We start from the raw sequence: 55,328 nt of genomic DNA, 5'->3' as shown, positions 1-55,328 counted from the left end.
CTCGTCCTGGGAGGCCCCCGAGTACCGACCAACGGCCTGCCCGGCAGCGGTGACGGATCTGCTGCCCGAGACTGGCCTCGAGAGCGTCGACTGCATGGACTTCGACCCGAGCGCCGGGCAGGACCCGACGAACACGCTGACCTACCCGGACCTCGCGAGCCGGGGCATCACGGCGACCACGATGCTGCAGTGGGCCGAGCCCGTAGGTGCTGCAACCAACGAACTCGCCGTCGTCGTCACCGACGATTCGGGGAGCATCGTCGCTGCCAGTACGCCAGGCAACGCGGGCTCACCGATTCAGATCGCAGCCATCCAACCGGACGCTGGTGACTACAGCTACGTGATCGTGCGCGATACGACTCAGGGGGTTCCAGCGGTGAGCCCACGAGTGAAGATGATCTTCCTCAGCAGCTTCCTGCAGGCGGCAGAGTACTCCGAGAGTGCAGGGGGCGACATCGTCGGACCGGCTATCTTCGGGCACAACGGAACCCCAGCAGTTGTCAGCGTCGCGGCCGCGAATGCCGCCACACCGACGCAGCTCGAGCGCTTCAGCTCGACTGGGCCGACCACGCTCTACTTCGAGCCGTTCCCGGGCACCAACGCTCTCCCGGAGCCAGTCTCGGGTGCGCCGACGCTGACGTCGCTCGATGGTGGGTGGACCAACTTCTTCGGCAGCCCCGTCAGCGACCTCGACGGCGTCTACTCGTTCACCGGCACATCCGCGGCAGCCCCAGCCGCGGCAGCGGTGACCGGGCTCGCGCTGCAGCTGGATCCCGGGGCGACCCCGCAGGAGCTGCGAGACGCGCTCACGGATACGGCCCTGCCCATCGACAGCATCGTCGAGTCGGTGGCCGTGTCCGACTCGGCGGGGGCCGGACTCGTGGATGCGGTTGGATTCCTCGCGGCACTGCCCTCGGCAACCCCTGTCCCGACTCCGACTCCTACTCCTACTCCGACTCCGACCGTCGAGCCGACCCCCGCCCCGACGCTCGCTCCGACAGCAGCGCCGAGCGTCGTGCCCGTGAGCCCGACGGGAGCTCCTGTTCCCGGTTCCGAGACGCTGGCACCGGCTCCCGCGGGTGCAACGCCCGCCGCGGCGGCCGATGGTGCGCTCGCATCCACTGGCACAGACGCCCCGATCGGGCTTGCCGCGGTGATCGGCGCGCTCGCCCTCGCAGCAGGCATCACGATCACCACGCTCCGCCGACGGACCGGCGAGCGATGACCAACAACAGCGCAGTCCCTCCCAACAAAGGTGTTCACGTGAAAACCGTTCGAAATCTGTCCCGTGTGGCAGTTGCCGCGCTGACCGTCGGCCTCGTCGTCGGCGGCTTCGGGGTCGGGGTGGCGTCGGCTGCGCCTGCAACCGACGACGGCGACAAACTCTCCGGACGGCTCACCGCGCTCGCGGCGGTCGACGTCTCGTCTGATCCGGCCGTGGCCGAGCAGCAGCTCGCGAACGCATCGCCCGCCGAGCTCGCGCTCCCCGGATCCGGCCCCGTGAGCCTGCAGCTGAACGGTGGCAGCGTGGCGGTCACGATCTACTACACGACACCGCCACTCGCAGCCGACATCGATGCGCTCGCCGCCCTGGGCACCGTCGATTCCATCGCGGCGAAGTACCTGGTGGTGGGTGCAACGGTTCCGGCTGGGAACCTCGAAGCGGTTGCCGCGCTCAGCAACGTGCAGTCCGTTCAGGAGACGCTCACGCCTACCTCCAGCGGGTCGGCGTGGAACACGGCGAACGCCCTCACCGTGACGGACACCGACACGGATGCGCCCACTCAGCCCAGCACGGACGTCGCGGCAGACTCGTGCCGTGCCGTGCCAGCCAACCTGACGGAGCCGCTCAACGTGCCACTCGCTCGCGAGCTGTACGGCGTCGACGGGGCAGGGGTCCGTATCGGAATCATCTCGGACTCCTTCGAGCACGCAGCCTTCGCGACGCACACGACTGCTGCGGAGGACGTCGCGTCTGGCATGCTCCCTGGCCCAGGAAACCCCTGCGGTTACCTGCAAGCTGTCGAGGTCCTGAAGGAGAGCTCCGCCGGCGGCAGTGACGAGGGGCGAGCCATGGCACAGCTTGTCCACTCCATCGCGCCGGGGGCCACACTGCTGTTCGCCTCGGGCGGCGGGGGCCAGGCAGGCTTCGCGAGCGCCGTCGAAACGCTCTCAGCGGGTGGCGCCGACATCATCGTCGACGACCTCGGTTATGCCGACGAGACCATGTTCCAAGACGGGGTAGCCGCCAACTCGATGAACGACGCGGTCGCGCTCGGCATCCCCTTCTTCACCGCCGCCGGAAATGACACGTCCATCGGCAGCATCGGCGAGAGTGACGGACGCGTCATCTCCTCCTGGGAAGCACCCGAGTACCGACCCGCGGAGTGCCCCGAAGCCATCGCGGACTATCTGTACGTGTTCCAGATCACCAGTGCTGACTGCATGGACTTCGACCCAGGCGCTGGGGAAGATCCCACCAACACCCTGACCTTCCCTGACCTCGAGGCCCGCGGCCTCACGGCGCTCGTCATGCTGCAGTGGGCCGAGCCCGCCGGGGCGGCCACCAACAACCTCGTCGTCGCGGTGACGGACGCGTCAGGCGAGCTCGTCGCCGGCACCCCCCTCGCTGCTCCCGGCTCGCCGGTACAGGTCGCTGCGTTCCAGCCTTCTGCGGGCGACTACAACTACACGATCGTGCGAGACACCAGCGATGGAGTGCCAGCGCTCAACCCGAGAGTGAAGACGATCTTCCCCAGCAGCCACCTGCGTGCGGCCGAGTACTCGCAGAGCGAGGGCGGCGATGTCGTCGGCCCATCCATCTACGGGCACGCCGGCACGCCGAGTGGGCTCAGCATCGTCGCCGCGGACGCGGAGACACCCACCGAGCTCGAGTACTTCAGCGGCACGGGGCCGATGACGCTGTACTTCGAGCCGTTCCCGAGCACAAACGCGCTCCCTGAGCCGATCTCGGGCGCGCCGACCGTGACCTCGCTCGACGGCGGCTGGACGAACTTCTTCGGACAGGAAGTCGAAGGGCAGACCGGCGTCTACTCCTTCACCGGAACCTCGGCGGCCGCACCATCGGCAGCGGCCGTTGCCGCACTTGGGATGCAGCTCCACCCCGGGCTCACGCCGCAGGAAACGCGGGACGCGCTCACGGAGACCGCCATCCCGATCGACAGCATCGTCGAGTCCGTCCCGGTGGCTGACTCGGCGGGAGCCGGTCTCGTGGACGCGGTCGGATTCCTCGCGGCACTGCCAGGCGCGACGCCGACGCCGACGCCGACCGTCGCTCCGACTCCCACGACGACGACGGTCCCCGTCACTCCGACCGGCGTCCCAGTGCCCGGTGTGGTGACGCCGACGCCGACGCCGACGCCTACGACCGCGACCACGACACCGACTCCGGTGGCGGGTGGCAGTCAGCTCGCATCCACTGGAGCGGATGCATCCCTCGGTCTCGGTGTGCTCGCCGGGGCACTTGCGCTCGCCGCTGGACTCGTCGTGGTTGCTGCAGCGAGGCGCAAGCGGGTCGACGAGAAGTAGCGAGTGCCAGAGCTCCGTCGCACGCGGGCGGATGCTCGAGGAGTTGTGGCGGAGTGCTGTTCGAGAGCTCTCGAACAGCGCTCCGCCACAATCTTGCCGGACGGCTGCAGAGGCGGGGCGAGGCGGTGGCGAAAAAACGCCCGTGGGCTACCCGGTGACGAGGCGGTGCTCGTAGGCGAATACGACGATCTGGGCACGGCTCGACAGCTCGAGCTTCGCGAGCACGTTGCGGACGTGCGTCTTCACGGTCGCCTCGCTCACGAACGCGGCGGCGGCGATCTCGCTGTTGCGCAGACCCTTCGCGGCGAGGAGGAAGATCTCCCGCTCTCGAGGGGACAGCGCGGCGATCGCGACGTCGGGGCGAGGGGCGATCTCGGCCGGTTCCGGGGTCGGAGACGCCCCGCGAGCGATGCGCCCCACCGGCATCGCCGGGGCGTCACCCGCGTGCACGGCGCGGATCGTATCCAGCAGCATCTCCGGCGTCGCATCCTTCGTGACGTACGCGCTCGCGCCGTTGTGCATGGCCCGCAGCACCGCTTCGTCCTGCCTGAACGTGGTCAGCATGACGACGCGAGGGCGCGGGCCCGTCTCATCGGCGTACGGGGCTGCCTCCAGGATGCGCCTGGTCGCGGCGATCCCGCTGAGTCCAGGCATGCGGATGTCCATGAGCACCACGTCGGGGCGTTCTCCCACGACGAGCTCCACGGCTTCCTCGCCATCGCTCGCCGTGCCGATCAGCTCGAGGTCGGGCTGCGACTCCACGAGCATCCGCATGCCGTAGACGAACAGCTCCTGGTCATCGACAAGGGCGATGCGGATGCGCGCGGCTGAGCGTGACCGAGCGGCGCGGATGTCGACGGGCTGGGTGGCGGCGTCGTCCGCTGCGCTCAGCGCTGTCGCACTTCCGCTCATGCTGGCACCTCCGCGTGGATGTCCTTGGTCGGGATGAAAGCCGTGACGACGTACGTGCGGCGGCCCCTGCGGTCATCATCCTCCGGCTCGATCCCGGCCGTCAGCCAGCCGCCGGCGAGGCGAGCACGTTCCCGCATGCCGCTCAGCCCCAGTCCGTTCCGCGCCTCCGGGCCTGCCTCTGGCACGCCAGGCGTGGAAGGCAGGTCGTCGTCGCTCGGGACTCCCGCGCTCACGATGTTCAGGGAGAGCCCGACGCCTCGCCAGTCGAGGGAGATGGCGGCGTGCGCGTGCTTGCCGCCGTGCTTCAGTGCGTTGGTGAGGCTCTCCTGGACGATGCGGTACACGGAGCGCTCCTGCACGGAGGTCAGGGACTTCGGGTCGCCGAGCACCTGCAGGTCCACGTCGAGGCCTGTCGGAGTGACCTTCGCGACCAGCTCGTCGAGGTCGTCGAGGCGAGGCTGCGGTGCCGAACTCTCCCCCTCGAGGCCCTCGAGCCCCTCGAGGAGCCCCTGCAGCTCGACCAGCGCGCTTCGCGAGGTGTCGGCGATCTTCTGCAGGTCGTCATGGGGTTCGCCCCTCGACTCGCGCAGCATCTTCGAGCCCTCCGCCAGGGACAGCGTCAGCGCGAGCGAGTGCGCGACGACGTCATGCACTTCCTGGGCGATGCGGCTCCGTTCCTGCAGGAGCGCGAGGTCAGCATCCGACGCGGCCAGGTCCGCTGTGATCGCGAGGCGCGCCTGCCGGTCACGCTGGCGGCGCAGCGCGAACTGCAACGCGACGCCGAGCGCCCACGCAGCGACGGCGAGGACCAAGCCGAGGGCGGCGAACTTGAGCGCAGTCTCGAGCTGGAGTGCGGCGACGTCCACCGGAGCAGTCGCGCCGGCGACCGGGATTCCGCCATAGTTTGCGGAGAACTCCGCCCAAGCAGAATCTGATGCGGACAGGTTGATGTAGTTCGGGTCGTTGGCCTCATTCATCGGAGCGGTGACGCTGAGTATCTGTCCCGTCTGCGGATCGACCTCGTACGTGAGCCCGGAACCGTCTGCCGACGGCATGCCAAGACCGACCCAGTTCATCCAGTCGCCGACGAACACGAGCAGGAAGCCGACGCCGGCGCCGAACGCGACACCGACTGCCAACGTGATCCACCGCAGGGCTCCGGTCGCTCGCCAGGCCACGAAGAACGTGACGATGAAGCCCGCGAGCACGATCGGCCAGTCGGTGCTTCCAGGTCCCGGTACGACCTGGAGCAGCTGCAGGACCGGCACCAGGACGATGATGCCGAGCGCCGCGTAGGGGAGGCGTCGCGAGACGGCGACCGCGAGGGAGTACAGCACGAGGGAGACGACGACCCCGGAGTGTGACCAGCGCCCGGCCTCCGCCACGCACCACAGCGCGAGGAAGACGGCGGCAACCGTCGGCTCCAGGAAGTCTCGGTAGCGTCGGATGACGTTCATCAGGCTCTGCATGCTCACCAAGCTAGGGGCGATTCCGGTCGGGGAGGGCGACGTGGGCGCATGGGGTGTCCCGTTTCATCCGAAGGGGTGAGCGGGGGTGGTGCTCGCGGCGCTGATGCTGCGCATCCGCACCTCTGATGTGCGCTTCGGGTCTTCGGCCGCCAAGCTGGAGTCGCCAGCGTCGGCACCGGCGCGCCCTCGAACCGAAGGTCGTGACCCCACCGATGACTGACAACCGCGCCGCATTCGAGCACTTCGTCGAGCTGTTCTATACACGCAAGCGCGTTGCTGACGCCTTCGACTACCTGGTCGCCGACGACTACCGGCAGCACAACCCGAACATCGCCGACGGTCCCGCGGCTGCCGTCGAGGCGCTCACGCCGAAGTTCGACGGGTCACCGGATGCGACGTTCAGCGTGGAGCGCATCATCGTCGACGGCGACCTGGCGATGGTGCACGTGCGTGCCTCCCGCCCCGGTGCCCCGGACGCTGCCGTCGCGGACATCTACCGCTTCGAGGGCGGCCGCATCGTCGAGCACTGGGACGTGCTCCAGCCGGTGCCGGCCACGAGCATCCACGACCACCCCATGTTCTGACGCGGCAGGGGGCGCGGGAACGCCGTCGCGCCTACTCGGCTGCGCGCGGGTCGATGAGGATGTCGAGCTCGTTCCACAACCGCTCGGCGGCGTCGATGCGCACCTTGGTGGCCTCGGGGTCGAGCTGCGCGAGCGTTGCGACGAGGCCCTGCTGCACCGCCATGGGGACGGTGAGTGACGGGAAGAACGACGTGCCCTCTGCGGGGATCTTGATGAGGTCGTCCACGGCGCCCTCGAGCTGAGGGGGCAGGTAGTCGGTGAGTGCCACGACTGTCGCGCCCTGCCTGTGGGCGGCGTTCGCGGCCGCCACGATGGTGCGGTAGTGCCGCCAGTAGCTGCACACGATGAGCAGGTCTCCGGACCCCATCTGGGCGACGCTGTTCGAGAGCGCGCTGTCGCGGTCGAGGAGTGCGTGCACGTGGTAGCCGGCGATCTGCAGGTTGTGGACGAGCGCCTGGCCGACCGCGGCGAAGCTGCCCATCGCCGTGACGTGCACGCGCTTCGCCGACTGCACGGCCGACGCGACGCGGGCGATCGCGACGTCGTCGATGTCGCGCATCGTGGCCGCGAGCAGTGCGGCGTCGTTGCGCAGCGCATTCTGGAACGGAGTGTCCGTGAGGCCGTGGATCTCGGCGATGTCGACCATCGACAGCTGTGCGAGGTAGCGGGTGCGCAGGGCCTGCTGAAGGTCCGGCCAGCCCTTGAAGCCGAGCTGCTGGGCGAGGCGCGTCGTCGTGGATGCGCTCACCCTCGCCGACGCCGAGATCTCTGAGGCCTGCTCGTAGCTGGCGGCGTTGATGTTCGTGACGAGGTAGTTCGCCAGCTTCTGGCTGGTGGGGCCGAGATTGCTGCCGGCGAGGACGCCCCGCAGCCATGCGTCGGGGGAGAGTCGGGTCTCGTCGTCGGTGGGCGGTTCGACGGCTGGCATGTGTTCATTTCAGCACGGATCCGCCGGGGGTTGTGTGCCGCGGTTCGGTTCCCCGGACAATCCTGCAAGAGATTTCGCGCGGGTTACATTTCTGCAATCTCTGTTGCATGATGGATGCGGCTGGATCATGCTTTCTCGAACACCGACGTTCCGATCCCTCAGGAGAACCCGTTGTCACTCACAGCACGGCTCGATCGCCTGCCGATCAGCAAACCCCACTACGCGCTCCTCCTCATCGGCGGGCTCGGCTACACCTTCGACGGCATGGACGGGGCGATCGTCGCCTTCCTCATGCCGAGCGTCCGCGACGTCTTCAGCCTCGAAGCCGCGCAGCTCGGCCTCGTCGGCTCCGCCGCCCCCTTCGGGTTCCTCTTCGGGGCCCTCCTCGCCGGCTACCTCGGCGACAAGATCGGCCGCAAGAAGGTCATGATGTGGTCGCTGGTGCTGTACGCGGTCGCATCCCTCGTCGCGGCCCTCTCCTGGAACTTCGAGATCTTCCTCTTCATGCGCATCCTCGCCGGAATGGGAGCCGGAGCCGAGAGCGCCATCATCGCGCCCTTCCTCTCCGAGTTCGTGCCCAAGCACCGACGCGGCTGGTTCGTGGGCACGCTCGCCGGGTTCTTCTCCTTCGGGTTCGTGGCCGCCGCACTCATCGGGCGCTTCGTCGTCCCGGCCTCGGAGGATGGCTGGCGCTGGGCGCAGGTCCTCACCTTCCTGCCCATCGTCATGCTGCTCTGGTGGCGACGTTCGCTCCCCGAGTCGCCGCGCTACCTCGCCAGCGTCGGCAGGCACGCGGAAGCGGAAGCGGTGGTCGCGAGCTTCGAAGACCGAGTGCGCGCATCCACCGGCAAGGACCTCCCTGCCGTCGACCCGAACGCGCCGGAAGAGGAAGCACCCGTCAAGTTCGGCTTCATCAAGGCCGTCAAGTTCCTGTGGGGCCGCACCATGTGGCGCATCACGGCGACGACCTGGCTCATCTGGTTCGTCATCACGTTCTCCTACTACGGCTTCTTCACCTGGATCCCGACGCTTCTCGTCGACCGCGGCATCGACGTCACGACGAGCTTCACGTACTCGCTCTACATCTACCTCGCGCAGATCCCCGGCTACTTCAGCGCCGCGTACCTCAACGAGAAGCTCGACAGGAAGTTCACGATCGCGCTCTACCTCATCGGTTCCGCCGGTGCGGCACTGTGGATGAGCCAGGCCAACGACCCGATCATGGTCACGGTCGCCGGCATCGTCCTCTCGTTCTTCCTCAACGGCACCTACGCCGGCGTCTACGCCTACACGCCGGAGGTCTTCCCGACCTGGCTGCGCGCGACCGGCGTCGGCATGAGTTCGTCGTTCGGTCGCATCGGCTCGATCACGGCCCCCATCATCATCGGCACCTTCGCCGCCCAGTGGGGCTTCGTCGGAGTGTTCGGCATGACCACGACCGTGCTCGTCATCGGCGTCGCCTGCACGCTCCTCTTCGCCGTCCGCACCGCAGGGCGCTCGCTCGAGGACATCACGGGAAGCGGCAAGGGCACGGACAAGCAGGCAATCGAGAAGAAGGAGAGCAACGCATGACCCCGAACGGAGAACGAGTGCGCAACGGAGAACTCGGGCGAAACAGCGAGGTGGCACTGGATGCGGTGGATTGGGCGAGCATCCACCACACGATCGAGCAGGAGGTGGGGGTCGTGCTGTTCACGGTCCTTCGCTTCACCGAGGGCGGGGCCGTCATGGAGCGCATCTACTCGTCGCACGCCGACGAGTACCCGGTCGGCGGCACGAAGCAGGTCGCGACGCAGGTTTCCCCCGACTGGGTCGCCGCCTGCCGCGACTCGGGGGAGCCGTTCCTCGGCGCTACCCCGGCAGACCTCGACCGCATCTTCGACGACGCGAGCACGATCAAGGCCCTCGGCTGCGGCTCGATCCTCAACGTGCCCATCCCGGGACCGGACGGCGCCCCGCTCGCCACCGTCAACATGTGCGCCCCGGAGGGCACCTACACCCCGACGGCGCAGGAACGCGCCGTGCAGATCATCGACACCGGCGTGGAGAGCGCCAAGCAGCAGGGAGCATCCGCATGACCTCGAACCTGATCATCCGCAACGCCACGTGGCTCGACGTCGACGCGGGGGAGTACCGCACGGGCGACCTCTCGATCCGCGACGGGCGCTTCGAGCGGGTCGGCGGCCAGATCGAAGCGCAGGACGGCGTCGAAGAGCTCGACGCAGCCGGTCGATACCTCCTGCCCGGCCTCATCGACTGCCACGTGCACGTCACCGCCCACACGGCTGACCTGCCCTCCATGGGTGAGGAATCGCCGAACTACGTCGCGCTGCAGGCGGCGAAGCTCATGGGCGAGATGCTCGACCGCGGCTTCACGACTGTGCGCGACGTCGCCGGTGCCGACTTCGGCCTGCACGACGCGCAGGTCGACGGCCTCGTGCGAGGGCCACGGCTCTTCTTCGGCGGCAAGGCGCTCTCGCAGACCGGCGGGCACGGCGACCCGCGCTCGCGGGGCCGCGACAGCCATGACAGCGAGTACACGTGCTCCCACATCGGCAGGGTCGTGGATGGCATCTCCGCCGTCCGGCACGCGGCCCGAGACGAGATCCGGCGCGGCGCGCACCACATCAAGATCATGGCGGGCGGCGGGGTCGCCTCGCCCACCGACCGCGTCGACTCCACGCAGTTCTCCGTCGAGGAGATCGAGGCCGTCGTCGAGGAGGCGACCGCAGCCAACCGCTACGTGACCGCACACGCCTACACGGCGCGCGCCATCAACCGCGCCCTCCGGGCAGGCGTGCGCGGCATCGAGCACGGCAACCTCCTCGACGACGAGTCGATCGAGCTCTTCCTCGAGCACGACGCCTACCTCACCATGAACCTCGTCACCTATTGGGCGCTCATGGAGGAAGGCCGCGAGCACGGCCTGCCGCAGGACAACTGGGTGAAGGTCTCCGACGTGCTCGAAGGCGGCAAGGTCGCGCTCGAGAAGGCCCACAAGGGCGGCGTCAACCTCTGCTACGGCAGCGACCTGCTCGGCGGCATGCAGCGCCACCAGGCCCGCGAATTCGAGGTGCGCGCCGAGTTCATGCCCGTCATCGACATCATCCGCAGCGCGACGACCACGGCCGCCCGCCTGCTCCAGCGCGAAGGTGAGCTCGGCGTGATCGCGCCGGGCGCGCACGCCGACCTGATCGCCGCATCAGCCGACCCGCTCGGCGACGTGAGCGTGCTCGCCGAGTCGCGCCTCGACTGGGTCATGCAGGGCGGGACGCGCGTCTAGGACGGCGGGCGCCGGCCGGCCCGGCGGTTCGGGGCTCGAGAGTTGTGGCGGAGTGCTGTCCGGGCGTCGACCGGATGCACTTCGCCACAACTTCGGACGCGAAGGACAGCCCGGACGCGCGCGGGTACCCGGACGCGCGTCAGCTGTCTAGCGGATCTCGCGCACCTCGAACTGCATGCGCGGGTTCGCGAACGCATCCTGAGCCGCGACGATCTGCAGCTCGCGCTCGCCGGAGTCGAGCGTGGTCTGCAGCAGATCGAAGACGCTCGAGACGGTCGCGGAGAGCGCCTCGGCTGCCGAGCCCGAAGTGCGGTAGTGCGCCGTGAAGAGTGCCGATGTGACATCGCCGGAGCCGTTCGCCTTGAACGGCAGGTACGGGGTCTGCACGATCCACGCCCCCGAATCGTCGACGGCCATCATCTCGATCGTGCCCTCGGGTCGGTCGGGCCGCTCGACGCTCGTGACGAGCACCGTGCGCGGGCCGAGGTCGCGGGCGCGCTGCACAGAATCGAGGGTCTCCTCGATCGTCGCGGGCGTCGTGCGCGTGAGGAAACCCAGCTCGAACTGGTTGGGAGTGAGGATGTCGGCGACTGGCACGACCCGCTCGCGGATCAACTCCGGGATCGCAGGAGCGACGAAGCAGCCCGACTTCGCGTTGCCCATGACGGGGTCGCACGTGTAGCTCGCCGCCGGGTTGAGCTCCTTGGTGCGCTTGACCGCGTCGACGACGACATCCACGATCTCCTCGCCACCCAGGTAGCCAGACAGCACCGCGTCGACCTGCGCGAGTGCGCCGCGCTCCTCGATGCCGAGGATGACATCGCGCACATCGGACGCAGGGAGGAGCGGTCCGCGCCACGCACCGTAGCCCGTGTGGTTCGAGAACACGACCGTTGAGACCGGCCACACCTCATGTCCGAGGCGCTGCAGCGGGAACACGGCGGCCGAGTTGCCCACGTGCCCGTAGGCGACCGACGACTGGATCGACAGGATCTTCATCCCCCGATCTTGCCACGCCGCGCGCTGCAGCGTGCTCGGGCGACGCCATGCGACGGGTTCGAGTGCCCGCCGCATCTCCCGCGTGGGGCGGATGCATCTCCCGCCCACGGCCGAGGCCCGTGTCGGTGGCTGCCCATAGCGTTGAAGGACGGGACAGGAACACGGCCGAGAACTGGGGAAGCGAATGTCACACGAACATCAGCAGGAGCACCCTGCCGGGTCGCCGCAGATCGCAGAAGCAGCGCGAGGTCCGGCGAGGCGCATCCTCGTCATCGCGGCACTCGTGGCGGGGATCGTCGCGGTGGTGCTCGGCATGGTGGTCGGCCCGCAGCGTCAGGCGCTTGGCGCGCAGGTCACCGGCGATGAGGCGCTCGCGACCAGGGTCGTGGATGCCGTGGGCGGGCACGGCGGGTTCCGCTCCGTCGTCGTCGCCGAGGTCACGCCGGAGAGCACGACGTGGGCCGGGGTGGGCAAGACGGGTGATGGCCGCAACGGGCCGGCGCCCACCAACGAGACGCTCTACGAGCTGGGTTCGGTCACGAAGACCTTCACCGCCGCGCTGTTCGCCGATGCGATCGAACGCGGGGAGGTGGGCGCCGAAGACCCGCTCTCGACGCACATCCCCGAGCTCGAGGGAACTCGGGCCGGTGAGGTGACGCTCGCAAGCCTCGCCCAGCACAGCTCCGGCCTCCCGCGCCTCGGCCCGGCCTTCGCCATCGAATCGCTCGCGGCTTCCCTCTCGGGAGGCAACCCCTACGGCCCGCAGACGCGCGACGCCATGATCGCCGACGCGGCTTCCGCTCCCGTCGACCCGGCGCAGGGCCCCGTCTACTCGAACCTCGGAGTGGCGCTTCTCGGCACGGCCCTCGTCAGCGCATCGGGCGCCGAGAGCTACCCGTCGCTGCTCGAGGAGCGCGTGTTCGGGCCAGTCGGCATGCAGTCGACGACGATCGCCACGACCGAGGCTGAGGTGCCGGCTGAGACCACTCCAGGCTTCCTCACCAACGGCGCTTCGACCGATCACTGGTGGGGCGAGGGGTATGCGCCGACCGGATCCTCGACGACAACCGACATCGACGACCTCGCCGCGTGGGCTGCCGCCAACCTCGACGGCTCCGCACCTGGTGCATCGGCGCTCGAGCCGACGGCGCAGTTCGCCGAAGGCAGCGACATCGGCTGGGTCTGGCAGAGCACGCAGGTCACGAACCCCACGGCCGACTCGAACCCGACGCTCACCTGGCACAGCGGCGGAACCGGCGGGTTCGCCTCCGTCGTCATGATCGACCGCGAAGCGCAGAAGGCGGTCGTCGTGCTGGGGAACACGCAGCAGGTCGTCGACCCCATCGCCGTGTCGCTGCTCAGCGGAGCCGAGGTGCCCGACCTCGGCGCGCAGGGCTCGCTCCTGCTGTGGGTGACGTTCGGATTCGCTGTGCTCGCCTCGGGCCTCGCCCTGCTCTTCGCGTTCCGCTCGAAGGCGGCGCTGCCCATCGTGAACTGGCTGCTGCTCGCCGCCGCGGGCCTCGTCAGCCTCTGGTTCGCTGGACCATGGGCGAGCGTCGGCGGCTGGGCGTTCGGGCTCGCCCTGGCGCCGGCGCTCGCGGCGGTCGCGGTCGGCGTGCTGCGCTCCCCGGTGCTCCGCTTCCAGCCCAAGAAATGGGCCTGGCTCAGCTGGGTCGGCCTCGCCGTGGTGCTCGTGATCTTCGTGTCGACGCTGCTCGTCATCTGAGCTGAGACGTCAGTGCATCGGCGGGCCGCACTGGACCGGCGCGGCGTGCTCTGGGGTCGCTCCTACGCGCAGTCCTCGAGCACGTCGCGCATCGCATCGTGCTCGGCCTGCGTCACCCAGAGGCTGTAGGTGGCCTTCACGACGATCTGCCGTGCCACGTAGGTGCAGTGGTACGACTCCTGCGGCGGCAGCCAGTTCGCTGCATCCTGGCTCTTCTTGTCGTCGTTCACCCAGCCCGCCGTGGCCTGCAGGTTCATGGGGTCGTTCGACAGCTCCACCCGCTCCTCGAACGACAGATCCTTCGCGCCCGTGCGCCACGCATTCGCGAGCGCCACGACGTGGTCGATCTGCACGAGCGGGCTCGTGTCGGGTCCCCGCTGGAAGTCGATCTCGTCCCCCGAGTACGGGTCCACGAAGACGCCCGTGTCGACTCGGCAGCCGTCTCGGTTGCGGTTGACCTCGGTCATGGATGCCGCCAGTGCGTCGTTGCGAGCGTCGCAGCCGTTGCCGTCCGGGTCCTGCCAGCCCTCGCCGAACGAGCCCTCGCGATCGAACTCCTGCCATTCGTCGCGCGGAGCGACGTCGAGCTTGCCGAGCACGTCGAGGGCATCAGCGGCGAACGATGTCGGATCGTCGCCCTCGGCGGCGGCCGCCTCGACCTCGCCGGCGAGGTCGACAAGCTGGCTGGACTCGGGAGCGGTGCCGCCGTCAGCGGGCGACGTCGCCTGAGGAGCGAGCGGCGTGCATCCCGAGAGCAGGGCCGCGACACCGATGAGCGCTCCGGCCGCGAGCGCACGGCGGCCGGAACGGTGAACGGAACGGCGCGCGGCGGGTGAGGAGGTGGGAGGCACTTGGAGCTTTCTCGAGCGGGTCTGCCGCTCAAGACTGCCACAGGGCGGGGCAACGATCGCGAAGCTCACATCCTCTCCTCGCGAGCGAACTCAGAGGGAGCGCCTGGCATGACGGTGGCAGAATGTGGGAGCCGCGGCTGCCCGCGGTCACACGCCGCACACCCCCGGGGGAACATCCATGACTGAAGTAGGCCAGGCCGGCTCACCCGCTGGGTCCGAAGGCGACTCCCAGCGACCTGTTGCACTCGTCACGGGCGCAACGCGCGGCATCGGAGAGGCCATCGCGCAGGAGCTCGGTCGCACCCACCACGTCCTGGTCGGCGGCCGGGAGCCGCGCGCGGTTGCCGAAGCCGCAGCGCGCATCCCCGGAGCCACCCCGTTCGTGGCCGACCTCTACGACGAGCGACAGCTTGCCGAGGCGACCCGCAGCATCCGCCGTCTCGATGTGCTCGTGCACTCCGCAGCCGTGCTCGGCGGGCACGACGCGATCGCCGAGAGCTCGCGCGAACGCTTCCGCCGTGCCTTCGAGCTCAACGTGTTCGCCGTCGCCGACCTCACTCGCCTCCTGCTGCCGCTCATCCGCTCGAGCGAGGGGACGATCGTCATGATCAACTCGGGCTCCGGCTACGCGAGCGGCGCGGGCACGAGCGTTTACAGCGGCACGAAGTTCGCGCTTCGCGCGCTGACGGACGCGCTCCGCGAGGAGGAACGCGAGCACGGTGTCCGGGTGTCGAGCATCCACCCGGGGCGCGTCGACACCGACATGCAGCGGGAGCTGCGCCAGCTCGAGCACGGCAGCTACGAGCGGGAGCGCTACCTGACCCCTCAGGCCGTCGCCCAAGCCGTGCGCCTCGCCGTCGACACCCCAGCTGGTGGGGCGGTCGACGAGCTCAAGATCCGCCCGATGCGCTGAGGACGCGCACCAGACCATGGGCGGTACAAGTCAGATCTTCACCATCGTCGCGTTCGCGCTGCTCGTCGTGCTGGTGCTCGGCCTCGGCCTGCTCGTCGCCATCTTCGTGCAGCGACACCGCGCGAAGAAGGCGAAGGTCGCGTCGGAGCTCCGGAAAGCCGAGCGCCGCAGGGCTGCCGACGCGGGCATCGCCGGCCTGCACGAGGACACCGACACGAGCGGCGGCATCTCCCTCCTTGGGCTCTCTGTGCAGCATGCGCTGCCGGATGCGCCGAGCAACGCCGCCGCCAAGCCTTCGCCCTGGGCGGCGGCGCCCCGCCCTGCCGAGCGGCAGGCCGCCTGGCTGCCGGCTTCAGTGCAGCGCGCGTCTGGAACCCCGGGGGCTGGGGTGCGCGCGCCCGGCGTCGCGGAGTCCGGCGTGCCGGGGCCCACGGCTCACAGCATGGAGGCGCAGGGCCAAGGGACGCAGGCTCCTCCAGCCCCGCCTCGGTACACGCCCGCTCCGCCTGCCGCGCCTGCCCCTCCTGCTCTGCCCCAATCTGGTCGACAACCGCCTGCTCCTGCCGCAGCGTCTGCTCCCGCTCCGTCCGGTTCGCCCCAAGTCGCTGAACGGCCCGCCATCCCTGTTCCTGTCCCTGCCCCCGGTACCTCTGCCTCTGCACCCTCTGCTCCGCCTGCAGCGTCTGCTCCTGAACCCACCGCTCCAGCGCCGCACCAATACGGCTCGACGTTCAGCGGCAACGGACCCCGAAGCAGCTGACCCCACTCCCACTCCCACACCTACTCCCCGCCCCGCCCCGCACTCTTACGCACCCCTCAACGCAGAGGAGTGAGGCAGAAGCATGTTGCTGGCGCGCGGAGGGTGCTTCTGGCTGACTTTTCTGCGCGCGCCCCGCGCCCCGCGCCCGAGCCCCGCGCCCCGCGCCCCTGCCGCGTCCGCATCTGCGTCCGGAGGAGTGAGGCAGAAGCATGTTGTCGGCGCGCGGAGGGTGTTTCTGGGTGACTTCTGTGCGCAGGGGACACAGGTAAGCGCGGAGGAGCACCACCGGCAGAGGATGCTTCAGCGTGGATGCGTGCCGGGGCGCAGAGACGGAGACGCGCCCCCGGCGACCGTGAATGGTCGGGCCGGGAGCGCGTCTGTCGAGCGCTGCGAGAAGCTACGCGTGCGAGGCGGCGTGGTCTTCGACGGCATGCTCAGCCTCGGAGTCATCACCGGAGAGGACCGCGTCGAGGCTCTCGCGCACGATGCGGAGACCCGTCTGCAGTTCATCGCTCGTGAGCGTGAGCGCCGGGAGGAACTTGAGGACCTCTTCGAAAGCGCCCGCGGTCTCGATGACGAGTCCACGCTGGAACGCCTCGGCGGAGATGCGCGAAGGCAGGTCGCGGTCGTCGAGGCTGACGATGCCGTACATGAGGCCGCGGCCGCGCACCGTGAGGCCGAGCTGCGGGTAGTCGGCGGCGATGCTCTCGAGGCCAGCGCGCAGTTCGGCGGAACGCTCCGCGACCGTCGTCATGAACACGTCGTCAGCCCAGTACTGCTCGAGCGCGACCCGTGCCGTGACGAATGCGAGGTTGTTGCCGCGGAAGGTGCCCGTGTGGGCGCCCGGCTTCCACACATCCACTGCGGGGCGGAGGAGGACCAGCGACATGGGCAGACCGGACGCGGAGATCGACTTCGACACCGTGACGAGGTCGGGGACGATGCCCGACTCCTCGAACGCGAAGAAGGATCCGCTGCGGCCGATGCCGGCCTGGATCTCGTCGAGGATTAGCAGGATGCCCCGCTCTTCCGTGATCGTGCGGAGGCGCCGCAGCCATTCGGGGCTCGCGACGTTGATGCCACCCTCGCCCTGGATGGCTTCGACGATGACGGCTGCGGGCAGGTCGAGGCCGCTGCCGGTGTCGTCGAGCATCTTCTCGAACAGGTCAAGCGTGTCGAGCTTGTCGCCCAGGTATCCCTCGAAGGGGAGGCGGGTGACGTCGCCGAGGGTTGTCCCGGCGGCGTCCCGATACTTCTTGTTGCCGGTGACGGCCACCGCGCCGAGGCTGAGGCCATGGAAGCCGTTCGTGAACGCGACCACGTTCGTGCGCCCCGTCGCCTGGCGCGCGACCTTGAGGGCCGCCTCGACGGCGTTGGCGCCGGTGGGGCCCGTGAACTGGATCTTGTAGTCGTAGCCGCGCGGCTCGAGCACGTACTGCTCGAACGCTTCGATGAACGCGCGCTTCGCGGAGGTCGCCATGTCGAGGCCGTGGAGGATGCCGCCGTGCTCGATGTACTCGACGAGCGCCTTCGTGAACAGCGGGTTGTTGTGCCCGTAGTTGAGCACGCCCGCGCCCGCGAAGAAGTCGAGGTACTCGTCGCCGTCTGCCGTCACGAGGGTCGAACCGGATGCGCGGTCGAACACCACGGGGAATGAGCGGATGTATCCGCGGACTTCTGACTCGCGACGGTCAAATACTTCAAGGGGCGAGAAGTCGCTCATGCTCAGTTCACCTTCTGCTTGTTGACGGGGCCCGTTTTTGACGAGCCGGGCTTGCCTTTATGGAGCCGCAGGGCGGATGCGTGGGGCTGGTCGCCGCGCATCCCGAGATTCCGAGCTTACGGCTATGCCCGGGAATCCGGAGGCTGGCTTGCTACATTGTGGCCGTTCGGGCGGCGATCGTCCGCGACGAGATGGGGGTTCCATGACTGAGACCACAGTGCCTGCGCCGGTGCAGGCCCTTGTCGATGCGATCAACGACGCGGACGAGCAGGCATTCGTCGACGCGTTCGCCGAAGACGGCTGCGTCGATGACTGGGGCCGCGTGCTCGAGGGACGAGAGGGTGTCAGCAGCTGGGCGCAGAGTGACGCCATCGGGCAGAGCGCTCAGATGGTCATCAAGGAGGCGACGACTGAAGGCGACACGACTGAGTTGTTCTTCGACTGGCGCAGCAACCGCTTCAACGGCACGTCGCGCGCATTCGTGACCGTCGAGGGCGACAAGATCAAGCGGTTCAGCATCCCGTCGCACCGGTAGTCGGCGGATGCGCGGCCTGGCGGTGCAGATCCGGCGGGAGGCAGCGCTCAGCGCACGGTGAAGAGGAATCCGTCGACGAGATCGGTGAGCTGACTCGGCGTGACCTGTCGGCGCTGAGGGACCAGCCAGACTGGCTGGATGCTCTCCAGCAGCCCCTCCCGCACCATGATGTCGGCTTGCTGCGCGTATCCGCGGGCCACATCCTCTGACAGGCCGTACAGGACGACGTCGGCGAAGCCGAGGTTCTCAGCGAACGTGTCGAGGTAGACGACTCTCGTGGGCCCCGCGCCGCGCTCGCCGAGCGGCAGCTCGTGGAGGTACTGGCTCTCTTCGCGGTATCGATCCCAGAGCTTCGACCAGCGGCGTTGCAAGGGAGACCGCACGAAGGTGAGTGCGACGACCATGGCGAGCGCCGCGATATAGATGGGTGCCGCCCAGGCGGGGAGCAGAGGGGCCAGCAGCAGCAAGCCGATCGGCACCACCAGGAGGCCCGTGAAGGCGCGGCTGTGCGGGCTCCCGAGGAGCCGTGACACCCAGGTGCCGCGGGCCGACGTGTCGACGCGGCGGCGGTCGAGGTCGGCGATGATGTTCGATTTCAGCGCGGCTCTGCGAGCCGGATCGTCGCTGCCGGTGCGATCTACTCGTGCCCGGTCCGATGGCCTGCGTGTCTCCGATGGGAAGTAGACGTCCATGACGGCCTGCGACCAGGCGGGCAGCAGTGGGTCGTCGCGGAGGAACTCGACCTCCCACCCCGTTGCGCCCGGGGGTCGGTAGCCCGCCTCGGTGATTCTCGCCCCGGCGCCCGCATCATCGACCTCGTGGATGCGCAGCACCCCGCGGTGCGCCAGCCAGAGCAGCTCGCCCGCGAAGGCTGTCTCCCAGCCGCGGCCGTCGTCGTCGAGTCGTTTGAGACGGTGCTGCGCGGCGAGCGGCGTCAGCGGCAGCCTCGAGCTCGGAGAGAACGGCAGTTTCGTCAGGAGAAGCGCGATCGCGGACGCGGCGATGATCAGGAAGGCAGCGAGCGCAAGCGCTGCCCAGAGGCTGTCGGTACTGGCGTCGGTGATAGCGGTCTCGTTTCGAAGCAGCGGTCGGATCGGAACGTGCCTGGCGTCAGGCTGCGGGCACGCGGGAGGGCGAATCAAGCTCGCGGGCCCTCCCGCGCGTCCGGGTCTCTCCTCGCCTAGCGCTTGCCGCCGCCCAGCAGCCCGCCGAGGATGTCGCCGAGCCCGCCGCCGCCGCCCGCGCTTCCCGAGCCGCTTGCGCCGCCCGCGCCGCCGAGGATTCCGCCCAGGATGTCGCCGAGTCCGCCGCCGCCCGCCTTGCTGCCTGACGCCGAACCGCCGCCGAGGATCCCACCGAGGAGATCCTCGAGGCCGCCGCCAGAGCTCGCACTTGCCGTGGTGGATGCGCCCTGCTGGCCGCCGAGGAACTTCTTCGCGAGCCACGCGAGCACGATGGGCGCGAGGATCGGGAGCAGCTTCTGCACGAGGCCGGACGTCTGGCCACCTGGTGCCGAACCGAGGGCGGCGGCGACCTGGTCGGTGTTGCTGCCGAACACGTTGTCCACGATCTTCTGGCCGTCGTTCGTGTCGATGTCGGCGAGCGAGACACGACCGTCAACGAGGGTCGTGTCCTTCTTCGCCAGCGCATGCTCGAGCGATGCGGCCCCGGCGGGGTCAGCCGCGTTGGCCTGCAGTCCGCCGATGAGGGTCGGCAACGCTGCCTGGATTCCCTGCTGTGCGGTCTGCTTGTCGACGCCGAGCTTGCCGGCGATGTCGTCCACCGGGATGAGTGCGAGCAATTCAGTGATGTCGGTCATGAGTTCCCCTTGATCAATGGCGCGGCACCAATCGCGGGACCGCGTGAGCCCGAGGGTAGCGGTGGGGGTGGTGGATCCGCCGTGCATCGTGCTGAGCTTGTCGGACGGTTCGTCGAAGGTCGCAGCCACGAACCGACACAGCGTCCACCCAAACGGTAGGTCTGCAAGGTAGACACGAACAAGCAGATGGCCAACACCCCCACCCGGAGGACATCAATGACCACGTTCGATCGAGCAGAAGCTGAGATCAGCCAGGAGCGCGTCGCCGCGGCACTCGCTGGCGCGAAGGCCGCGACGTACTGGCTCGACGACCCCGGCCGCCCAGTGGCGCTGCCCCCGTTGCGGGGGAAGATCACCGCGGACCTCGTCATCGTGGGCGGCGGATACACGGGGCTGTGGACCGCACTGCTCGCGAAGGAACGCGACCCGAAGCGAAAGGTCGTGCTGCTCGAGGGCAAGCGAGTCGGCTGGGCGGCGTCTGGCCGCAACGGCGGGTTCTGCGAGGCGAGCCTCACGCACGGCGAATCGAACGGCAAGGAACGCCTGCCGCACGAGTACCCGAAGCTCGAGGCTCTCGGCCTGGAGAACCTGCGCGAGATCGGCGAGGCCGTGAAGCGCTACAGCATGGACTGCGATTACGAGGAGACGGGTGTGCTCAACGTCGCCACCGAATCGCATCAGGTGCCGGAGCTCGAACACGATGCCGCCGGCGACTCGGGGCTCGAGTTCCTCGACCGGCAGACGCTGCAGGCAGAAGTCGCCTCTCCGCTGTTTCTCGCGGCGAACTACGAGCGCGAGGGCACCTCGCTCGTGAACCCCGCGAAGCTCGTGTGGGAGCTGCGGCGCGTGGTGCTCGGCATGGGTGTCGCGATTTTCGAGAACACCCCGGTCCGTTCGCTCGACGCCGACGGTGGCGGGATCACGGTCGGGACCGAAGAGGGCAGTGTCTACGCGCAGCGCGTGGCGCTCGGCACGAACGCATTCCCCGCGCTCATCAAACGCGACCGTTTCTACACGGTCCCCGTCTACGACTACGTGCTCATGACGAACCCGTTGAGCGACGAGCAGCTCGAGTCGATCGGCTGGAAGCGGCGGCAGGGCATCACCGACCTCAACAACCGCTTCCACTACTCGCGACTGGTGACGGATGCGGATGGCCGCACCCGCATCCTCTACGGCGGGTACGACGCCGTATACAACTACGGCGGGCGCATCAAGAAGGAGTACGACCAGCGCCCCGAGACGTTCGAGAAGCTCGCGGCGCACTTCATCGCCACCTACCCGCAGCTGGAGGGGCTCGGCTTCTCCCACAAGTGGGGCGGCGTCATCGACACGTGCACGCGCTTCTTCTCGTTCTTCGACACCGAGTACGACGGACGCGTCGCGCATGCCGCCGGTTTCACAGGCCTCGGCGTCGGCGCGACCAGGTACGCGGCGAACGTGCTCCTCGACCTGCTGAGCGGCGAGGAGACCGAGCGCACGCGCATGGACTTCGTGAAGAAGAAGCCGCTGCCGTTCCCGCCGGAGCCGTTCGCGTCGTTCGGTGCGAAGGTGTCGCTCGCCGAGATGGCGCGCGCCGATCGCAACGAAGGCAGGCGCGGACTGTGGCTGAAGACGATGGACGCAGTCGGACTGGGGTTCGACTCGTGAGCGTCGACGGTGCCGGTGAAGCCGAGTCGGCAGACGTGAGCGGAATGCTCCCCGGTTCGGTCGTGCACGCGCGGGGTGCATCCCTGTCGCACGACCCCGTCGAGGGCTGGCAGAAGGTGAGCGGCGAGCCGACAACCGCCGCTGTCGACCTCGGTGCCTTCGCGGGCGCAGAGTTCGGGCTGTGGGAGATGTCTGCCGGGTCGATGCTCGACGTCGAGGCCGACGAGGTGTTCCTCGTCATCAGCGGCACGGCGACGGTCGAGTTCCTCGAGCCGGAGCTGCCCTCGATTGACCTCGAGCCGGGCTCCATCGTGCGACTCGGCGAAGGGATGCGCACCCGGTGGACCGTCACGGGCGCGCCCCTGCGCAAGCTGTACCTCGTGGAAAGCGGCAGCTAGGCGCCGCTGCAGCTGCCGTGGCGCTGCGGCTGGGGCCCTGCGGCTCCTGCTGGGGCCCTGCGGCTGATGCCGCGGCCCCTGCTCCTGCCGCGGCGGGCGCGGGTGCCGCGCCCGCCCCGTCCCGCGCCCGCCCGCGTCTTTCGCCCGGCTTCCCGACCCGCGCCTGCCGCTGCCGCCGCCGAGCGCGTGATGGCTTTCGGTGACCGTGATGGGTTTTTACCCATCACCGGTCGCTAAAACCCATCACGTGCATTCGAGAAACCCATCAGCGTCGCGAAAACCCATCAGCGTGCTGCCAAGGGCGGATCTCAGGCAGCGGCACGAGGCGCCGGCACCCGCCCCGCCCCGCCCCGCGCCTCCCCTTTTGTCCTGTGCCGCGCCTGCCTCTGATGCCGGGTTCGTGATGGCTTTCGGTGACCGTGATGGGTTTTTACTCATCACCGGTCGCTAAAACCCATCACGTGCATCCGAGAAACCCATCAGCGTCGCGAAAACCCCGCACGAGCCTTTGCTGAGCCGGCACCGAGGCACCGAGCCACCGAATCACCGAGGCACCGAACCGAGCCACCGGGGACGGGGACACCGGGGCGGCTGGGCGGCGGTGCGACGCAGGCCGCATCCCGACTGTGGATAACGCGGAGGAGGCGGCGCGCGTCCGTACTCTGGCCGCATGTCTGGACCCGAGAACCTGCCGGAAGGCGCCGCAGCCGGTCCATTCAGCGTCGGGGACGGGCGTCGCGCCGGGCTGACGGCGGGCCAGCTGAACTCAGCGGAGTTCACGAGCCCGCACCGAGGCGTGCGGATGCGCGGGATCGCAACCACGCCCCTCGAGATCGCGCAGGCGTTCGTGCCGCGCCTCAGGGAACGCAGCGTCCTCGGCGGCGTGACCGCTGCACGCGTCTGGGGTCTCCCCGTCCCGCGTCGTCTCGACGGGGACTCCACAGTGCACGTCCTCGTTCCGGCGGGCCGGAACCGGCCGGTGGGTCGCGGAATCCGGTCGCGAAGCATCCATGAACGGTTGTGGGATGCCCGCGATCTGCACGGCGTGCCAGTCGCCTCGCCGGCGCTGACCTGGGCGACGGCGGCGAGGCATCTCGAGGTCTCCGAGCTGGTCGTGCTCGGCGATGCACTCGTCGCGACCTCCACGAACTACGAGCGGCTGGTCCGGCCGAACACGCCGTCCGACGGCGCGCGGACAGCGCCGCCACTTGCTTCACTCGAAGAGCTGGCGGGCATCGCGAATACCTGGGGCAATCGCGAAGGGGGAGCGTCGCTGAGGGTCGCCGCCGCGCGGATTCGTCTCGGAGTGGAATCGCCGATGGAGACCTGGACTCGGCTGGTGATCGTCGCTGCTGGCTTGCCGGAGCCGGAAGTCGGCGTCGAGGTGTGGAATGGTCCTGAATTCGTGGGACGTGTCGACCTCGCGTATCGGGCGCAGAGAATCGCCATCGAATATGAGGGTGATCATCATCGGACCGACAAGCGACAGTGGCGGAAGGACATCGGGCGCGTCAACCGCCTGCAGGAAATCGACTGGTTCGCCATTCGGGCCACCACGGCGCAGCTCTGGCCGACGCCGACACGCTTCGTGGACCAGGTGCGCGCCGCGCTGCAAAGAGCTGAGGCACGTGGTGCGTAGCGGGCTGCGGCTCCGCCCGGCGCCAGTAGCCACGACGTCGAAAGTGATGCTGGCGGCAGCCCGCAGCCCGCAGCCCGCAGTCCTCAGCTCGCAGCTCGCAGCCCTCAGCCCTTCCGGCCGACCATCACCGACCGCGGCGAGTAGTCCTGGCCTCTCCAGTACAGCATCACGCGTTGGCGGCCGATTCGGTACTCGTCGCGGCTGCGCTCGGCTTCGTCCGGAGGGAGGGCTTCCTTCGGGTCACCGAGGTGCTCGAGGACCCCTTCGCGCGTGAACGGGGAGAGCCCCGTAATCAGGTGCGACGTGCGCGGGTAGTTGGCTTGCGGGGCGTTGCGGTGAGGGTGGAAGACGAGCTCGACGCATTTCACCGCGCCGCCCTTCATCCCCACGATGAGGGAACGGTCGGTGCTCCGGTAGGCGCACTGGTACGCGCCCGAGCGGTTGATCTCGATCGGTCCGTCGATGAGTCGGAGCAGCGCGAGGGCGGCGGGGTCCTCGATCTCCTTGCCCAGCGCGGCCGCCGCAAGCGTGAGGTCTCCGGCCACCGTGCGCTTCGCGTCGCCGTTCACGCGCATCGTCGGCGGCGTGGATTCCGTTGGGTCGAGCGCGTCGACGAGTGCGGTGAGGCGCGCGACTTCCCGGGCATCGTCGTCGGCCTCGGAGTTCTGCGCGGCTTGCTCGCGGAGCAGCGCGGCTGCTCGTGCTTCGTCGCGGTGCTGCGCGAACCGCGATGCTTCGGCGGTCTCTCCTGCCGCCGCGAGCTGCGCTTCGACGATGCGGTGCTCGTTGAGGAGCGCGAGTGCTCGCTCGCTGATCAGCAGCATCCCATCTCGCTGGGCGAAGTCGTCGTCCGTGTCTGGACGGCCGGTGGGCGCGAGCCGCTGCCATCGCTCCGGGAACGCGCCGGCGTACGAGACGAACTCCGGCGCCTTCGTGACGATCGCCTCGCGCAGCTCGAACCCAGTGAGGTCCGAGGCGCGCAAGGCGTCGGCGAATGCGCCGGTAACGACGAAGTCCGGAAGCACGCTGACGAGTTCATCGCCCAGCCAGCCCGCGAACTCGCAGCGCAGCGGGTCCGCCTGCGAGCGCGCGCCATTCGCATCGTGCATCCATTCGGCTCCGGCGCCGACGGTTCCGGTCGCTTCAGGTTCCAAAGCGTGGTGCTGCATCGTGGCTCCTTATCCTCGAGTTCTTCTCGGGATCAGCTTCGGTCGATCGCGGCGTTCGCGGTCATGCGCGGGGCGGGGTGGGCAGGTCCCAGATGTCTGCGAACCGGGCCGCGATCACGGGCTGCGTCCAGATCAGCGACAGGCCGGTCGCCGCGGAGGAGATGTTGTTCAGCTCGGGGGCGAAGACCACGAACTCGTGGGAGATGGGGCGGCCAGCGCGGTCAGTGCGTCCTTCGGGATCGGGGAAGCGCAGCGCCGCCCGGTCGTCCCCGAGATGCCAGAGTTCGGAGTCGTCGCCGAGGCTCGAGAACGCCTTGTCGTACTCGGGCAGGGGGTCGGCGTAGCCGCCGTCGAGGAGGAAGCGATGCCCCCAGGTGCGGCCCCTGGTGGCCCAGATGAGCTTCACTTCTTGCTCCGGAGGAGGACGCCCTTGCGTTCGGCGTCTTCGAGGTCGAGCTTGAAGCGGGTGAGCATGGCCGTGAGGTAGTCGCGTTTGGCGAGCGCCTCCGCGTTCACCGCCTTGAGCTTGTCGCCCGCGAGCGAGGCTCCGCGTTCGATGGCATCCTTCGAGACGAAGGATGCGGCGAGCCCGGCGAGCAGGCCGAGCGGTCCCGGCAGCTTGACCTTCTTGATGACGAACAGTGCCCCCATCGCCGCAACGCCGGCAACGTCGCCGGCCTTGCCGAAGATCTTCTCGGCCACCTTGCCGCCGTCGTGCAGCGTCTTGGCCCACTTGACGTGGCGTTCGAAGGGGAGGATGGCGGCCAGAGGGAGGACGGCGTCGACTCCGACGCGCTGGGTCACTTCGATCTTGCCTGGCTCGAACTTCGCGGAGGAGAGCAGGATGAAGTCCTCGGCAAACGACATCGCCTCGGGTGCTTCCACGAAACCGCGCAGCTCCTGGCGCAGCTGGTCGAGCTCGTCGCTGACCTTCTCGACGAGGAGCGCCTTGAACCTGTGCGCATCCATTCCGGGAAGCAGGTCGGACTTGGACAGCGCCAGCACCCAGATGCGCGGGAACTGCGTCAGGGGCTTGCCGTCCTTGAGGAGGTCGGGCTTGAGGCGGAGCAGCTCGGAGCGGATGTTGGTGAGGAGCGATTTCAGGTACAGCTCCTCAGAGCCCTCGTTCTCGAGGAGCAGCTGTCCGTCGACGAGCAGCAGCGCGACGTCTGAGCTGAGCAGCGCCGTGAAGGTCTCCACCCGCCGACGGGTCTCCTCGGCGCCCACCGCGGACTCCTCGAACCACTCGCCCGGGTAGTCGTGCCAGACGAGGCGCAGCGCGTCGAACGGCTTCGACTGCTTCGCCCGCTGCTGGGACCAGGCCTTCGGCCGAACCATGAACGAGTAGGCGGTGTGCGAGAAGCGAGTGGATGCGGGCACCTTCGCTGCGTTCTTCATGCCGAGGTAGCTCTGGTAGAGCTTGTCGCTCTGCCCCGTGTCGTCGGCGACGACCTCGTACAGATTGTCCTTCGCGAACTGCGGCTCCTGGGTCGGGCCGTAGAACGAGGAGACGAGCACCGTCTTCCCGCTTCCGCTGCCACCGAAGACAGCGATGTGCTGCTCTCGCGTCCTGCTCTTCGCTGATGCCATGGGCGCGTCTCCTGCGGGTCGGGGGCGGGTTTCCGCGGGTCTCGCGGAAGTGGTGCGCGGAGCGTCGAGCCTAGGCGTTCGCCTCTGCGGCGTCCTGGGAACTGTCGCTGTCGCCGCCTCCCAGCTCCGCGAACTTCTGCGTCATCGTGGGGTTGCCGCGGGTGAGCTTCTTGATGGTGACGTCTTGCGCCTTGTCGTTCGCGAGGCGCAGGTTGCGTTCGGAGCCGAGGAGCGCATCCTTCACCTTCTGGAGCCGGGCGATGGCCTTGTCGATTTCGTCGATCGCCTCCCCGAATCGTCGGGATGCGAGCTCGTAGTTGCGGCCGAAGGCGTGCTGGAACTCGTCGAGTCGCTCCTCGAAGTTCGTGACGTCGACGTTCTGCGCCTTCACCGACGCGAGCTCCGCCTTGTACTTGAGGGCACCCGTGGCAGCCGTGCGCAGGAGGCTGATGAGGGGGATGAAGAACTGCGGCCGAACGACGTACATCTTCGGGTAGCGATGGGAGACGTCGACGATGCCCGTGTTGTACAGCTCGCTGTCGGGCTCGAGGAGGGAGACGAGGACGGCGTACTCGCAGCCCTTCTCGGTGCGGTCCTTGTCGAGCTCCTTGAGGAAGTCCTCGTTGCGCTTCTTCGTGGCGGTGCCGTCTGCCTCGTTCTTCATCTCGAACATGATCGACACGATCTCCGTGCCGTCGGTGTCGGAGTCGCGGAAGATGTAGTCGCCCTTGCTGCCGCTGCGAGCGTCGTTGTCCTTCTCGAAGTAGGCGTTCGGGAAGGCGGTGGCGCGGAGCTGGTTGAAGAGCGTCTCGCAGTGCTGCTCGAGGGTCTCGCCGAGCATCTTCGTGGACAGGCGCGCCTTCATGTCCTTGAGGCGCTCGATGGCGTCGTCGCGGTCGCGCAGCTGCGTCTCGTACTTGTCCTTGAGGGAGTTCTCGACGAGCTGGCGTTCGAGCTCCGCCCGCTGCAGGCCGTTCTTCAGCTCGTCGCGTTCCTTCTCGACGCGTCCCACGGCTTCGTTCACGGCGAGCTTCTTCTGCGTCTCGAGCGCGCCGAGCTTCGCCTTCAGCTCCTGGACCTCGGTCTCCTTGGCGGATGCTGCCTGCTGCAGTTCGCTGGCACGCCGCGCCTCCGCGAGCTGCTCCGCGGCCTTGCGCTCCTGTCTGGCCGTCGCGAGCTCGTTCGTGAGCGTGTCGCGCTCCTTCTCGATCTTCTGCAGCGCTTCGGCGATCGCCAGCTTCTGCGAGACCTCACCCGCCTCGAGCTTCGCCTTCAGCTCCTGCAGCTCGGCGTTCTTCTTCGCGGCGGCCGCCTCGAACTCCTGCACGACCCTCGACTCGGCCAGTTCGATCTCGGCGCGCTTCGCCTGCTCGGCGAGCTCGAGCCGCTCGTGGAGGTCCTTCTCGAATTCGCCGTCGCGGACCTGCTTCGCGATATCCGCGTATCCGGCTTCGTCGACCTTGAACGCCTTGTGGCAGTGGGGGCAGGTGATCTCGTGCACGTCAGTTCTCCTTGCAGTGCGTCGTCGGCGATGCTCCGTGTGGTCATCGTAAAGTGCGTCAGCCTCGGGAACGCTCCCCGGGTGTCCGAATGCGACCCGACCGGCGTCTGTGGAGATGGGGCCCCTAGCCTGAGCGCATGACGGAACCGGAACGCTCGGAAGGCTCAGGCAGGAAGTCTGCGAACGCGGTTGGCATCGGGATCGCGCTCGGCCTGCCGTTCGGCGCGGCGATCGGGATGCTGCTGTTCGACAACCTCGCGCTCGGCGCAGGCCTCGGGATGCTCGTCGGCATCGTCATCGGCGCCGCCTACCAGGCGAGATCGAAGTAGCGGGGACTACTTCGCCGTGAGGCGCCCGATCACCACGTCGACGCGGTCGCCGACGTCCTTCTTGAGTTTCTTCCTGAGAGCCGCACTCACCGAGATGAAATGGTCGCCCTGACCGGTCGGCATGAGCGCGGAGGTCACGGCCACCCCGTCGACCGTCGTGTCGGCCTTCACCGACTTGCCGGTGCCGAAGAACTCCTTGGATCCGGGCACCTCGATGACGGACCACGAGGGCATCCATTCCGGATTCACGATTTCACCGCTGAAGACGAGGCTGTCGGTCATGGGGTGAGCGTAGCCCGCTGGTGTCAGGCCTTGCTCGGTGCTCCAACCGCCGCGGCTACCTTGGCGACGGCGGCCTCGAGGCCCAGCTTCACCGAAGCCGCATCCTCCGACTCGCGGATGAACGCCTTCGCCCCGCGCGGCATGCCGCAGTAGTCGAAGACACCGTGCTCGATCTGCGTGCTGAACGACTCCTCATAGCCGTGCCGCGCGAAGGACGCCTCCGAGAAGCCGGAGACCGGCAGCAGGTGCGCCGTCAGATGCCCGAGCTTCCCCAGCACGCGGCCGTCGTCACCCAGCTCGAAGGCCCACCCGGTGATGAAGACACGGTCGATCCACCCCTTCAGCAGCGCCGGCATCGACCACCAGAAGACGGGGAACACGAGGACGACATCGCTCGCGCGGCCCAGTCGCGCCTGCTCGGCGAGCACGTCGGGGCCTGTGATCGTCCCGCCCTTGTAATCTGCGCGGTCGCGCGCGGTGAATCGCGGGTCGAAGCCCTCCTGCGAGAGGTGCGCGAGCTCCACCTCGACACCGGCTGCTTCGAGGCGTTCGCGCAGCTGCAGCGCAGCGGCGTGGGTCAGGGAATCTTCGTCCGGATGCGCGGTGACGATGAGCGTAGGCATCCGATCATTCTCGGGGTCCCACCTCCGACCGCGCTCAGGGACGCCGGCTCGCCGCTGCAAGACGCTCGGCGAGAGCCGTGGATGCTTCGGCGAGCTGCTGCGGGCCGAGCACCGTGAAGTCGGCGTCGAACCTCGTGATCGACGCGAGGATGCCGATCCACGACCACGAGCCGAGCAGCAGCCGACAGGAGGAGTCGTCGACTTCGGTGACCACCGCATCCGGCAACCACTTCGTGGCTTCGCGCGCTGGAACACGGAGGAGCAGGTCGCCCGTGCACGGCCACTGGTCTTCCTCGCTCGAGCCTTTGAACCGCGCCGCGAGGAAGGCAGCGGCGTCGCCGCTCGGCAGCTGCCGCTCCTCGAAGTTGGCGCCAAGCTGGCTCCGCGGCACGATCCGGTCCACTCGGTAGACGCGCCACTCACTCCGGTCGAGGTTCCATGCGACGAGGTACCAGCGACCGTTCCGCGCGAGCACCGTGTGCGGTTCGACCCGCCGAGGGGGCGTCGGGGTCGCCGCGTCGACGGAGGCGCGTGACGATCCGCCTGCGTAGTCGAACCGAAGCGTGCGGTGCTCCTGGGCTGCTCGGCTCACGAGCTCGAGCACGACTGGGTCGACGAGCTCCCCGGCCTGCGCGCCGGCCGACCCCGTGAAGCGGATGCCATCGACACGGTGCCGCAACCTCGACGGCATGACCTGTCGCACCGTCTCGAGGGCACGCGCGGCAGCATCGTCTATTTCGACTCCCAGCGCGGGCGCACCGCGGAGTGCCACCGCGATCGCGACGGCCTGCTCGTCGTCGAACCGCAGCGATGGCAGCTCCGAGCCGGCCGCGAGGCGGTAGCCGCCCGCGGGCCCCTTCCAAGCCTCGATCCGATAGTCGAGCTCGCGCAGCCGGTCGATGTCGCGTCGAACGGTGCGCGGAGTCACGTCCAGACGTTCGGCGAGCGCCAGGCCCGACCATTCGCGCCGAGTCTGCAACAGCGACAGCAGGGTGAGGATGCGCGAGGAGGTTGCCGAGGTCATGCGATCAGTGTCCCCCGAGTAGAGGACCGAACCCGTCCGCTACTGCTGTCATCGTCTCCACCGCGGCACGAGCCGCGCACCTTGGAATCCAGTCAGGAAGCGGGAACACCATGAGCATCACCACGACAACCCACCTCAACTTCGCCGGCACCGCGCGCGAGGCGCTCGAGTTCTACGCGGGCGTCTTCGGCGGCGAGGTCTCGATCGCCACCTACGCGCAGTTCGGGATGCCCGCCGAGCTGCCGGGCGCATCGAGTGTCGTGTTCGGAAGAGTGGATGCCCCCAACGGCTTCCGCGTGCTCGCCTACGACACCCTCGGCCAGGCCACGAAGGGGCTTGCGGGCGCGGTGGGGGAGACGCGGCGGGAGCAGGGCACCACCGTGACGAGCCAGCCCTTCTTCCTCGCGGCGAGCGGCGACACGCTCGACGAGATCACCGCCTACTGGGATGCCCTGTCCGTGGGCGCCGTCGTCATCGAGCCGCTCGCGGCCTCGGCATGGTCAGCGGGCTTCGGGATGCTCCGCGACCGCTTCGGGGTGACCTGGGTGCTCGATGTCGCGGCTGCCGTCTGAGCCGACGGCCCGGCACCTCGGCCTCGGCTCACGGTGACATGTCGCCGTGGGTGACGACGCGGCAGAGCTCCACTCGCCCGTCCGGCAGGTGCCAGGCGTGCAGGCGCCTGGCACCTGCCGCCTTGAAGCCGACGGAGTAGCGGAAGCATCTCGCGTCATCGTCGTCGCGGACGACGTCGTGGGCGTGCGCCCCGTTGCCGCTGCGCAGCGGATGCGCGCCCCTCGAGTGCAGGTGCCGACCGCGTCCGGTCACGACGTCGACGGCCGCACGCCACACTTTCGCCTGCAGTTGCGGCGGGAGCGATCTGACCGAGGCGGGGAAGGCGGGGCCCACGAGGTACTCGCCGAGCGGATGCGCGGCCCGGTCGATCGCGGGGGAGTTCTGCAGCCAGCTGACGTGGATCTGGTGGCGAGCCCACTCCTCCTGGTCGGCGAAGTCGATGCTCGGCACGCCCTCATCTCGGGCCTTCTGGAGGACTCGGAGGCGCTTCTGAACGCCTCGGAGTCGCGCTTCAGTCTCGTGGAGTCTCTCGGCGAGGTCGGCGTTCTCCCCGCGGAGTGCGCGCAGCTCCTGGAGGAGCTGCGCGTCGGTCCTGGCGTGCGCGAGCCTCCGCGGCTCGATCTGCTCGCCCGTCTCCACGAGGCGGAGCGTGCCCATCGACATCACTGCGGAGGGTTTGGGTTGCGCGGACATCGGGACTCCTCACCTCGCTGGTACTTGGCGTATTCGGGCCAAGCTATGCGGGCGTCGTCAGCTGCGAAACGGCCGCTGACTCGGGGCGTCTCGGGTCTGAACTTTCCGTCGCACTGCGCTGCGGCGGCGGATGCGCGCTACTCGGGCTTCCACGAACTGTCGTCGCGCCACGGGGCGACGTCGACTTCGTTGCCCTCCGGGTCGGCGAGGGTCCAGTGCTCCGGGGCGTTGGTGTCGTCGACGATGCGCCCGCCAGCGGCGAGGGCCGCCGCGACGCGAGCGTCAGCCTGGTCGCGCGGAACGTACACGTCGACGTGCATCGTGTTCCGCTCGGCGCGGGGCGCATCGATCTGCTGCAGCCAGACGTTCGGTCCGACGGCGATCGGGTCGGCGAGGTCTTCGCCACCGCGCCGCTCGTACGCGAGGACGGCCTCCCAGAAGGGGAGCGCAGCGTCGAGGTCGATCACGTCGATCGCGATCTGGATGCTCTGCACGGAGTCCGGGCTCGCCTCGATGCCCAGCCCGCGGGCGATCTCGGAGATGCGCGCGGCGAGGGCGGTGTCTCGTGCGCTGACGTCGCCCACGTCGTGGCTGATGAGGCGCACCATGACCGAGCCGTAGCGGAGGTCCACGTCCGGGTGATGATCGGCCTCGTCGGCGGCGCGAGCGATCTCAGCCACGAACGCGGCACCTTTCGCGAACCCGCCGGTCGTGAAGTTCGCGCGGGCGCCGTCACCCACGACCCGCCAGTCGGCGGTGCCGTCAGCTTGCCGAAATTCCCTGGGGGAGACTCGATCGCTCATGACGGTGATTCTCGCCGAAGCGGGTGAGTTATGCCGGTGAGATGTGGCGAGCGGGCAGCGGGCTGGAGTAGACGACGTTCGTCGTGATGCCGCCGAGCGTCGCCAGGCGGCCCGTGATCCGCTCGAGGTCGCGCATCGACCTGGCGAGCACCTTGATGATGAAGCAGTCGGCCCCGGTCACGTGGTGGGCTTCCACGATCTCCGGCGTCGTCGCGACGAGGTCGTGGAACGGCTTGTAGTTGCCGGAGGGGTAGGCAAGTCGCACGAACGCCATGACCGTGTACCCGAGCGCCTCTGCGTCGACGGTGACCGCGTAGCCGGTGATCACGCCGGTGCCCGTGAGGCGGCGCACCCGCTCCGCCGTCGCGCTGGGCGACAGCAGGACTGACCTGGCGACGTCGGCGATGCTGGCGCGACCGTCCGATTGCAGGTGCGCGAGGATCGCATGATCGGTGCCGTCGAGGCTGGACCGTTGATCAGGTGGCATGGGCCCGAAACTACCGTGGAATCCGTTCCCTCGTCAGCGGAGGGCCGTTGAGTGAGCCTTCATTCTCTGCCAAGTCCTGGCTTGAATAGAGAGCACGCCAACAACCGAAGGATCCGCACTCATGTCACTCCACGCAGTCCCCGCCGTGACCGCCGCCGTCGACCTCTACTTCCAAGCGCTGCACGAGTGCGATGTCACCAAGCTCGACCGGGTCTTCGACGACTCCGCGAGCCTGTTCGACGTCACCGACGGGACGTTCACCGCCATGCCGTTCGCCGAGTGGCGCGAGATCGTCGCCAATCGACCGTCGCCGCAGTCGGTCGGGCAGGCGCGCGAGGACGAGCTGCTGTCGCTCGACTTCCTCTCCGCCGACCTGGTCGTCGCGAAGGTGCGGCTGAGGATCCTCGACCAGGTCTTCGAGGACCACCTGTCGCTCGCCAACATCGACGGTGATTTTCGGGTCGTGGCGAAGACCTGGCGCGACGCCTAGCGCTGCCGCTCGGCCTCCTCGGCCTCCTCGGCCTCCTCGGCTGCCTCCGCCGCCTCCGGTGCCTCCGCGGCGACAGCCCCCTCAGCCGCCTCAGCCGCCTCCGAGTTCGGCGGCGGAGTCTCCGCGTACGACTTCGAGAGGAGACGGTACTGCGGGGATGCGAACGCGACGATGACGAGGCCGAGCAGCAGGACACTGGCGACCAGGAACACCAGCGCGATGCCGCGGGCATCGCCGTCGCCGAGCATCCACCCGAGCGACTCCTGGCCCTCGCGGGACTCCATGTAGGGGATGAGCCAGAACTCGGCGATGGGGCCGATCATGAACGCGCTGATGGGCGTCGAGGCCGACTCGACGGTGGCTGCGAAGCCGAACACGCGGCCCTGCTTCTCGAACGGCACCACGCGTTGGATGACGGTCTGCTCTGCCGCCTCCGCGATGGGCATGATCGCCATGAAGATGAACATGCCGACGATGAATAGCCAGCCGTACTCGCGGATGGTGAACGTCGCGCCGAGCAGGGCGACGCCGATGTTGACGATGAGGAGGGTGCGGACGGGGTTCTTCCCGAGGCCGAACTTCGCGACGAGGCCGCCGCCCACGATGAAGCCGATGCTCGTGACGCCGAGCCAGACTCCCCACATCTCGACCGAGAACAGGGTGAGGCCGTACGGGTCCATGAGCGCCATGAAGACGCCGCCGACGAGGTTGTTGAGCGTCGTGAAGAGGATGAGCGCGAGCAGGCCGGGCACGAGCATGACGGCGGGGATCGCGCCGCGGAAGTTGACCTTCGCCGCGCCTGATTCTGGGTCGTGGGCGATGCCGCGTTCGGGAATCGACACCAGGAGGAGGTGCGCGAACGAGACTGCGGTCGCGACGATCGCGATGAGCACGGTGGGCCCCATGCCGAGCAGGCCGATCGACAGGCCGGAGAACACGCTGGTGACCATGAACGCGATGCCCTGCACCGTGCCGACCAGGCCGTTCGCCCGGTCGCGCCGGTCGGCAGGCACGAGCAGCGTGACGGTGGTCGACAGCGCGATGTTGCGCAGGTTCTCGACGACCCCGCCGATCAGGATGACGCCGGCGAAGAGCCAGAACCAGATGCCGTTCCAGTCGACGAGCGCCTCCTCAGGGAAGCTCAGGTAGAGCACACCGGCGAGCAGGTAGGTGATGAGGGTCACCGCGCTCGAGATGAGCATGACGGCCTTCTTCTTCATGTGATCGACGATCGCGCCGAAGATCATGCCGAAGACCGCCACGAGCAGCATGTAGCTGCCGCCGATGATCGACGTCGCCAGCACCGAACCCGTCTCGAGGTACGCCCAGAAGGTGAGCGCGAACCACAGGTAACTCGTCGTGACATTGGCGATGAGCGTGTTGACGAGCACCTGGTAGAAGCTGCGCAGGGTCGCCAGCGTCGGCACGTCCTGATGCGGCAGCGCTCGCGGAGAGGCCTCGGGAGCTGAGGTGCGTTCTTCAGGTGTGGATGGAGGTGAGGTGTCGGCCATGCGTATCCCTGATTTCCTGAATCGGTGTTCTCATCATCCACCCGTCCTCCGACATTCGAAAGCGGATCGGGTGGTGCTTGCAGGAATCAAGATGGCACCCATTGCGGACGGATACTGACCGCTATCTCCCTACGATGGAGTCATGTCCACCGGATCGCGCATGCTCACGCTCCTCACGCTCCTCCAGAACCACCGGTTCTGGACCGGCGATGAGCTCTCCGCGAAGCTCCAGGTGAGCTCGCGCACGCTGCGTCGTGACGTCGAGCAGCTCCGGGAGCTCGGCTACCCGGTCGAGACGACGCGCGGCGTCGGGGGTGGGTATCGGCTGAGCGCGGGCGGTTCGCTGCCGCCCCTCATGGTCAGCGACGAGGAGGCCCTGGCGATCGTGCTCGGACTGAGGGCCGTGACTGCCAGTGGGGTCCAAGGGGTGCAGGATGCGGCGGTCGGCGCGCTCGCGAAGATCGTGCCAGTGCTGCCGATGCACGTGCGCAAGCTCGCTGCTGGTATCGGTTCGACGGTTGGCGCCGGGCAGGCGCGCGAGGGGGCGCCCCAGGTCGAGGTCGCCGTGCTCGCCAGCGTCGCGACGGCCTGCCGGGACCGCACGATGCTGAGGTTCGACTACGAGAAGCGCGATGGTGCCCTCTCGAGTCGGCTCGTCGAGCCGCACGCGCTCGTTCCGGTCGCCCGGCGCTGGTACCTCGTCGCGTTCGACGAGGGCCCGGGTGCCTGGCGCACGTTCCGCCTCGACCGGATGCGCGGCGTCGAGTCGCTGCCGAAGAGCTACGGCTCGCGGCCCATTCCGGGAGGCGATGCTGACGCGTTCGTGCAGTCGAGCATCCGCAACCTGCCCGCCCGCTACGAGGCGGTCGTGCGAGTCGAGGTGCCAGCCGAGCAGGCGCGGGCCGAGGTCGGCCAGTGGGGCGTGGTCCTCGAGCTAGAAGAAGGGTGGAGCGAGGTGCGGATGCGCACGGACGACCTCGACTACGTCGTGTACCTGCTCGCCAGGCTCGATGCCCGGTCCGAGGTTGTCGGACCGCCGGAACTCGTCGACGCGCTGCGAGCCTGGGGTCGCCGGCTGCTGAGCGTTGGCCTCCCGGAGGAGCCGGGCGCCTCCGAGTGACTGAGTCGGTTTCAGACGTAGCGATTCATGGCCGCGAACTCGATGGAGACGGCCCTGATGTCGTCCCAGGTGAGCGCACAGGCGGAATCGGTCGCCTGTGGCTGCGCGGCCCGGTCGCGGATGCGTCGGGCGAGCAGCTCAGGGTCGTCGCAATCGGCGACGAGGAGGAAGGTCGTGACCAGATAGTCGCCATGTTCTCTCGCGACCTGTTCGCAGAGTCGCGAAGCGGCCTGCTCGCAGGCGGTCAGAACGATCGAATCGCTGACGCCCGGGTTCGCGAGTACCACGATGACGTGGCGCAGCTTCGGCAGCTTCGAGGAGAGTGCGACGCACTCGAGTGTGACCTCCTGCAGGAGGGTGGACAAGCTTCGGCGCTTCTCTGTTCGAGAAGCGTCTCTCCCGATAATCAGAGAAACAGGAGAATCCGCCAGTTCCTCGAATGTCGAGGCTCCGCTTTCATCGGACCGAAAACGTGGGTCAAGGGTGGCAAGGCACGGTAAGGCGTCGCCCCGAAGAATAAGCTTGGGCGCGATCTTCTTGGGTTCTTTTCCTGCGTGACGATGCCCCGGCGCCGAAAAGGCGCCGGGGTTCGACGAAAACATTGCTTGATACCTCGTTCAGAGCTGCAAAGGAGGCGCGTGGGGGCGGGCCTCCGGTGGTCTCAGGTGTCCCAGTGCGGCCGGTCGTTCTAGCTCTTTCGCTTGAACGGGTCTTCTGCCTGAGTCTTGTCTCGCTTGAGTGCGCGTCGCTCCTTCAGCGTGAGCTGGGGTGCCTTCTTCGCGTTTTCCTTGGACTTTCTGTCTGCCATTTTCTTACTCGCTTCCCTTTTTCTCAGCTGGCGGGTATCCGGACGACCATAGTCCATTTCCTGCGCTTTCTCACCCTTGGGGAAAATGGCTTTTCTGGGGGTTCTCGGGCTATCATGATCGTTTACCCTTTTGTCGCCTCGCGACATGAAAGAGGAGGTTCCCGTGGAAACGGTCTGGATGACGCCGACGGCATTGCGTGCTCTGCAGGACGAGCTCGAGGCGCTGCTGCGCGTGGGCGCCGACTCGTCGGCGCGCGGCAGGGAGCTTCGAAAGCTCATCGATCATGCCGAGGTCGCCGCCAAGCCCGACGATGGGCTCGTCGAGGCGGGTATGCAGGTCACGGTTCGCTTCGACGGCGCCGGGCGCGAGGCGACCTTCCTGCTCGGAAGCAGGGTGCTCGCCGGGTTGGACCCGAGCGTCGCGATCGACGTCTACTCGTCGGACTCACCCCTCGGGGAGGCCATTCTGGGGAGCCGAGTCGGCAGCACGGTGACCTTCACGGCACCGGCCGGCCAGCAGTGCGTCACCATTCTGTCTGCCGTGCCGTTCTCCTGGTAGTGCTCTCGCCCGGGGAGAACTCCCCGGGCGATAGCGGGAATTCACTGGGGAAATCCGGGTATCGTAAGCGCCTCTTCTCCGCACCTCGGTGCGAGAGCCGTAGCCGCCCGACCTCCCCGATGGCTTCCGCAGAATGGACCCCCGCCATGCCCCGCACCACGCCCTCCACACACGCCGCCGGCGTCTCGAACAGCGAGCGACGCGAGATCGGCCGCCGCAGCATCCTCACCGGAGCAGCCTGGTCTCTTCCGGTCATCGCTCTGGCCAGTGCCGCCCCGGCCTCCTCCGCGAGTGGCGCGACCGGCGCAGACCTCCAGCTCACGAACGGAGCCGGCTACACCGACTCCTGGTACAGCGAGGACGGCCTGCAGCTCCAGTCGCTCACGGTCGGGACCATGTTCTCCGTCACGAACCTGAGCACGGCGCCAGCGCCGACGGGATTCACGGCGCGCGCGAGCTGGGACGCCCGCTGGGCGACGGCAGTCGAATGGACCGAAGGCTCGGTTCCCGGGCCGATCACGACCGTCGGGAACGTCTCGACCCAGTCGGCCGAGCACCCGGAGCCGATCGCGGCTGGGGCGGAGGGCCGGCTCCGTGTCCTTCCCACTCAACCGAGCGCGCTGACGGAGATGCTCCCCGACCTCGCGCCCTGGAAGGTCGAGGTGATCACCAGCGGAGACCCGGACCTGAGCAACAACACCGTCACGTACACGTCCCAGATCGAGGACATCGAGCCGTGGGATGCGACGCTCTCGACCGTGTGGGGAGTGCATCCGGTCACGATCGATGGAAGCGAGTACACCTACTCCTTCCCGCGGCAGCTCACGATCACGTCCACCGGACCCAACCCGATCCCTGCCGGCGAGACCATCGAGTACTCGTTCGCGAGCCAGCCGACCGACTTCATCACCGCGTTCGACGTCGCCACGGCGACGATCGACGGGGTTGCTCGCCCCGGCTTCCTGAAGGAAGAGGACTGGGCGATGGCGCCGAGCAAGCTGTGGACCACGACGCAGGAGGTTCCCGTCGGCTCGACGCTCACCCTCGACTTCACGTTCTCAGCGGGCCCGAACGCCGAGGAGGGCGTGGTCACCTCGCTCGCCTACGGCTACCTGCGCGGCGGGAAGCAGCGCGTTCCTCGCGAGGACATCCAGTTCCTCGCGCCGCGGACGTCGCTCGCGGTCTAGTTCTCGGAGCGTTCCGCGACGAAGCGTCTGGTGACGGCGATGTCCCGCTCGCCCAGGCCAGCATCCACGAGTTCGTCGAAGGCGGCCCGCAGGGTGGGGAGCAGCACTGGATGCGTGCCGGTCGCGTCGGCGACATCGGCGGCGAAGGTGAGGTCCTTCACCATGTACTTGGCGACCCCGGAGGGGGAGTCGTCTCCCGTGACGAGCTTCTCGCGCCTGCTCTCGAGCAGCTTCGACCCGGCGTAGCCGCCGCCGAGCAGATCCCAGAGCACGGCGAGGTCGATGCCGCTGCGCTCGGCGAGCACGCTCGCCTCGCCGAGCGCCAGGATCGTGGATGACACGATCATCTGGTTGCAGGCCTTCGCGACCTCGCCGGCGCCGAGCGGCCCGAGGTGCACGGGGCGTCCGCAGGCATTCAGGATGCTCGTGGCTGTCGCGACCTCGTCGTCACCTCCGCCGAGCATGATCGAGAGCGTGCCAGCTTTCGCGCCGTCTTCGCCTCCGGAGACGGGGGAGTCGATGACGCGAACGCGGCCCTCGCTCTCGCTGGCGAGGCGCTCCGCGAGCTCGCGGAGCCCGGTTGGCGACACGGTGGAGCCGACCATGATGAGCAGCTCTCCTGCGCCCGCGAGCAGGCCGTCGTCCCCGGCGAGCACGGCCTCGAGCTCTGGGAGGTCTGGGAGCATGACGAGGATCGCGTCGCTGGCCGCTGCGAGTTCGCGTGGCGACTCGTGCCAGGTGGCGCCTGCTTCGATGAGGGCGCTTGCCCGGTCGGGGCGGCGCCCCGTGAGCTGGAGGGTGCCGTGTGCGGCGAGCAGGTGGCCGGCCATCGGGAGACCCATGGCGCCGAGGCCGAGTACGCCGACGCGAGGAGTGTGAGCAGCAGTGGTCATGAGCACACCCTAGCCTGCTGACCATTGTGTAGGACAGTGTCCACAGTGTTGAATCGACGTAGACTTCACCACGAGAGACTGCACCTGTCGCCACGAATCGAAGAGGATCCCATGACTGACAGCCCCCAGAAACTGCGCGCGGTCGTCGCCGTCGACCTGAGCGAGGAGCTCTGCCAGCTCATCGAGCGTCTCGAGCCTCGACTCGAAGTCGTGCGGGACCACACGTTCTACCGGCCAATGCGTGGGCCCGCCGACTGGTCCGGAGATCCGAGCGTGACTCGAACTCCCGAGCAACAGGCCGCGTTCGACGAGCTCGTCGACTCGGCTGACGTCCTCTTCGGGCTCCCGGATGTCGACTCCGCCTCCCTCGCGCGCACGGTCGCGGCTAACCCGCGACTCCGCTGGGTGCATGCGACGGCGGCTGGCGGTGGAGGGCAGGTGAAGGCGGCGGGCCTCGGCCAGGATGCACTCGAGCGCATCGTCTTCACGACGAGTGCCGGAGTCCACGGCGGGACCCTCGCCGAGTTCGCGCTCTTCGGCGTGCTCGCCGGGGCGAAGGATCTTCCGCGGCTGCAGCAGCAGCAGTCGGCCCGGCAGTGGACGGGTCGTTGGGAGATGCGCCAGCTCGACGAGATGACCGTGCTCATCGTGGGCCTCGGCGGCATCGGCAAGGCGGCGGCGCTGAAGTTCTCGGCCCTCGGTGCCACCGTGCTCGGCACGACGCGCAGCGGCGAGGCCGTCGAGGGTGTCGACAGGCTCGTGCCCATCGATCAGCTCGCCTCGGCCGTGTCTGAGGCCGACGCGATCGTCGTCACACTCCCAGGCACCGATGCGACGACGGGACTCCTCGGTGAGGAGGTCTTCGCGAACGTGAAGCCGGGGGTCATCGTCTCCAACGTCGGGCGCGGCACGGTCATCGACGAATCCGCGCTTCTCGCGGCCCTCGGCGACGGACGCGTCGGATTCGCGGCCCTCGACGTCTTCGAGGTGGAGCCGCTGCCGGACGAGAGTCCGCTCTGGGCGCACCCGAACGTGCTGGTCAGTCCGCACACGGCCGCGCTCTCGAGCGCAGAGGAGCCCCGAATCGCGAAGCTCTTCGCCGAGAACGCGCGCCGGCTCCTCGACGGTGAGCCGCTCAAGAACGTTGTCGATATCGTCGAGTTCTACTGATTCCCCACCTGTGGGCCCGTTGCGACGTCAACGGGCCGGCAGGCGTGACGAGGCGAGGAGCGGCACCGTGCCAGAAGCTGCGGATGCATCAACGAAGGCGGGCGCGCAGGACGCGCCGGAGCGCGACCTCGCACCGGCGGTGACGCGCTCGCTGCGCATCCTGTCGCTGCTGGCCGACGCTGATGGCGCGCCCATGACGCTGAGCGACATCGCCAGGGCGCTCGGGATCGCGAAGTCGTCGACCGCCAACCTCGTCGCCGTTCTCGAAGACGGGAGGATGCTGCAGCGTGTGCCCCAGGGGTACCAGCTCGGCAGGCGCACAGCCGAGCTCGGCGGTGCGTTTGCGCAGCAGTTCAACCAGATCAGAGAGTTCTTCGGGGTGTGCGATGCGTCGCCCGTGCTTCGCAGCGAGCTTGTGCAGGTGGTCATGCTCGACGGCCCGGATACGGTCTACCTCGCTCGTCACGAGGGTCGACGGCGCTACCAGCTGGGCACGCCGCTGGGTTCGCGCCTGCCGGCGGCGCTCACGGCCTCGGGTCGTGCGTTGCTCATGCGTCTTGACGACGAGGAGGTCGTGGAGCTCGTCGGTGCTTCCGCCTCCTTCCCGAAGTTGACGCCGCAGAGCATCGGGACGACGCGTGAGCTGCTCGACTGCCTTGCCGTCGCCCGGGAGCGCGGCTACTCGATCGACTCGAACGGCTCGGTCGGGGGAGTGACGGGCGTCGCGGTGCCGCTCGCCTCCTGGTCGCCGAGCGATCCCCCGTTTGCGCTCGGGGCGGCTCTGCCGACGGAGCTCGCGGATGCCGACCACGTCGCTCGGGTCGGTGCGGCGCTCATCGAGGCCGCGCGGGAGCTCACGAACCCGCTCGCGGGACGGTAGTTCAGCTCCCGACGGCATCTCGTGCGTTCAAAGTGTTGAACGTCGTCCACTGGAGTGTTAGCTTGTGGTCAGCAAGCATGCACCGCCGGGCTCACCACGGCCTCGGTGCACCGCACATCAAAGGAGATGTTTCGTGACTGAGAACACCCGGCCTCCAGTGCCGACCGACGACCCGGAGTACGCAGACAACCTGCGCCGCGCGACGTTGGCCTCGAGCATCGGCTCTGCCCTCGAGTACTTCGACTTCGCGCTCTACGGCCTTATGACGGCGCTTGTCTTCAACAAGCTCTTCTTCGACCAGAGCGACCCGGCCGTCGCCGTCATCGGCGCCTTCGCCATCTACGGCGTCGGCTTCGTCGCCCGTCCCTTCGGCGGGCTCTTCTTCGGCACGATGGGTGACCGCCTCGGCCGCAAGGGCGTGCTTGTCATCACGATCGTGCTCATGGGCGGCGCATCCACCGCGATCGGCCTCCTCCCCACCTACGAGACGATCGGGCTGTGGGCCCCAGCGCTGCTCGTGCTCCTCCGTCTCGCGCAGGGCTTCGGCGCCGGTGCCGAGCAGGCCGGTGCCACGGTGCTCATGGCCGAATACGCGCCCGTGAAGCGCCGCGGGTTCTTCTCCGCGCTCCCGTTCGTCGGGATCCAGGCCGGCACGCTCCTCGCCGCCGTCGTCTTCAGCCTGCTGACGCTCATGCCGGACGAGGCGTTCCTGTCATGGGGCTGGCGGATCCCGTTCCTCGGGTCGTTCGCCCTCATCCTCGTCGCGCTGTTCATCCGCATGCGCCTCCGTGAGACCCCGACGTTCGTCGAGCTCGAGAAGAGCGACCAGGTCGCCGACCACCCGATCCGTGAGATCTTCACCCGCGGCATGCCTGGCGTCATCACGGGCATCGGCCTGCGCATGGCCGAGAACGGCGGCTCGTACATCTTCCAGAACGTGTCGCTCGCGTTTGTCGCCGGCACGTTCATCGCGAACCCCGTCGACCGAGGCATCGCGACCTGGGGTGTCACGATCGGCTCGCTCATCGGCATCTTCTCGGTACCGCTCTCCGGACACCTCTCCGACAAGCTCGGCCGCCGCGCCGTCTACCGGTTCGGCGCCGTCTTCATGCTGCTCTTCGCATTCCCCGCGTGGTGGATGCTCTCGCTCGGCAACGGGCCCCTCACGATCGCGGTCATCGCCGTCGGTATCGGTGTGGCCGTCAACTCGATGCTCGGGCCGCAGTGCGCCATGCTCCCTGAGCTGTTCGGCAACAAGCACCGATACCTCGGTGTGGCCATGGCCCGAGAACTCTCTGCCGTGCTCGCCGGCGGCCTGGCCGGCGTGGTCGGCACGTGGCTGCTCACGCTCACCGGCGGCAACTGGGTGGTCATGGGGCTCTACCTCGCGACGCTCGCCGCGATCACCACTGCAGCGACGTTCCTCGTTCCAGAGACGAAGGGGCGCGACCTGCTCCGCAAGGAGGACGCCATCCGCGTCTCCACCGACGAAGAGGACACCGGCCTGATCGACCTGCAGGACATCTACGAGGCCGCACCTGGCGCAGGCGCCGCGAGCAGCGCATCCGCCGCGGTGGGGGCCAAGTCGTGAGCCTCCCAGCCGGGCTGAAGGCCTTCGACCTCACAGGTCGGACAGCCCTCGTCACGGGGTCGAGCCAGGGCATCGGCCGGGCACTCGCCGGCGGTCTCGCCGCCGCGGGGGCCAGGGTCGTGGTGCACGGACGGGACCGGGCGAAAGCCGAGCGCGCGGCGGCGTCCATCGCCGACGCGCTCGGCCTCGCGGGAACGCCGGCCGAGCCGATCGTCTCGACCTTCGACGTGACGGATGCGCCAGCGGTGGATGCCGGCATCGGCGAACTCGAGGCGAGCATCGGAACAGTCGACATCCTCGTCAACAACGCGGGCATCCAGCGGCGCGCCCCCATCGCCGAGTTCACCGACTCCGACTGGCATGAGCTGCTTGCCACGAACCTCACGAGCGCGTTCCTCCTCTCGCGCCGCGTGGCTCGCGGCATGCTCGAGCGCGGCACCGGCAAGATCGTGAACATCGGGAGCGTGCAGTCGCAGATCGCCCGCCCCTCGATCGCGCCATACAGTGCGACGAAGGGCGCCATCGTGATGCTCACGAAGGGGCTCTGCGCCGACCTTGCGCCGGCGGGGATCACCGTGAACGCGCTTGCTCCCGGTTACTTCGCGACCGAGCTCACGAAGGCGCTCGTCGACGACGCCCAGTTCTCGGCCTGGGTTGCCCAGCGGACGCCTGCCGGGCGCTGGGGGCAGGTCGACGAGCTCGTCGGTACGCTCGTGTTCCTCTCCAGTGACGCTTCGGCGTTCGTGAACGGCCAGACGATCTATGTCGATGGCGGAATGACGGCGGTTGTGTGATGCGAATCTCCAGGATCCAGACCAGTGACGGCACCATCACGCACGCGTTCGCCGATGGCGACTCGTGGGTGCCGTGCAATGACCCCTACGAGGCGTTCGCACGCGGCGTCGAGCCGACGCGCAAGGGGGAAGCGGTCGCGGATGCGACGCTGCTCGCTCCGAGCGAGCCGCGCATCGTCGTCGGGATCGCGCAGAACGGGCCGGAGCATCCCTCACCGGTGCAGGCGTGGCTGAAGAGCCCCCGAACGGTCGTGCCGAGCGGAACCCCGGTCGTGCTGCGCCGAGGCGTCGGCAAGGTCGTCATCGAGGGCGAGGTGTGTGTCGTCATCGGCCGTGACGCGGTCGACGTATCTGCGGAGGACGCGCACACCGTGATCCTCGGTCTCACCGCCGTGAACGACATCTCGAACCCAGACCGGGGCAGCGTCGACCCCCGCAACTTCGAAGGCAAGGGCGGAGTCGGCTACACGCCGCTCGGCCCATGGATCGAGACGGGAGCGGACCTCGCCGACGCCCAGCTCGAGGTGCGCATCAACGGCGAGCGGAAGGTGCTCACCGGAAGCCAGGAGCTGCCAGCGGGCATCGCCGAGTGCGTCGCCTACGTCACGAGCTGGGTGCCGCTCGGCCCCGGCGACATCATCATGACGGGCGCCCCGAAGTCGGGGTTCGCAGCCGAACCCGGTGACCTCATCGAGATCACCGTCGCGGGCGTGCCGCTGGTGACGCCATGCGTCTGAGCCACGAACGATTCGACGTGCAAGGAGTTCGCAAGTGACCCAGGAGAACCTCGCAGTCGTCGCCCACGGCAAGGGCGACCTGCGGCTCGACGCGCTGCCGGAGCCGGAGCCGACCCCGGATCAGGCCGTGGTCGCGATCGCGTATGGCGGCGTGTGCGGATCGGATCTGCACTACTGGATGCACGGGGCCGCGGGGGAGTCGATCCTGCGTGACCCGCTCCTCCTCGGCCACGAGATCGTCGGCACCGTCCTCGAAGCAGCGGCTGACGGGAGCAGCCCTCAGGTCGGCCAGCGAGTCGCCGTCCACCCCGCCACGCAGGGTGATGATGGCGTGACGCCCTACCCGGCCGAGCGACCGAACCTCTCTCCTGCCGGCACCTACCTCGGCTCCGCCGCGCGCATCCCGCACACCCAGGGGGCCTTCGCGCGTCGCGTCGCCCTGCCGGCACGCATGCTCCGAGTGCTGCCAGCGGGACTCGACCTCAAGCTGGCATCCCTCGCCGAGCCGGCCTCCGTCGCCTGGCACGGAGTCGGGCAGGCTGGAGACGTGCGAGGCAAGCGCGTGCTCGTCATCGGCGCCGGCCCGATCGGTGCGCTCGTCGTCGCCGTGCTGAAGCACCACGGTGCCGCCGAGATCATCGCGAGCGACCTCCACGAGCTGCCGCTCGCCGTCGCCACCGAGCTCGGCGCGAATCGCGTCATCGACGCGCGGGATGCAGCGGCGATCGCCGCCGTGCACGCCGACGTCGTGATCGAGTCCTCTGGCACGGTGCCGGGGCTCGCCAGCGCCATCCGCGGCGCCGGTCGCGCGGGCCGGGTCGTCCTGCTCGGTCTGCAGCGCAGCGGTGAAGTCCCCGCCCTCCTGTCGCTCGCGATCACTCGCGAGCTGACCCTCGTCGGCTCGTTCCGCTTCACCGACGAGATCGATGCCGTGATCGGCGCGCTCGCCGACGGCTCACTGGTCGTGGATGCAGTGCTCACGCACGAGTTCCCTGCCGAGCAGGCGCTCGAGGCGTTTGCCGTCGCAGGTGACGCCTCCAGGTCGTCGAAGGTGCTGCTCTCGTTCGCCGAGGCTGACGCTGAAGCCGACGCTCGCGTGGACGGGGCCGCGTCGTGACGGCCGTGGAGGCCGAAGGCGCCGCGCGTCCAGCGCTTGCGCATCCGCCCATGGTCGTCATGGGGGTGCAGGGCACGGGCAAGACGACGATCGGCTCAGCACTGGCGGCACGACTCGACGTGACCTTCATAGACAGCGACGACCTGCACCCGCCCGCCAACAAGGCGAAGATGGCGGCAGGGAACCCCCTCGACGACGAAGACCGCGTGCCCTGGCTCAAGGTCATCGGCGCGACGATCGCCGCGAACGCCGCCGAAGGACGCGTGACGATCGTCGCCTGCTCGGCGCTCAAGCGCTGGTATCGGGAGCTGCTGCGCTCGAGCGTCCCCGAGCTGCGCTTCATCCACCTGTCAGGCCAGCGAGACCTCGTCGCCTCACGCCTCGCAACGCGACAGCACGAGTTTATGCCGACGACGCTGCTCGACAGTCAGTTCGAGGTGCTCGAACCGCTCGCGCCCTGGGAAGCGGGGGTCGTGGTTCCCGTCGCGGGCACGCCAGCCGAGATCGTGGACGCGATCGTCGCGTATCTCGAAAAAGCCGAACCCTCCGAAGCCTGAGGGGCCGTCAGAGCTCGACCTTCACCGTGCTCGCGAAGTCGACGCCAGTCGCATCGACGAGTGCCCCCACAAGCGGGTGCCATGGGCGAGTGGTGGGCCCGGACAGCACGAGCTGCCGCGGCCTGCGTGCCGTGAGCGGGCGCATCACGAGGTCCTCCGGGAGCATCCCGCGCCCCAGGGACGGGATGACGGCGACGCCCATGCCCTGCTGCACCATGCGGAACATCGTGCTCATCTCGCGGACGCGGTGCGAGAAGACGTAGGGGAGCCCGAGCTCGTCGTGCATCTTCCTGACGTGCGTCTCGCATCCGCCCGTCGACACGATGAGGCCGTCGTCGTCGAGCTCGTCGAGCGGGATCGAATCCTGCTGCGCGAGCGGGTGGTCAGCGGGCACGAGCGCAGCGAACTCGTCCGTGGCGACGAGGAGTCCGCCTGGCGGTGCGGGGGATGGCTCGACGAGGACCGCGGCGTCCACGAGTCCCGCTTCGAGCCACTCGGGCATCTCCTCGTCGTCGCCCTCGTAGATCGACACGGCGATGTTGGGCAGTCGCGCGGACCACAGGGCGAGCAGATCGGGGACCAGCCCCTGGCAGACCGTCGCGACGGCTCCGAGTCGGACGGTGCCGGACAGGGTCTCGTCGCGGCGCACAGCGCTCTCCAATGCTGAGACGGAGGCCAGCGCGGCTCGCGCGTGCTCGATCACACCGAGGCCGAGAGCGGTGAGGGTGATCCCGCCGTCGCGGCGCAGGACCCGGCCGCCGACAGCCTTCTCGAGGCCCGTCACGGAGTGCGAGATCGCCGACTGGCTGACCCCCAGCTCGGTGGCGGCAACAGTGAAGGACGCGCGATCCACGACCGTGACCAGCGCACGGAGCTGGGCGATGGTGACGCTCATGAGGTCTCCTCATGTGGGGATGAAGCAGATGCATTTGCCTCATGTGTGGGTGCCGCCAACAATAAGTCCCATGAGTCCTACCGGCAACACCCGCGGCACCGTCGCCGCCTTTGTCGTCCTCTCTCTCGTGTGGGGTGCGAGCTTCCTCTTCATGAAAGTCGGACTCGAAGGGCTCAGTCCAGCGCAGCTCGTGCTGGGGCGGCTCACGCTGGGAGCCGCGGCACTCGTCGCGATCATGCTGGTCACTCGGCGACGCTGGCCGAGGGGCCGGAAGATCTGGGTGCACATGCTCGTCGTGTCCCTCGCGCTCGCGGTTGTGCCCTACTCGCTCTTCGCCTGGGCTGGGCAGTACATGCCGAGCAGCCTCTCGAGCATCTACAACGCGACGACACCCATCATGACGCTCCTGCTCATGCCGATCGTGCTCGTCGGCGAGCGGCTCACGCGCACGCAGGTCGTCGGCCTCGTGGTCGGCCTGAGTGGGGTCGTCGTGCTCGCGGGTCCCTGGCAGCTCATCGGCACAGGCCAGGCGCCCGAGCTGCTGCCCGCGCAGCTCGCCTGCCTCGGCGCCACCATCTCCTACGGATTCGCCGGGCTCTACATGCGCCGGTTCCTCACGAGCTCGGGATACGACACGATCACGCTGTCGACCGTCCAGATCGGCCTGGCCGCCGTCATCGTGTGGCTCCTCGCGCCCCTCACCGCGCGGGGCGAGGTCTCGCTCGACCTGCCGGTGCTCCTGGCCGTCGCAGGGCTCGGCGTGCTCGGGACCGGGCTCGCCTACATCTGGTACAACCGCATCCTGCGCGACTGGGGTCCGGCTCGCGCATCCACCGTCACCTACCTCTCGCCAGTTGTCGGCGTCATCCTGGGGGTCGTGGTGCTGGGGGAGTCGGTGCACTGGAATCAGCCGCTCGGCGGCCTGATCGTCGTCGTGGGAGTGCTCGCGAGTCAAGGGCGTGTGCCCGGGATGCGGGCTGGAAATGTCGCCGCCGCCCCTGTCGCTGCCTCCGTCGCCGCTCCCGTCGAGGGTGCGCTGCCAGTGGAGTCGAGTCCGCGGGAATAGATCCGCACGCGCTACGTTGTATGCATATGCATGGAGTTGGGAATCCAGAACCAAACCAACCTGGCCCGTGCATCCACAACGAAAGGGCTGAACATGCAGTTCGGAATCTTCTCCGTCAGCGACATCACACGCAACCCGGTCACCGGCGAGACGCCGAGCGAGGCCGAGCGCATCGACGCGATCGTCAAGATCGCGCAGAAGACCGAAGAGGTCGGCCTCGACGTCTTCGCCATCGGGGAGCACCACAACCCGCCCTTCTTCTCCTCCTCGCCCGCCGTGCTCCTCTCGCACATCGCGGCACTCACGAAGACGCTGCGCGTCTCCACGTCGACGACCCTCATCACGACCAATGACCCCGTGCGCATCGCCGAGGAGTACGCGATGCTGCAGCACCTATCCAAGGGCCGCATGGACCTCATGCTCGGCCGCGGCAACACCGCCCCCGTCTACCCGTGGTTCGGCAAGGACATCCGCTCCGGCCTGCCCCTCGCCCTCGAGAACTACAACCTGCTCCACCGCCTCTGGCGCGAGGACGTCGTCGACTGGGAAGGCAAGTTCCGCACTCCCCTGCAGGGCTTCACCTCGACGCCCCGCCCCCTCGACGACGTGGCACCGTTCGTGTGGCACGGCTCCATCCGCACCCCGGAGATCGCCGAGCAGGCCGCCTTCTACGGCGACGGGTTCTTCGCGAACAACATCTTCTGGCCGAAGGAGCACTACATGCGCCTCATCGACTTCTACCGCCAGCGCTACGAGCACTACGGCCACGGCAAGGCATCGCAGGCGATCGTCGGCCTCGGCGGGCAGGCGTTCATCGCCAAGAACTCGCAGGATGCGAAGGACCAGTTCCGTCCCTACTTCAACGAGGCGCCCGTCTACGGCCACGGGCCGCGCATGGAGGACTTCATGCAGCAGACGCCGCTCTCGGTCGGCAGCCCGCAGGAGGTCATCGACAAGACCCTGACGTTCCGCGAGCACTTCGGCGACTACCAGCGCCAGCTGTTCCTCATGGACCACGCCGGCCTGCCGCTCGGCATGGTGCTCGACCAGCTCGAGCTCCTCGGCTCCGAAGTGGTTCCCGTGCTGCGCCGCGAGCTCGAGGCGCTTCGGCCCGCCGAGGTCCCCGACGCGCCCACGCACGAGTCGCTTGTCCTCGCGAAGTACGGCGACGCGGCGCCGCGCCAGCCTCGCCCCAACGAGAACCGTGGCGACAACGTCACCGGCTCCTCGCCCTACCAGGACACCGCGCTCGTCGCGTAGCCATCGAGAAACGCATGCGCGGGGCCGGCCCTCTCGGTCGGCCCCGCGCATCCGCTCGGCCCTCGGCTCTCCTCTTCGCTCTTCTCTCAGCACGAACCAGTTCGGAAGGACTCCCATGACCAACGCACAAGGCGCCTACCGGGTCGTCGTCGTCAACGCCGGTATCAGCGACCCGTCGTCGACGAAGCTGCTCGCAGACCGCATCGAGCGTGGCGTCTCCAAGCTCGCGGCGACACGAGGCCGTGACGTTGTATCGACGCACATCGATCTGCGGATGCTCCTCCCCGAACTGCCGGCAGCCCTCGGCTCGCAGAGCTTCGGCCCCCAGTTCGAGCGCGCCATCGCGGCGCTCCGCGACGCCGACGGCATCATCGCGGCCGCCCCCGTCTACAAGGCCGGGCCGAGCGGACTCTTCACGTCGTTCTTCCAGACCCTCGACAACGACCTCCTCATCGCCAAGCCCGTCGTGCTCGCCGCAACCGCCGGCACGGCGCGTCACGCGCTCGTCGTGGACGAGCAGATGCGGTCGATGTTCGCGTACCTGCGCACCATGACCGTGCCCACGTCGCTCTTCGCCTCAACCGAGGACTGGCAGGATGCGGGCCTCGGGTCCCGCATCGAGCGCGCATCCGTCGAGTTCCTCGCCCTGATGGAGGCTGGCGTCGAGCAGACGATCCGCGGCGACAACTGGGGCGGCTACCAGCACGAGCTCGGCAGCGCAGGCGGAACCGAGCTCGGCATCGAGCTGAACTCCGACCTCATGCGCATGGCCGCAGGCGGAGGCGCGGCCTAGCTGCGCTGCGGTTCGCGCTCGCCGCACTGCCTCGCCGCCCTACCTCGGGTGCCCGTCTCGGGGTGAGAAAGTAACTTGGTTATGGGAACTTCTCCAGCACGAAGTGACTTCGCCACCCCGTGGCATCGCGTGGCGTGAGCGCCGGTGTCCCTCCTCTCGTCAGGTCCCGTCCCGCCCGGTCCCGTCTCCTCCCGTCCCGTCCGATCTCCTGTCTCGGGATGGGAAAGTCACTTCGTTGTGGGAACTTCTCCAGCGTGAAGTGACTTCCCCACCCCGAGGCGTGGCGTGGCGTGAGCGCCGGTGTCCGTCCTCTCGTCAGGTCCCGTCCGATCTCCCGTCTCGGGATGGGAAAGTCACTTGGTTATGGGAACTTCTCCAGCACGAAGTGACTTCGCCATCCCGAGACTGGGCGGATGCTCCCGCTGCGGTTCGCCGCCGAGGCTCTGATCAGACCGAGTCGAGACAATGGGGGCATGACTTCTCCGAGAACCGACCTCCGCAAGCGCGCGATCCTGGCAGCGGGACAGGGCGCGCTGACCGCCCTCTACTACGCCACCCCTGACGTGATCTCGTCGAGGGCTGGTCGCGGAGTCGCGAAGACGATGCTGGCCCTCGGCGTCGGCGGGCTCGCGGCGTCGGAGTACGACGAGCTGAAGCTCGGCAAGCGCGGCCGCACCGAAGACACCGACCTGCTGGTGCAGCCCGCGGCGCAGGCACCGGGCGAGCTCATCGGCGGCCCAGGCGATCAGGCTGATGCGCCGCACCCGCTGCCAGGCGAGCGTCCGCAGGGTGAAGACGAGGTGGACGGGAAGCCGCAGAGCTTCTCCCAGTTCTGGATCTCGCTCTCTCCGGCGAGCCGGGTCGCCCTCGGCGGGCTCGCCGCGGCGGCTGGAATCGGGTCGATCCTCGCTGCCGTCGCCGGCGAGCGGTGGATCTACCGCTTCGGCGAGCGTCGCGCCGCCCGCGGGGTGACGACCGCGCACGCCAAGACGGGCCTCGTGATCGGCGGCCTCACTGCGCTTATGGCACTGATTCCGCCGCCCGAGGACAAGTAGGCCCTCGGCCGCGGGCGTTCCCTGCGGCGCAGGGCCGCGGCCGTCCAACTTCCGTGACGCCGTGCTTGCGCTGACGCCCCGGCGGTCTGCCGATGCCGAATCGTCACGGAAGTTGGACAGGAAACGCGAGTCCGTTCGCGGCGACGCCCATTGCAGCAGCAGCCCATTGCAGCAGCAGTCCAGTGCTGCAGGAGTGCGTCGGCGCGCAGGCCCAGCGCTCAGAATCCGGCGAGCACCTCGTCGATGATGGTGATGCCGCGGCGTGCGTCAGCGTCGGTGATGACGGCGGGTGGCACGACGTGGATGCGGTTGTCGGCGACAAACGGCAGCAGGCCGCGGGCCACGAGTTGCGACTTGATGCTCGCCATGTCGGCCGCGGCGAGCGGTGCGCGCGTCAATGGGTCGCTGACCAGCTCGACGGCCCAGAAGATGCCCTTGCCGCGCACCTCGCCGATGACGTCGTGGCGTGCGGCGAGCTCGTGCAGCGCAGGGCCGATGACCTCGCGTCCGAGGCGGGCCGCGTTCTCGACGATGCCCTCCTCCTCCATGGTCTCGAGGGTCGCGACGATGGAGGCCGCGGCCAGTGGATGCCCCGAGTAGGTGAGCCCGCCAGGGAAGACCTCCTCGTCGAAATGCGCAGCGATCTCCTCCGAGATGATGACCCCGCCGACCGGCACATAGCCCGAGTTGACGCCCTTCGCGAAGGTGATGAGGTCGGGGCGGACGTCGTAGGCGTCGAACGCGAACCACTCGCCGGTCCGCCCGAACCCGGCCATGACCTCGTCGAGGATGAGCAGGACGCCGTAGCGGTCGCAGATCTCCCGCACGCCGGCAAGGTACCCGGGCGGCGGCACGAGCACGCCCGCGGTTCCGGGGATGCTCTCGATGAGGATGGCCGCGACGGAGGCGGGGCCCTCTGCCTGGACGACGCGCTCGAGGTGACGAAGTGCCCGCGCGCTCTCCTGCTCGGGCGTCTCTGCCCAGAACTCCGAGCGGTACAGGTACGGGCCGAAGGCGTGCACGTGGCCGCGCGCGTATTCGTTGGGGATGCGTCGCCAGTCGCCGGTCGCGACGATCGCGGCTCCCGTGTTGCCGTGGTAGCTGCGGTACAGAGACACGATCTTGTCGCGCCCGGTCGATAGGCGGGCCATGCGAATCGCGTTCTCGACCGCATCCGCACCGCCGTTCGTGAAGAACACCTTCGAGAAGCCTTCTGGGGCGTGCGACAGGATCAGCTCCGCCGCCTTCGCCCTGGTCTCGTTGGCGTGCGCGGGGGCGATCGTCACGAGCTTCGCGGCCTGCGCCTGGATGGCCGCGATGACCTTCGGGTGCTGGTAGCCGATCGTGACGTTCACGAGCTGGCTCGAGAAATCGAGGTACTCGTTGCCGTCGAAGTCCCACAGCTTCGCGCCTTCGCCGCGGGAAATGGGCAGCGGCGAGATCTTCCCCTGAGCTGACCAGGAGTGGAACACCGAGGCGAGATCGCGCTCGCGAACGTCCGTGTTGCTGAGGTGGGTGCTGAGGGTGGGAGCGGTCATGTCTCCACTCTGCGGCCCCGAATGCACCGCGTTCGTGGTCAAATCGGTGAGAATGGCTGCCATGACTCGACAAAAGCGTCAGCATTGTTCTGCGCACAGGAGGCTGGCGTGAGTGTCACGCTGCGCGAGCTCGTGGAGGAGACCGAGTTCAAGCTGCGGGTGCTGCACGCCGCGGACGCGAGCGCACTGGACCGCGAGCTCGTGTGGGCGCACAGCTCCGACCTCGGCGACCCGACACCGTGGCTCGAAGCCGGCCAGCTCCTGCTGACCGACGGCATGCAGTTCGCGGTGTCGGAGGCACCGGACCCTGGAGTGCAGCCGCAGCGCGCCGCGAACGGACTGCGCTCGCCGGTGTCCGCGACCGCGACCGTTCGATTCCAAGCGCTTGCCAGCGAGGTCGTCTTCGACGCGTATGTCGCCCGACTGCGGGCGGCTGACATCGCGGCGCTCGGCTTCGCGACCGAGATCATCCACGCGGAGGTGCCCGCTGACCTCGTCGCCGCCTGCGAGCGCCACGGCCTGACGCTCGTCGAGGTCGCCGAACGCACCCCGTTCATCGGCATCATCCGCTACCTCGCCGACCAGCGCGCCCTCGAGCAGCGAGCGCGGCTCGAATGGTCGCTGCAGGCGCAGCGCAAGCTCGCGAGGGCCGCCCTCAGGCCCGGTGGTCTCGGCGCGATCCTCGTCGAACTCGAACGGCAGCTGGAGAGCTGGGTGGCGCTCTACGACTCGACGGGGCTCCGCGTGGACGCGCAGACGCGCATCCGGGTGCCGGAGAGCGAAGCCCCTGAGATCGAGCGGATGGTGCAGAGCCTCCTCGCGCGCGGCGGTCGCTCGGGGGCGCACCTGCACGGCGAGAGCGGTGATGTGACCCTGCAGACCGTCGGCCAGCACGGCCAGCTTCGCGGGGTGCTCGCGGTCGGCGGGCGAGCCCCGCTTGACCTGGCGGGCAACGACCTCGTCGCGAGCGCGATCGGTCATGCCTCGATCGCGCTCGAGCAGAATCGGGAGCTGGATGCGGCCCGCGGGCACCTGCGCGTCGGCCTCCTCGAGCTGCTCCTCGCCGGCGAGATGGAGGTGGCGACGCGCACTGCCGAGACGGTGTGGGGCAAGCTCCCCGAGGCTCCGATCCGGGTCATGCAGGCGCGGGGCGGTGAACCGGGGCAGGCGCTCCTCGACCGGCTCGAGCGGCTCGCGGGGTCCGGCCCTGAGCCGATCTTCTTCGCCGCACGGGACCACGACCTCGTGGCGATCGTGCCAGCACGAGGGGGCGCGGCACTGCTCGAGGCGCTCACAGATGCCGGTTTCTCGGCGGGTGCCTCCGCGCCCGGCGGCTGGCCCGAGCTGCCGCGACTGCTCGCGGAGGCGCGCAAGGCCGCGGAGCGCAGCACGCCGAACCGGCCGTCGGTGCGGTTCGAGGACCTCGCCACGACGGGGATGCTCGGCGCGCTTGAAGCGGCCGACGGCCGAGTCACCGCGCGCCGAGTCCTGCAGCCCCTGCTCGAGCAGGGGGAGCAGGGGCGCCTGCTGCTCGACACGCTCGCCGCCTGGACGGAGGGGAACTGCGCGTGGGACCCGGTCGCGAAGTCGCTCGGCATCCACCGGCACACGCTTCGCAGCCGCGTGACGACGGCAGAGCAGCTCCTCGGCATCGACCTGCAGACCTTCGCCGGGCGGGCCGAGGTGTGGTCGGCGATGCGCCTCCTCGACGACGCCTGACGCCGCGCGGCGGCTACTGCCCGTTCCGGAGCCTGTCGGCGAGCTGCCGCATGCTGAAGGCCCGCTTCTGCCAGAACATCCACATCCCGAACCACACGAACGGGGTGAGGAGGCCAGCGCCCAGCTCGAGCTGGTCGCGGTAGAGCGTGCGACCGCCGGGCAGCGGCGAGACGACCATCGTGTGCTCGAACGTCGTCATGACGGCCATGAGTCCCGACTCCGGGTACCCGCGGTCGCGGAGCTCGTGCATCCCGTTTCCCAGGTCTCGGTACTGGCCATCGATGACCTGCGTGCCGAGCGGAACCATGCCGAGCAGGCGGATCTCGACGCGGTGCGGACGCTCGGGTGACCAGCGTTCGGGGAAGCCGCCAGGTTCGAGCGAGCGCACCTCCGCGAGTGGGCCCGCCACTGCGCGGAAGGCTTCCGGCCGCTGGAGGGCGTCGGCGAGCAGTTCGGTTGGGCAGTCGAGCTCGAGCTTGAGGAGGATTCGCACGTGTGCATCCTCCCCCGTGTCTCCGCGCGGCACCTGCACGTCTCGCCCGCCCGCGACAGCGTTGTGGCCTGATGCTGCTGCCGCGGCGCCGAAGCGCATCTCGCCACAACTCCGGCGCGGGAAAACGCGCACGGAGCGGACAGGGAGTGCGGGGGAGGCAGACACAGGGCGGACACGGAGCGCGCCCGCAGGGCGGGCGCCCCGCCTCTAGTCGTTTTCGGGGAAGCCGAGGTTGATGCCGCCGTGCTTGGCGGGGTCGAGCCAGCGGCTGGTGACGGCTTTC

55 protein-coding genes (1 of these 55 running past the window's edge) are annotated in these 55,328 nt (G+C 68.7%); 31 read left to right on the top strand and 24 right to left on the bottom strand.

The window, feature by feature from the left end; all coding sequences use genetic code 11:
• Together ITJ67_RS20355 and ITJ67_RS20350 are read left to right on the top strand one after the other, a co-directional pair.
• Positions 1–1,225, top strand: partial view of a S8 family serine peptidase gene (locus ITJ67_RS20355; RefSeq protein ID WP_194678446.1) — the 3' portion only. The gene continues 1,088 nt to the left of window position 1, outside the view; the window shows 1,225 of its 2,313 coding nt (coding positions 1,089–2,313); the start codon falls outside the window, past its left edge; its stop codon occupies positions 1,223–1,225.
• A gap of 38 nt (positions 1,226–1,263) precedes the next feature.
• Positions 1,264–3,549 carry a S8 family serine peptidase gene (locus ITJ67_RS20350; RefSeq protein ID WP_194678445.1) on the top strand — a complete coding sequence of 762 codons (2,286 nt, stop codon included), beginning with the start codon at positions 1,264–1,266 and terminating at the stop codon, positions 3,547–3,549.
• Positions 3,550–3,696: 147 nt separating this feature from the next.
• Here the strand turns inward: ITJ67_RS20350 and ITJ67_RS17145 are convergent, their stop codons facing one another.
• Together ITJ67_RS17145 and ITJ67_RS17140 are read right to left on the bottom strand one after the other, a co-directional pair.
• Positions 3,697–4,323, bottom strand: coding sequence for a response regulator (locus ITJ67_RS17145; protein WP_416362332.1), 627 nt, complete (start codon positions 4,321–4,323; stop codon positions 3,697–3,699).
• Between the two features lie 134 nt (positions 4,324–4,457).
• Positions 4,458–5,930 (bottom strand): sensor histidine kinase, encoded by a 1,473-nt coding sequence (locus ITJ67_RS17140; RefSeq protein ID WP_194678443.1) that lies wholly within the window; start codon positions 5,928–5,930, stop codon positions 4,458–4,460.
• Positions 5,931–6,142: 212 nt separating this feature from the next.
• Between ITJ67_RS17140 and ITJ67_RS17135 the strand changes: the two genes are divergently transcribed.
• On the top strand, positions 6,143–6,514 hold the full coding sequence (locus ITJ67_RS17135) for a nuclear transport factor 2 family protein (protein ID WP_194678442.1): 372 nt from the start codon (positions 6,143–6,145) through the stop codon (positions 6,512–6,514).
• Positions 6,515–6,545: 31 nt separating this feature from the next.
• On the opposite strand, the gene ITJ67_RS17130 is transcribed toward ITJ67_RS17135, so the two are convergent.
• A complete protein-coding gene (locus ITJ67_RS17130) occupies positions 6,546–7,442 on the bottom strand; it encodes a MurR/RpiR family transcriptional regulator (RefSeq protein WP_194678441.1) in 897 nt (298 codons plus the stop codon).
• 171 nt (positions 7,443–7,613) lie between these two features.
• Between ITJ67_RS17130 and ITJ67_RS17125 the strand changes: the two genes are divergently transcribed.
• The 3 genes from ITJ67_RS17125 to ITJ67_RS17115 are packed head-to-tail and all read left to right on the top strand — an operon-like array spanning position 7,614 to position 10,725.
• Positions 7,614–9,014 (top strand): MFS transporter, encoded by a 1,401-nt coding sequence (locus ITJ67_RS17125; RefSeq protein ID WP_104244687.1) that lies wholly within the window; start codon positions 7,614–7,616, stop codon positions 9,012–9,014.
• Positions 9,011–9,520 (top strand): GAF domain-containing protein, encoded by a 510-nt coding sequence (locus ITJ67_RS17120; protein WP_160075419.1) that lies wholly within the window; start codon positions 9,011–9,013, stop codon positions 9,518–9,520. The genes ITJ67_RS17125 and ITJ67_RS17120 overlap by 4 nt, the downstream gene beginning before the upstream one ends.
• On the top strand, positions 9,517–10,725 hold the full coding sequence (locus ITJ67_RS17115; protein WP_194678440.1) for a metal-dependent hydrolase family protein: 1,209 nt from the start codon (positions 9,517–9,519) through the stop codon (positions 10,723–10,725). Before ITJ67_RS17120 ends, ITJ67_RS17115 begins: the two co-directional genes overlap by 4 nt.
• A gap of 147 nt (positions 10,726–10,872) precedes the next feature.
• Here the strand turns inward: ITJ67_RS17115 and pdxY are convergent, their stop codons facing one another.
• On the bottom strand, positions 10,873–11,724 hold the full coding sequence (gene pdxY, locus ITJ67_RS17110; protein ID WP_104244693.1) for a pyridoxal kinase PdxY: 852 nt from the start codon (positions 11,722–11,724) through the stop codon (positions 10,873–10,875).
• A gap of 184 nt (positions 11,725–11,908) precedes the next feature.
• On the opposite strand from pdxY, the gene ITJ67_RS17105 reads away from it, so the two are divergent.
• Positions 11,909–13,450, top strand: coding sequence for a serine hydrolase domain-containing protein (locus ITJ67_RS17105; protein ID WP_194678439.1), 1,542 nt, complete (start codon positions 11,909–11,911; stop codon positions 13,448–13,450).
• A gap of 62 nt (positions 13,451–13,512) precedes the next feature.
• Here ITJ67_RS17105 and ITJ67_RS20345 read toward each other — a convergent pair whose 3' ends face one another.
• Entirely contained in the window at positions 13,513–14,301 is a 789-nt protein-coding gene (locus tag ITJ67_RS20345; RefSeq protein ID WP_194678438.1) for an HNH endonuclease family protein, read from the bottom strand.
• Between the two features lie 178 nt (positions 14,302–14,479).
• Here ITJ67_RS20345 and ITJ67_RS17095 point away from each other — a divergent pair, with 178 nt between their 5' ends.
• Both ITJ67_RS17095 and ITJ67_RS17090 read left to right on the top strand, forming a co-directional pair.
• On the top strand, positions 14,480–15,214 hold the full coding sequence (locus ITJ67_RS17095; RefSeq protein ID WP_194678437.1) for an SDR family oxidoreductase: 735 nt from the start codon (positions 14,480–14,482) through the stop codon (positions 15,212–15,214).
• Positions 15,215–15,230: 16 nt separating this feature from the next.
• On the top strand, positions 15,231–15,974 hold the full coding sequence (locus tag ITJ67_RS17090; protein WP_194678436.1) for a hypothetical protein: 744 nt from the start codon (positions 15,231–15,233) through the stop codon (positions 15,972–15,974).
• A gap of 397 nt (positions 15,975–16,371) precedes the next feature.
• Here ITJ67_RS17090 and ectB read toward each other — a convergent pair whose 3' ends face one another.
• Positions 16,372–17,697 carry a diaminobutyrate--2-oxoglutarate transaminase gene (gene ectB, locus ITJ67_RS17085; RefSeq protein WP_104244701.1) on the bottom strand — a complete coding sequence of 442 codons (1,326 nt, stop codon included), beginning with the start codon at positions 17,695–17,697 and terminating at the stop codon, positions 16,372–16,374.
• 202 nt (positions 17,698–17,899) lie between these two features.
• On the opposite strand from ectB, the gene ITJ67_RS17080 reads away from it, so the two are divergent.
• Positions 17,900–18,232, top strand: a complete 333-nt coding sequence (locus ITJ67_RS17080; protein ID WP_160073630.1) for a nuclear transport factor 2 family protein — start codon at positions 17,900–17,902, stop codon at positions 18,230–18,232.
• A 47-nt stretch (positions 18,233–18,279) separates the two neighbouring features.
• Here ITJ67_RS17080 and ITJ67_RS17075 read toward each other — a convergent pair whose 3' ends face one another.
• Both ITJ67_RS17075 and ITJ67_RS17070 read right to left on the bottom strand, forming a co-directional pair.
• A complete protein-coding gene (locus tag ITJ67_RS17075) occupies positions 18,280–19,374 on the bottom strand; it encodes a hypothetical protein (RefSeq protein WP_194678435.1) in 1,095 nt (364 codons plus the stop codon).
• Positions 19,375–19,412: 38 nt separating this feature from the next.
• The gene (locus ITJ67_RS17070) at positions 19,413–20,051 is read right to left on the bottom strand and encodes a DUF937 domain-containing protein (RefSeq protein WP_194678434.1); all 639 of its coding nucleotides are present in this window, start codon (positions 20,049–20,051) and stop codon (positions 19,413–19,415) included.
• 216 nt (positions 20,052–20,267) lie between these two features.
• On the opposite strand from ITJ67_RS17070, the gene ITJ67_RS17065 reads away from it, so the two are divergent.
• The 3 genes from ITJ67_RS17065 (at position 20,268) to ITJ67_RS17055 (ending at position 23,738) form a co-directional block, all read left to right on the top strand.
• Positions 20,268–21,701 carry an NAD(P)/FAD-dependent oxidoreductase gene (locus tag ITJ67_RS17065; RefSeq protein WP_194678433.1) on the top strand — a complete coding sequence of 478 codons (1,434 nt, stop codon included), beginning with the start codon at positions 20,268–20,270 and terminating at the stop codon, positions 21,699–21,701.
• Positions 21,698–22,099, top strand: coding sequence for a cupin domain-containing protein (locus tag ITJ67_RS17060; protein WP_236558509.1), 402 nt, complete (start codon positions 21,698–21,700; stop codon positions 22,097–22,099). The genes ITJ67_RS17065 and ITJ67_RS17060 overlap by 4 nt, the downstream gene beginning before the upstream one ends.
• A 670-nt stretch (positions 22,100–22,769) precedes the next feature.
• On the top strand, positions 22,770–23,738 hold the full coding sequence (locus ITJ67_RS17055; RefSeq protein WP_194678432.1) for a hypothetical protein: 969 nt from the start codon (positions 22,770–22,772) through the stop codon (positions 23,736–23,738).
• A gap of 104 nt (positions 23,739–23,842) precedes the next feature.
• Here ITJ67_RS17055 and ITJ67_RS17050 read toward each other — a convergent pair whose 3' ends face one another.
• The 4 genes from ITJ67_RS17050 to ITJ67_RS20340 form a co-directional block, all read right to left on the bottom strand.
• Entirely contained in the window at positions 23,843–24,907 is a 1,065-nt protein-coding gene (locus ITJ67_RS17050; protein WP_194678431.1) for a hypothetical protein, read from the bottom strand.
• A gap of 61 nt (positions 24,908–24,968) precedes the next feature.
• Positions 24,969–25,313: a hypothetical protein gene (locus ITJ67_RS17045; protein WP_194678430.1), complete on the bottom strand. Its 345-nt coding sequence runs from the start codon at positions 25,311–25,313 to the stop codon at positions 24,969–24,971.
• Positions 25,310–26,497 (bottom strand): ATP/GTP-binding protein, encoded by a 1,188-nt coding sequence (locus ITJ67_RS17040; protein WP_194678429.1) that lies wholly within the window; start codon positions 26,495–26,497, stop codon positions 25,310–25,312. Before ITJ67_RS17040 ends, ITJ67_RS17045 begins: the two co-directional genes overlap by 4 nt.
• A 70-nt stretch (positions 26,498–26,567) precedes the next feature.
• Positions 26,568–27,998, bottom strand: a complete 1,431-nt coding sequence (locus tag ITJ67_RS20340) for a DUF2130 domain-containing protein (protein WP_160073642.1) — start codon at positions 27,996–27,998, stop codon at positions 26,568–26,570.
• Between the two features lie 137 nt (positions 27,999–28,135).
• Between ITJ67_RS20340 and ITJ67_RS17030 the strand changes: the two genes are divergently transcribed.
• Entirely contained in the window at positions 28,136–28,327 is a 192-nt protein-coding gene (locus ITJ67_RS17030; RefSeq protein WP_160073644.1) for a glycine zipper family protein, read from the top strand.
• A gap of 6 nt (positions 28,328–28,333) precedes the next feature.
• Here the strand turns inward: ITJ67_RS17030 and ITJ67_RS17025 are convergent, their stop codons facing one another.
• Genes ITJ67_RS17025 through ITJ67_RS17015 form a run of 3 tightly spaced genes read right to left on the bottom strand, consistent with a single transcriptional unit; the run spans position 28,334 to position 30,256 of the window.
• Positions 28,334–28,609: a DUF1905 domain-containing protein gene (locus ITJ67_RS17025; protein WP_160073646.1), complete on the bottom strand. Its 276-nt coding sequence runs from the start codon at positions 28,607–28,609 to the stop codon at positions 28,334–28,336.
• A 23-nt stretch (positions 28,610–28,632) separates the two neighbouring features.
• Positions 28,633–29,232, bottom strand: a complete 600-nt coding sequence (locus ITJ67_RS17020) for an NAD(P)H-dependent oxidoreductase (protein WP_194678428.1) — start codon at positions 29,230–29,232, stop codon at positions 28,633–28,635.
• A 34-nt stretch (positions 29,233–29,266) separates the two neighbouring features.
• A complete protein-coding gene (locus ITJ67_RS17015) occupies positions 29,267–30,256 on the bottom strand; it encodes a helix-turn-helix transcriptional regulator (protein WP_160073650.1) in 990 nt (329 codons plus the stop codon).
• Between the two features lie 110 nt (positions 30,257–30,366).
• On the opposite strand from ITJ67_RS17015, the gene ITJ67_RS17010 reads away from it, so the two are divergent.
• A complete protein-coding gene (locus ITJ67_RS17010; protein WP_194678427.1) occupies positions 30,367–30,828 on the top strand; it encodes a VOC family protein in 462 nt (153 codons plus the stop codon).
• Positions 30,829–30,856: 28 nt separating this feature from the next.
• On the opposite strand, the gene ITJ67_RS17005 is transcribed toward ITJ67_RS17010, so the two are convergent.
• The 3 genes from ITJ67_RS17005 to ITJ67_RS16995 form a co-directional block, all read right to left on the bottom strand.
• Positions 30,857–31,522: a hypothetical protein gene (locus tag ITJ67_RS17005; protein WP_194678426.1), complete on the bottom strand. Its 666-nt coding sequence runs from the start codon at positions 31,520–31,522 to the stop codon at positions 30,857–30,859.
• A gap of 137 nt (positions 31,523–31,659) precedes the next feature.
• The gene (locus ITJ67_RS17000; protein WP_194678425.1) at positions 31,660–32,325 is read right to left on the bottom strand and encodes a VOC family protein; all 666 of its coding nucleotides are present in this window, start codon (positions 32,323–32,325) and stop codon (positions 31,660–31,662) included.
• Positions 32,326–32,353: 28 nt separating this feature from the next.
• Positions 32,354–32,812, bottom strand: coding sequence for an Lrp/AsnC family transcriptional regulator (locus tag ITJ67_RS16995; RefSeq protein ID WP_194678424.1), 459 nt, complete (start codon positions 32,810–32,812; stop codon positions 32,354–32,356).
• Positions 32,813–32,933: 121 nt separating this feature from the next.
• Between ITJ67_RS16995 and ITJ67_RS16990 the strand changes: the two genes are divergently transcribed.
• Entirely contained in the window at positions 32,934–33,302 is a 369-nt protein-coding gene (locus ITJ67_RS16990; RefSeq protein ID WP_194678423.1) for a nuclear transport factor 2 family protein, read from the top strand.
• On the opposite strand, the gene ITJ67_RS16985 is transcribed toward ITJ67_RS16990, so the two are convergent.
• Positions 33,299–34,813: an MFS transporter gene (locus ITJ67_RS16985; protein WP_323741496.1), complete on the bottom strand. Its 1,515-nt coding sequence runs from the start codon at positions 34,811–34,813 to the stop codon at positions 33,299–33,301. The two genes, ITJ67_RS16990 and ITJ67_RS16985, sit on opposite strands and share 4 nt — an antisense overlap.
• Before the next feature lie 142 nt (positions 34,814–34,955).
• On the opposite strand from ITJ67_RS16985, the gene ITJ67_RS16980 reads away from it, so the two are divergent.
• Entirely contained in the window at positions 34,956–35,933 is a 978-nt protein-coding gene (locus tag ITJ67_RS16980) for a helix-turn-helix transcriptional regulator (protein WP_194678422.1), read from the top strand.
• 11 nt (positions 35,934–35,944) lie between these two features.
• On the opposite strand, the gene ITJ67_RS16975 is transcribed toward ITJ67_RS16980, so the two are convergent.
• Positions 35,945–36,535 carry a hypothetical protein gene (locus ITJ67_RS16975; RefSeq protein ID WP_194678421.1) on the bottom strand — a complete coding sequence of 197 codons (591 nt, stop codon included), beginning with the start codon at positions 36,533–36,535 and terminating at the stop codon, positions 35,945–35,947.
• Positions 36,536–36,904: 369 nt separating this feature from the next.
• Between ITJ67_RS16975 and ITJ67_RS16970 the strand changes: the two genes are divergently transcribed.
• Together ITJ67_RS16970 and ITJ67_RS16965 are read left to right on the top strand one after the other, a co-directional pair.
• Positions 36,905–37,300, top strand: a complete 396-nt coding sequence (locus ITJ67_RS16970; RefSeq protein WP_236558510.1) for a GreA/GreB family elongation factor — start codon at positions 36,905–36,907, stop codon at positions 37,298–37,300.
• Between the two features lie 146 nt (positions 37,301–37,446).
• Positions 37,447–38,487: a hypothetical protein gene (locus ITJ67_RS16965; protein ID WP_194678420.1), complete on the top strand. Its 1,041-nt coding sequence runs from the start codon at positions 37,447–37,449 to the stop codon at positions 38,485–38,487.
• Here ITJ67_RS16965 and ITJ67_RS16960 read toward each other — a convergent pair.
• Complete coding sequence (locus ITJ67_RS16960) at positions 38,484–39,380, bottom strand: NAD(P)-dependent oxidoreductase (RefSeq protein WP_160073668.1); 897 nt, start codon at positions 39,378–39,380, stop codon at positions 38,484–38,486. The genes ITJ67_RS16965 and ITJ67_RS16960 overlap by 4 nt on opposite strands.
• A gap of 111 nt (positions 39,381–39,491) precedes the next feature.
• Between ITJ67_RS16960 and ITJ67_RS16955 the strand changes: the two genes are divergently transcribed.
• From ITJ67_RS16955 to ITJ67_RS16925, 7 genes are all read left to right on the top strand, one after another.
• A complete protein-coding gene (locus ITJ67_RS16955) occupies positions 39,492–40,550 on the top strand; it encodes a D-2-hydroxyacid dehydrogenase (RefSeq protein WP_194678419.1) in 1,059 nt (352 codons plus the stop codon).
• A 67-nt stretch (positions 40,551–40,617) separates the two neighbouring features.
• Positions 40,618–41,430, top strand: coding sequence for an IclR family transcriptional regulator (locus ITJ67_RS16950; protein ID WP_323741495.1), 813 nt, complete (start codon positions 40,618–40,620; stop codon positions 41,428–41,430).
• A gap of 133 nt (positions 41,431–41,563) precedes the next feature.
• On the top strand, positions 41,564–43,021 hold the full coding sequence (locus ITJ67_RS16945; protein WP_194678418.1) for an MFS transporter: 1,458 nt from the start codon (positions 41,564–41,566) through the stop codon (positions 43,019–43,021).
• Entirely contained in the window at positions 43,018–43,815 is a 798-nt protein-coding gene (locus tag ITJ67_RS16940) for an SDR family oxidoreductase (protein WP_323741494.1), read from the top strand. The genes ITJ67_RS16945 and ITJ67_RS16940 overlap by 4 nt, the downstream gene beginning before the upstream one ends.
• A complete protein-coding gene (locus tag ITJ67_RS16935) occupies positions 43,815–44,552 on the top strand; it encodes a fumarylacetoacetate hydrolase family protein (RefSeq protein ID WP_194678417.1) in 738 nt (245 codons plus the stop codon). Before ITJ67_RS16940 ends, ITJ67_RS16935 begins: the two co-directional genes overlap by 1 nt.
• A gap of 34 nt (positions 44,553–44,586) precedes the next feature.
• Positions 44,587–45,669 carry an L-idonate 5-dehydrogenase gene (locus tag ITJ67_RS16930; RefSeq protein WP_194678416.1) on the top strand — a complete coding sequence of 361 codons (1,083 nt, stop codon included), beginning with the start codon at positions 44,587–44,589 and terminating at the stop codon, positions 45,667–45,669.
• Positions 45,666–46,226 (top strand): gluconokinase, encoded by a 561-nt coding sequence (locus ITJ67_RS16925; protein WP_323741493.1) that lies wholly within the window; start codon positions 45,666–45,668, stop codon positions 46,224–46,226. Before ITJ67_RS16930 ends, ITJ67_RS16925 begins: the two co-directional genes overlap by 4 nt.
• 7 nt (positions 46,227–46,233) lie before the next feature.
• On the opposite strand, the gene ITJ67_RS16920 is transcribed toward ITJ67_RS16925, so the two are convergent.
• Complete coding sequence (locus ITJ67_RS16920; RefSeq protein ID WP_194678415.1) at positions 46,234–47,121, bottom strand: LysR family transcriptional regulator; 888 nt, start codon at positions 47,119–47,121, stop codon at positions 46,234–46,236.
• A 70-nt stretch (positions 47,122–47,191) separates the two neighbouring features.
• Here ITJ67_RS16920 and ITJ67_RS16915 point away from each other — a divergent pair, with 70 nt between their 5' ends.
• The 4 genes from ITJ67_RS16915 (at position 47,192) to ITJ67_RS16900 (ending at position 51,295) form a co-directional block, all read left to right on the top strand.
• On the top strand, positions 47,192–48,187 hold the full coding sequence (locus ITJ67_RS16915; protein WP_194678414.1) for a DMT family transporter: 996 nt from the start codon (positions 47,192–47,194) through the stop codon (positions 48,185–48,187).
• A 93-nt stretch (positions 48,188–48,280) separates the two neighbouring features.
• Positions 48,281–49,447 (top strand): LLM class flavin-dependent oxidoreductase, encoded by a 1,167-nt coding sequence (locus ITJ67_RS16910; RefSeq protein WP_104244763.1) that lies wholly within the window; start codon positions 48,281–48,283, stop codon positions 49,445–49,447.
• Positions 49,448–49,562: 115 nt separating this feature from the next.
• Positions 49,563–50,240 (top strand): CE1759 family FMN reductase, encoded by a 678-nt coding sequence (locus tag ITJ67_RS16905; RefSeq protein WP_194678413.1) that lies wholly within the window; start codon positions 49,563–49,565, stop codon positions 50,238–50,240.
• A 473-nt stretch (positions 50,241–50,713) separates the two neighbouring features.
• Complete coding sequence (locus ITJ67_RS16900) at positions 50,714–51,295, top strand: hypothetical protein (protein ID WP_194678412.1); 582 nt, start codon at positions 50,714–50,716, stop codon at positions 51,293–51,295.
• A gap of 218 nt (positions 51,296–51,513) precedes the next feature.
• Here the strand turns inward: ITJ67_RS16900 and ITJ67_RS16895 are convergent, their stop codons facing one another.
• Entirely contained in the window at positions 51,514–52,833 is a 1,320-nt protein-coding gene (locus tag ITJ67_RS16895; RefSeq protein WP_194678411.1) for an aspartate aminotransferase family protein, read from the bottom strand.
• 108 nt (positions 52,834–52,941) lie between these two features.
• On the opposite strand from ITJ67_RS16895, the gene ITJ67_RS16890 reads away from it, so the two are divergent.
• Entirely contained in the window at positions 52,942–54,552 is a 1,611-nt protein-coding gene (locus tag ITJ67_RS16890; RefSeq protein WP_194678410.1) for a helix-turn-helix domain-containing protein, read from the top strand.
• 13 nt (positions 54,553–54,565) lie between these two features.
• Here ITJ67_RS16890 and ITJ67_RS16885 read toward each other — a convergent pair whose 3' ends face one another.
• Positions 54,566–55,045: a hypothetical protein gene (locus ITJ67_RS16885; protein WP_160074619.1), complete on the bottom strand. Its 480-nt coding sequence runs from the start codon at positions 55,043–55,045 to the stop codon at positions 54,566–54,568.
• Between the last annotated feature and the right edge of the window lie 283 nt (positions 55,046–55,328).

Source organism: Pseudoclavibacter sp. VKM Ac-2867, assembly GCF_015351275.1.
GTDB lineage: Bacteria > Actinomycetota > Actinomycetes > Actinomycetales > Microbacteriaceae > Pseudoclavibacter.
This window is presented reverse-complemented; position numbering and strand designations above follow the sequence as displayed.

Coding starts and splice junctions, on each gene's coding strand:
- ITJ67_RS17040 (WP_194678429.1), bottom strand. CDS start 26,497: ATGGCATCAGCGAAGAGCAGGACGCGAGAGCAGCACATCGCTGTCTTC.
- ITJ67_RS17080 (WP_160073630.1), top strand. CDS start 17,900: ATGACTGAGACCACAGTGCCTGCGCCGGTGCAGGCCCTTGTCGATGCG.
- ITJ67_RS16910 (WP_104244763.1), top strand. CDS start 48,281: ATGCAGTTCGGAATCTTCTCCGTCAGCGACATCACACGCAACCCGGTC.
- ITJ67_RS17115 (WP_194678440.1), top strand. CDS start 9,517: ATGACCTCGAACCTGATCATCCGCAACGCCACGTGGCTCGACGTCGAC.
- ectB (WP_104244701.1), bottom strand. CDS start 17,697: ATGAGCGACTTCTCGCCCCTTGAAGTATTTGACCGTCGCGAGTCAGAA.
- ITJ67_RS16980 (WP_194678422.1), top strand. CDS start 34,956: ATGTCCACCGGATCGCGCATGCTCACGCTCCTCACGCTCCTCCAGAAC.
- ITJ67_RS16915 (WP_194678414.1), top strand. CDS start 47,192: ATGAGTCCTACCGGCAACACCCGCGGCACCGTCGCCGCCTTTGTCGTC.
- ITJ67_RS16965 (WP_194678420.1), top strand. CDS start 37,447: ATGCCCCGCACCACGCCCTCCACACACGCCGCCGGCGTCTCGAACAGC.
- ITJ67_RS16995 (WP_194678424.1), bottom strand. CDS start 32,812: ATGCCACCTGATCAACGGTCCAGCCTCGACGGCACCGATCATGCGATC.
- ITJ67_RS17000 (WP_194678425.1), bottom strand. CDS start 32,325: ATGAGCGATCGAGTCTCCCCCAGGGAATTTCGGCAAGCTGACGGCACC.
- ITJ67_RS17030 (WP_160073644.1), top strand. CDS start 28,136: ATGACGGAACCGGAACGCTCGGAAGGCTCAGGCAGGAAGTCTGCGAAC.
- ITJ67_RS17140 (WP_194678443.1), bottom strand. CDS start 5,930: ATGCAGAGCCTGATGAACGTCATCCGACGCTACCGAGACTTCCTGGAG.
- ITJ67_RS16975 (WP_194678421.1), bottom strand. CDS start 36,535: ATGTTTTCGTCGAACCCCGGCGCCTTTTCGGCGCCGGGGCATCGTCAC.
- ITJ67_RS17020 (WP_194678428.1), bottom strand. CDS start 29,232: ATGCCTACGCTCATCGTCACCGCGCATCCGGACGAAGATTCCCTGACC.
- ITJ67_RS17105 (WP_194678439.1), top strand. CDS start 11,909: ATGTCACACGAACATCAGCAGGAGCACCCTGCCGGGTCGCCGCAGATC.
- ITJ67_RS17095 (WP_194678437.1), top strand. CDS start 14,480: ATGACTGAAGTAGGCCAGGCCGGCTCACCCGCTGGGTCCGAAGGCGAC.
- ITJ67_RS17135 (WP_194678442.1), top strand. CDS start 6,143: ATGACTGACAACCGCGCCGCATTCGAGCACTTCGTCGAGCTGTTCTAT.
- ITJ67_RS17015 (WP_160073650.1), bottom strand. CDS start 30,256: ATGACCTCGGCAACCTCCTCGCGCATCCTCACCCTGCTGTCGCTGTTG.
- ITJ67_RS17145 (WP_416362332.1), bottom strand. CDS start 4,323: ATGCGGATGCTCGTGGAGTCGCAGCCCGACCTCGAGCTGATCGGCACG.
- ITJ67_RS16895 (WP_194678411.1), bottom strand. CDS start 52,833: ATGACCGCTCCCACCCTCAGCACCCACCTCAGCAACACGGACGTTCGC.
- ITJ67_RS16985 (WP_323741496.1), bottom strand. CDS start 34,813: ATGGCCGACACCTCACCTCCATCCACACCTGAAGAACGCACCTCAGCT.
- ITJ67_RS17065 (WP_194678433.1), top strand. CDS start 20,268: ATGACCACGTTCGATCGAGCAGAAGCTGAGATCAGCCAGGAGCGCGTC.
- ITJ67_RS17090 (WP_194678436.1), top strand. CDS start 15,231: ATGGGCGGTACAAGTCAGATCTTCACCATCGTCGCGTTCGCGCTGCTC.
- ITJ67_RS16960 (WP_160073668.1), bottom strand. CDS start 39,380: ATGACCACTGCTGCTCACACTCCTCGCGTCGGCGTACTCGGCCTCGGC.
- ITJ67_RS17055 (WP_194678432.1), top strand. CDS start 22,770: ATGTCTGGACCCGAGAACCTGCCGGAAGGCGCCGCAGCCGGTCCATTC.
- ITJ67_RS16935 (WP_194678417.1), top strand. CDS start 43,815: ATGCGAATCTCCAGGATCCAGACCAGTGACGGCACCATCACGCACGCG.
- ITJ67_RS17050 (WP_194678431.1), bottom strand. CDS start 24,907: ATGCAGCACCACGCTTTGGAACCTGAAGCGACCGGAACCGTCGGCGCC.
- ITJ67_RS17010 (WP_194678427.1), top strand. CDS start 30,367: ATGAGCATCACCACGACAACCCACCTCAACTTCGCCGGCACCGCGCGC.
- pdxY (WP_104244693.1), bottom strand. CDS start 11,724: ATGAAGATCCTGTCGATCCAGTCGTCGGTCGCCTACGGGCACGTGGGC.
- ITJ67_RS17070 (WP_194678434.1), bottom strand. CDS start 20,051: ATGACCGACATCACTGAATTGCTCGCACTCATCCCGGTGGACGACATC.
- ITJ67_RS17120 (WP_160075419.1), top strand. CDS start 9,011: ATGACCCCGAACGGAGAACGAGTGCGCAACGGAGAACTCGGGCGAAAC.
- ITJ67_RS16900 (WP_194678412.1), top strand. CDS start 50,714: ATGACTTCTCCGAGAACCGACCTCCGCAAGCGCGCGATCCTGGCAGCG.
- ITJ67_RS17025 (WP_160073646.1), bottom strand. CDS start 28,609: ATGACCGACAGCCTCGTCTTCAGCGGTGAAATCGTGAATCCGGAATGG.
- ITJ67_RS17005 (WP_194678426.1), bottom strand. CDS start 31,522: ATGTCCGCGCAACCCAAACCCTCCGCAGTGATGTCGATGGGCACGCTC.
- ITJ67_RS17130 (WP_194678441.1), bottom strand. CDS start 7,442: ATGCCAGCCGTCGAACCGCCCACCGACGACGAGACCCGACTCTCCCCC.
- ITJ67_RS16920 (WP_194678415.1), bottom strand. CDS start 47,121: ATGAGCGTCACCATCGCCCAGCTCCGTGCGCTGGTCACGGTCGTGGAT.
- ITJ67_RS16905 (WP_194678413.1), top strand. CDS start 49,563: ATGACCAACGCACAAGGCGCCTACCGGGTCGTCGTCGTCAACGCCGGT.
- ITJ67_RS16955 (WP_194678419.1), top strand. CDS start 39,492: ATGACTGACAGCCCCCAGAAACTGCGCGCGGTCGTCGCCGTCGACCTG.
- ITJ67_RS16990 (WP_194678423.1), top strand. CDS start 32,934: ATGTCACTCCACGCAGTCCCCGCCGTGACCGCCGCCGTCGACCTCTAC.